Source organism: Streptomyces sp. O3 (genome assembly GCF_054788135.1).
This window is the reverse complement of the sequence record NZ_JBTVYK010000046.1, coordinates 1-56,454: the sequence shown is the minus strand read 5'-3', so window position 1 is coordinate 56,454 and position 56,454 is coordinate 1. Positions and strand designations below refer to the sequence as shown.

Sequence of the window (56,454 nt, the reverse complement as noted above, 5' to 3'; positions counted from 1 at the left end):
CCGTCGCGCGGCGCGCGGCGCGGGCCGTCCGCGTCGGGCCGCCGACGCCGCGGCCGTACGCCGCTGACCGCACGCCTCTTGGCTCGTACGCCGCGGTGGCCAAGACTGGGTCGATGACACAGCGTGTGGACCTTGCGACCGTGATGGACCGGCTGGCGATCGACGCTCTGCTCACCGACTACGCGCACTGCCTCGACGACGGGGACTGGACGGCCTACCGGGAACTGTTCAGTCCGGACGGACGTGCGGACTACCGCTCGGCGGGCGGTGTCGAGGGCCCCGCCGACGAGGTAGCCGAGTGGCTGGCGGGCACCGTGGGACGGTTCGCGATGCGGCAGCATCTGATCGTCAACCGGCGGCTCCGCCTCGACGCCGTGGACGGCGACCCCGGCGACACCGCCCAGGTACGGGCCGACTATCTGAACCCCATGCGGACGGCCGGGGCGGACGGGGGCGACTCCGCACCGGACTTCGAGTGCGGTGGCCGGTACGCGTTCTCGGTGCTGCGCACCCCCGTCGGCTGGCGGGTCACCCGCGTCGTCGTCCACGAGAAGTGGCGCCGCCACCAGCTGAGGACCGCGCCCCCGGCCGACCGGTAGGACCCGGTTGCGCGGCCCTGTCTCGGCCCTGTCTCGGCCCTGTCGCGGCACGGACCGGGGCGCGCACACTGGGACGTAGTACGCACCGGGCGTCCGGGGCGAGGAGGCGCGCGATGGACGTCGCTGTCGGCCGCTGGGCGGCGCCACTCGGCAATCCGTGGTGGCGGGGCGGCGCCGCCCTGGTCGCCGGGGCGCTGCCCGCGCTGGCGTTTCCGGCCCCGTCCTGGTGGTGGTTCGCGTATGTCGCGCTGGTGCCCTGGATGCTGCTGGCGGCCTCGGCGCCGAGCGGGCGGCGGGCCGCGCTGGACGGCTGGCTGGGCGGGGCCGGGTTCATGCTCGCGGCGCACCACTGGCTGCTGCCGAACCTGCATGTGTTCACGGTGCTGATCGCCGCTCTGCTGGGGGCGCTCTGGGCGCCCTGGGGCTGGCTGACGCGGCGTCTGCTGGGCGGCGGGCACCCCACGGCGGGGCGGGGCGCCGCGGCCCTGGTCGTGCTGCCGTCAGCCTGGCTGGCCGTCGAACTGGTCAGGTCCTGGGAGGGGTTGGGCGGTCCCTGGGGGCTGCTTGGCTCCAGTCAGTGGCAGGTGGAACCGGCGCTGCGGGTCGCGTCGGTGGGCGGGGTGTGGCTGGTCGGTCTGCTGATCGTGGCGGTGAACACCGCTCTCGCCGCGCTGGCCGCGGTGCCCGCGGCCCGTGCCCCGGCGCTCGCCGGGATCTGCGCGGCCGCCGTCGTCACCGCGGCGGTCTGGGTCTGGGCCCCGCGGCCGCGGCCCGCCGACCCGGCCCGGATCGCTCTCGTACAGCCCGGCGTCGTGAACGGCCTCGGCGGCGGCGACGCGCGCTTCGCCCGCGAGGAGGCGCTGACCCGCACGCTCAGCGGACAGGACCTGGATCTGGTGGTGTGGGGGGAGAGCAGCGTCGGGCACGACCTGGCGGACCGGCCCGACCTGGCCGACCGGCTCGCCGCGCTGTCGCGCGACGTGGGCGCGCCGATCCTGGTGAACGTCGACGCGCGGCGCTCGGACCGGCCCGGCATCTTCAAGTCATCGGTCCTGGTCGGCCCCGAAGGACCGACCGGCCAGCGGTACGACAAGATGCGTCTGGTGCCCTTCGGCGAGTATGTGCCCGCCCGTTCGCTGCTCGGCTGGGCGACGTCCGTGGGCGAGGCCGCGGACGAGGACCGCGGGCGTGGCCGGGCTCCGGTCCTGCTCAGCGTGTCGGACGGTCTCGTCGCCGGGCCGCTGATCTGCTTCGAGACGGCGTTCCCCGACATGAGCCGTCAGCTGACCCGAGACGGCGCGCGGTTGCTGGTGGCCCAGTCGGCGACCTCCACGTTCCAGGGCAGTTGGGCGCCGCGGCAGCACGCGTCGCTGGCGGCGCTGCGGGCCGCCGAGAGCGGCCGTCCCGTGGTGCACGCCACGCTCACCGGGGTCTCGGCCGTGTACGGCCCGCGAGGTGAGCGGATCGGGGACCGGCTCGGCACCGAGGCTCGCGCGGCCGCGGTCTACGACGTGCCGCTGGCCTCGGGCAGCACGCTCTATGTACGGCTCGGCGACTGGGCGGTGTACGGGGCGCTCGGGGTGCTGGCCGTGCTGTGCGCGGCCGAGGCCGTACGGGCGCTCAGGAGGCCTGCTCCTCAGCGCGCTGGACGATCCGCTCGCACAGCTCGTGGGTCATCAGGGCGTCCTGCGCGCTGAGCACCATCCCCGCCCGTACCGAGTCCAGGAAGGCGAGCACGATCTGCTCGATGCCGCGCTGTCTGGCGACCGGCACCCAGTCGCCACGCCGCCGCACGCTCGGCTGGCCCTTGTGGTCCACGACCTCGGCGAGGTTGCGTACCTCCCGCTTGGTGTCCTGGCCGGACACCTCGAGGATCTCCTCGGCCGAGCCGCTGAGCCGGTTCATCATGCCGATCGCCGTGAAGCCGTCACCGCCGAGCTGGAGCACCACGTGGTGCAGCAGGCCGTCCTCGACGCGGGCCCGCACGCCGATGTGGTCGACGGCGCCCGGCGCCAGGAAGCGCAGCGTGTCCACCACATGGATGAAGTCGTCCAGCACGAGCGTGCGCGGGTCCTCGGGCAGTCCGACGCGGTTCTTCTGCATCAGGATGAGGTCGCGCGGGTGCTCGATGCACTGGGCGTAGCCGGGCGCGTAACGGCGGTTGAAGCCGACGGCGAGGCTGGTGGCGCGCTGTTCGGCGAGCCGTACGAGCCGTTCGGACTCGGCGATCTCGTAGGCCAGGGGCTTGTCGACGTAGGTGGGGACGCCCGCTTCGAGCAGCCGGGTGACGATCTGCGGGTGTACGGCGGTCGGGGCGTGGACGAAGGCGGCGTCGAGGTCCTGGGCGAGCAGCGCGTCGAGGTCGGTGTGGCAGCGGGCGTCGGGGATGTGGTGGGCGGCCGCGATCCGGTCGAGCGTGGCGGAGGTGCGGGTCTGCAGGTGCAGTTCGACCCCCGGAAGGGTGCTGAGCACCGGCAGGTAGGCCTTCCGCGCGATGTCCCCGAGCCCGATGCAGCCGACCTTCACGTCCGTCTCCCTGCTGTTCACTGGCGTTCCGCTTCGGCAGCATACGCGGCGTTGCGCGCCGTCCTCGTCAACCGGCCTGATCACTCGTGTGGGGCACATCCGGCCCGTCCGAGCGACGCCGCGCCGTCGAGGCACCAGAGTGGCGCGGATGCACCGATCAACAACCACCGCGGCCCTGCTGGTGACGGTGACGGCGTCGGCCGTCTCCGGCTGTGTCACCGTGGACCGGCCGCCCGGGGCCGAGCCGCCGTCTCCCACCGCGACGCCGCCCGCCGCGCCTGAGGCCCGCCACGGCACGGAGCCGCGCGAGGTGCAGGCGCCCGCGCGTGAGGCGTTGGAGATGATCTCCCCGGCGGACAACCGGGCGTCGCCCAGCGCTCCCCCGTCGGGACCGGTCTCGCCCCGCCCCGCCGCGGCGCCTGCCGAGTCCGCTGGGCCCGGCCACACCGCCCGTCCCGAGACGGTGCCTCCGGTCCGCACTCCGGGGGGCGACGCCCGCCCGCCGCTGCCCAGCCGTCTCCCTCGGATCCCTGTCCCGACCACCGCGCCGCCCGGCCTCGACCCCGGCGGCGTCACCGTGCCGGAGCCGGAGGTCGAGCGGGCCTGGGCCGGTCTGTGCGGGCTGGGTGAGCGATACGGCGGCTGGGCGCCGGACAGCCCCGAGGCGCGTATCTGCCAGGAGGCCTACGGCCGCTGACGGGGCGGCCTGGCGGGCCCGCCAGGCCCGCCGGGCTCCCCCTCGCCGGTGGCCCCGCCCGGTCCGGCGAGCCGCAGCTCCAGACGCTCCACGGCGGCCCGTACGCCCTCGCCGTACGGGTCGTCCCCCAGCACGCCGAGGACGCCCCGCGCCTTCCGCAGGTGGGTGCGCGCCTCCTGGTCGCGGCCGAGTTTCACATAGTCGGCGGCCAGGTTGAGGTGCAGCGAGGGATAGAACGCGCGTACCGCGAGCGACTGGTGGTGCTCCCCCAGTCGCTCGTCGGTCAGCGCGTCGGCCGCGGTCAGCGCCCGCAGGTCCCAGGCCAGCTCGTCCGCGGGGTCGTCCTGAGTGTCGGCCATGTAGTGCGCGATGGTGCAGCGGTGCAGGGGGTCGCCGTCCTCGCCGATCTCGGTCCACAGCTCCAGGAAGCGGTTCCGAGCCTCTTCCCGGTCGCCCGCCCGGTGCAGCATGATCGCCTGTCCCGCTCGGGCCATCACCGGGTCCTGCGCCAGCTGTTCCCGCTGCTCTGCCACTGCTGCCTCCACCACACTCGTACGAGCTCGCCGACCGCCAACCGCCGATCACCTGTGACGCTAACCGCCGCCACTGACAATCGCGGGCAGGCGCGGGGTGCCAGGGCGCAGAGAGGTCCGGAGCGGGGTCAGGCCGCCGACTGCGCCAGGTCGGGGATGCGCCAGTCGATCGGGGCGTGTCCCTGGGCCGCCACCGCCTCGTTGATCTGGGTGAACGGCCGGGACCCGAAGAACTTCTTGGCGGACAGCGGCGAGGGGTGCGCGCCCTTCACCACGACATGCCGCTCGGTGTCGATCAGCGGGAGCTTCTTCTGCGCGTAGTTCCCCCACAGCACGAACACGGCCGGGTCGGTGCGCTCGGCCACCGCCCTGATCACCGCGTCCGTGAACTTCTCCCAGCCCTTGCCCTTGTGAGAGTTGGCCTCCCCTGAGCGGACCGTCAGGACCGCGTTCAGCAGCAGCACGCCCTGCTGTGCCCACGGCAGCAGGTAGCCGTTGTCGGGGATCGGGGTGCCGAGCTCGGCGTGCATCTCCTTGTAGATGTTCCGCAGCGAGGGCGGGGTCTTCACACCGGGCCGCACGGAGAAGCACAGGCCGTGCCCCTGGCCCTCGCCGTGGTACGGGTCCTGGCCGAGCACCAGCACCTTGACCTGGTCGAACGGCGTGGCCTCCAGCGCGGCGAACACCTGCTCGCGCGGCGGGTACACGGGCCCCTTCGCCCGCTCGTCCTCGACGAAGTCCAGGAGCTCCTTGAAGTAGGGCTGGTGGAGCTCGTCGCCCAGGACCCCGCGCCAGGACTCGGGGAGCAGGTCAGTGTCGGTCACGTCAACAACCTCCGGTGTGCTGCGGTCACTTATGCACTGCGATCACTCATGCACCGCAGAACCTACCGCCCGGCACTGACAACGCCCCCTGGAACCGGCCGCTACCAGCTGGTCTTCCGCTGGAGCTCCCACATCATCATGATCGTCGAGGGGTCCAGCGAGCGTTCGCCGCCCGCGATCTCCTCGCTCGCCGCGAGGTACTGCTTGCCCTGCCACAGCGGCAGCAGCCGTACGTCGTCCACGAGGATCTCCTGTGCCTTCTTGATGTGCCCGGCCACCGCGCCGCGGTCGCTCTCCTGCCGGGACTGCGGCAGCAGTACGTCGGTGATCTTCGGAGCCGGGTAGGGCGTGCCGAGGGCGTTGCGCTCGCCGACGAAGGGCGCGATGAAGTTGTCCGGGTCCGGGAAGTCGGGGAACCAGCCACGGCCGAAGACGGGGTAGTCGCCGTTGCGGTAGCCCTTCTCGTACGTCTTCCAGACGTCGTGGCTCTTGAGCGTGACGTCGAACAGCCCGGTTTTGTCGAGCTGCCGCTTGATCTCCTTGAACTCGGGTTCGGTGACGGAGCCGTAGCGGTCGGTGGTGTACCAGAGCGTCAGCGGCACGGGCTCGGTGATGCCCGCGTCGGTGAGGATCTTCCTGGCCTTCTCGGTGCTCGGCTTGCCGTAGTCGTCGAAGAAGCCCGTGGTGTGGCCGGTGACGCCCTTGGGGACCATCGAGTAGAGCGGCTCGACGGTGTCTTTGTAGACCTTGTGCGCGATCGCGCCGCGGTCGATGACCTGGGCGACGGCCTTGCGGACCGCCGGTTTCCTCGTCCAGGTCTCCTCGAGGTTGAACACCAGGTAGCGGATCTCCATCCCGGCGCCTTCGAGGAGCTGGAGGCCGTCGCCCTTGTCGTCGCTCTGGAGGGCGACGATGTCCTCCGAGGCCAGACCGCGGAAGGTCACGTCGATCCGCTGCTTCCTCAGGGCGTCGACCATGGCGGACGAGTCCTTGAAGTAGCGGATGGTGACGGCGTCGTTCTTGTGCGCGGCCCGCCCCTTGTAACGCGGGTTCTTGGACAGCTTCGCCGTCTCGCCCTCGTCGTAGGAGTCCAGGACGTAGGGCCCGGAGCCGGAGATCTCGTCCTGCTTCTCGCGGAGCTTGTCCGCGGGGTACTCCTTGGGGTTCACCAGGGACAGCGCGGGGGTGGCGAGCACGAACGGGAAGGTCGCGTCGGCCTTGTTGAGGTGGAAGACGACCTCGTGGTCGCCCTTCGTCTCGACCCGGTCGAGGCTGCCCAGCAGCCCTTCGGGGCCGCCCTGGACCTGGATCTTCCTGATCCGGTCGACGGAGTGCTTCACCGCGGCGGCGTCGAGCTTGTCCCCGTTGGAGAAGCTCAGGCCCTCGCGTATCTCGCAGCGGTACGTGCGGTGGGCCGCGTCGGTGAACTCGCACTCCTTGGCCGCGTCCGGCTCGGGGACCGTTCCGCCGGCCGGGAAGCTCAGCAGGGTCTGGTAGACGTTGCGGTACAGCTCCCAGGAGCCGTCCCAGGCGGCCGCCGGGTCGAGCGTGCTCGGGGCGCTGGTGGTGCCCACGACGATGCGTTCGCTGTCGTCGGAATCCCCCGAAGAGAGCACTCCGCATCCCGTCAGCAGGGATATGGACGCAACTGTCGCAGCTGCCTGCAGACATCGGGTCCGGTTGAACACGTGCACGCTCCTCGATCAGGCCACGCCAAGGGTTGGCAGACGATACCGCAGTGCCCCGCCGGGTCCGCTGTGGAGGTCTGGCGGGGCACTTGATGGGGGTGAACGTCACCTACGAGGCGTTCAGGCCGTTCGAGGAGTTCAGGGTGTTCGGGTCGTTCGCGGTGTTCAGGCCGTACGCGGCGTTCGGGCCGTACGCGGTGTCCGGGCCGTACGCGGTGTCCGGGCCGTACGCGGTGTCCGGGCCGTACGCGGTGTCCGGGTCGTTCAGGGGGGTCGTCAGCTGACGCCCGCGTTGAGGAAGATGCCGCCGTCCACCACGAGTGTCTGGCCGGTGATCCAGTCCGACTGGTCCGATGTGAGGAACGCGGCGGCGCCCCCGATGTCCTCGGGCATCCCGAGGCGGCCCAGCGGGTAGGCCGCGGCCGCCTCGTCCTCCCGGCCCTCGTAGATCGCCTGGGCGAACTTGGTCTTCACGACCGCGGGCGCGATGGCGTTGACGCGTACCCCCGGCGCGAACTCGTGCGCCAGTTGCAGCGTCAGATTCACCATGGCCGCCTTGCTCATGCCGTACGCGCCGATGAAGGGCGAGGCCGAGACTCCGGCGATGGAGGCGATGTTGACGATCGCCCCGCCGTGCTCGCTCTGCCAGGCCCGCCAGGTCCGCTGGGCGAAGCCGAGCGCCGAGATGACGTTGGTCTCGTACACCTTGCGCGCGACGTTCAGGTCGAGTTCGGCGATCGGCCCGAACACCGGGTTGGTGCCGGCGTTGTTGACCAGGAAGTCGAGCCGCCCGAAGGCCGCCATGGCCTGCTCGACGGCGCGCTCCTGGTGGGCCTCGTCGTGGGCCTTGCCCGCGACGCCGATCACCCGGTCGGCGCCGAGCCTCTCGACGGCCTCCTTGAGGGTGTCCTCGTTGCGCCCGGTGATGCACACCCGGTCGCCGCGGGCGACCAGCGCCTCGGCGATGCCGTAGCCGATCCCCCGGCTCGCGCCGGTGACCAGAGCGGCCTTTCCACTGTCCTGCACGGTCATGATCCGTCGTCCTTACCTGAGTCAGCGAGTCGGTCAGCCAGCCAGTCAGCCCGTCGTCCCGTCAGCCCTGATCGGGCGGCGGGTCAGTCGAGCGGACCGCCGGCCACGTACAGGACCTGGCCCGAGACGAACCCGGCCGCCTCACCGGTGAAGAAGGCGATGGCGTTCGCGATGTCCTCGGGCCTGCCGACGCGCTGGACGGGGATCTGGGTGGCGGCCGCGGCCTGGAAGTCCTCGAAGCCCATGCCGACGCGCTCGGCGGTGGCCTTGGTCATCTCGGTGGCGATGAAGCCGGGGGCGACGGAGTTGGCGGTGATGCCGAACTTGCCGAGTTCCTTGGCGAGGGTCTTGGTGAAGCCCTGCAGACCGGCCTTGGCGGCGGAGTAGTTGGCCTGGCCGCGGTTGCCGAGGGCGGAGGAGCTGGAGAGGTTGACGATCCGGCCGAAGCCCGCGTCCACCATGTGCTTCTGGCAGGCCTTGGCCATCAGGAACGCGCCGCGCAGGTGCACGTTCATGACCGTGTCCCAGTCGGACGCGGCCATCTTGAACAGCAGGTTGTCGCGGAGCACGCCCGCGTTGTTGACCAGGATCGACGGCGCTCCCAGCTCGGCGGCGACCCTCTCGACGGCCGCCTCGACCTGGGCCTCGTCGGAGACGTCGCAGCCGACGGCGAGCGCCCTGCCACCGGCCGCGGTGATGGTCTCCACGGTGTCCTTGCAGGCCGCCTCGTCGAGGTCGATGACGGCGACGGCGCGGCCTTCGGCGGCCAGTCGTACGGCGGTCGCGGCGCCGATGCCTCGCGCGGCGCCCGTCACGACGGCTACCCGCTGCTCGGTGGTGGACATGCTGGTTCTCCTCGCCCTTGGAAACGGTTCTCGCGGCGCGCCGGGATGGTGAGCGACCGCTTAGTACCTACAGCAGACGTGACGCTAGAAGCCCTGGCACCCGGTGTCAACGGCCCACCGGGCGCCAGCCCTGGCCACGCGTCCCCAGCCATGCGCCCCTGGGACGCGTCTGGAGCGCGTCTGGAGCGCCCCTCAGCGCACCAGGAGGTCGAGGAGGCGCTCCACCTCCGCCCGCGGGTCGGCGGTCAGGCCGGTGTGCACCGGGCCCGGCTGCACGACGGTCGAGCGCGGGGCGATCAGCCAGCGGAACCGCCGCCCGGCGTCGTCGCGGGCTGCCTGTCCCGCCGCCTCGCCGCCGTGGCAGACGCCCTCGACGGCGCGCAGCGCGGCCCGTACCCCGGCGACGTCCGCGTGCGGGTCGAGTGCGGCCAGTTTGGCCTCGTCGAGGTGGGTGCGGGCGGCCACGAAGGTCCTGGCGCGGCAGTACACCACGACGCCCGCGTTGAACTGTTCGCCGCGCTCCACGCGCGGGACCACCCGCAGCAGCGCGTACTCGAAGACATCCCGCTCGCTCACTTGGCGCCGCCCTCGCTCTCGACCGTGTGCGCCGCCGCGCGCCCGGTTTCACGTCCGGCTTCGTGCCCGGCTTCGCGTCCGGCCTCGCGGGTGGTGTGCGGCCAGGGGGCCAGATGGTCGGTCAGCCAGCCGGGCGCCGCCGACGCGGGGCGCTCGGTCCGCGGCCCCAGGGTGATCCGGTCCGCGAGGCCCGCTACGCGCGCGTACAGCACGGAGACATAGGCGCGGCGCAGCTCGTCGGGGTGGTCGAACCCCGGCTCGTCGACCAGCCAGGCGTCCGGGACGTCGGCGGCGACCTCGTCGAGCAGGTCATGGGTGACGCGCGGGGCGAGCTCGGCGGCCGCGGCGGCGACGTCGGGCCCGAAGGGGGCCAGGACGTGATCGGACGCGTCGTAGGGCTTCGCGGCCGCGGCGTCCGCGGTGCGCCAGTTGTGGTGCCAGATCATGCTGGCGCCGTGGTCGATGAGCCAGGGGTCGCCGTGCCAGACCAGCATGTTGGGGTTGCGCCAGGAGCGGTCGACGTTGTTGACCAGCGCGTCGAACCACACGATCCGGCCCGCCTCATCGGCGGCCATCTCATAGGCGAGCGGGTCGAAGCCGATCGAGCCGGGCAGGTAGTCCATGCCCAGATTGAGTCCGCCGCTCGCCTTGAGGAGCTCCTGCACCTCCTGGTCCGGCTCGGCCAGCCCGATCGCCGGGTCGAGCTGGATCCCCACCAACTCGGGCACCCGCAACCCGAGTCGGCGCGCGAGCTGTCCGCAGATGACCTCGGCGACCAGGGTCTTGCGCCCCTGCCCGGCGCCGGTGAATTTCATGACGTACGTGCCGAGATCGTCGGCCTCGACGATGCCGGGGAGCGAGCCGCCCTCACGTAGTGGTGTCACGTAGCGGGTCGCGATGACTTCTGTCAGCATTTCCCCAGGCTATACGGCGTGGCTCCCTGGAAATCCACGGCTCCACGGCCATGTTCACCGGGACAGGGACACCAGCCTGAGCAGGCGGACGAGTCGGCGGGAGGCCGCGGGAGCGGGGCCGGGGTCGTCCGCCATCTCGCTCGGCACGAAGTCCGCTCCGCGCGAGGGCGCCGGGTAGCGCAGGTGTGCCAGCCGGGCCTGTTCCTGCCGGGAGTACATGAACGACTCGAGGATGTAGCCGACGAGCAGCACCAGCACCGCGATGATCATGATGGCGGCGGCCAGGACGGCGGTCGGAATCCGCGGCACGGTGCCCGACTGGGCGAACTCGACGACGATGGGCAGCCCCAGCGCCAGCGAGGTGGTCATCAAGAGCGCGGCGATCACCGAGTGGAACTGCGAGGGGCGCTGCCGTCGGGCCAGCCCCAGGATGAGTCTGAGGATGCGCCAGCCGTCGCGGTAGGTGCGCAGCTTGCTCACGCTGCCGGCCGGGCGGTCCTTGAAGTCGACCTCGATCTCGGCCGTCGGCAGGCGCAGGCTGAGCGCGTGCACGGTCATCTCGGTCTCCGTCTCGAACTCCCGTGACAGCGCGGGAAAGGACTTGACGTACCGTCGCGAGAAGACGCGGTAACCGCTGAGCATGTCGGTCACGTCGTTGCCGAACAGCGCGCGGACGGCCCCGGTGAGCATCTTGTTGCCGACCGCGTGTCCGGACCGGTACGCGGTCTCGACGACCTCCCGGCGCGCGCCGACCACTTGGTCGTAGGGGCCCGCGAACAACAGGTCGACCATGTCGCGGGCGCGCGAGGCGTCATAGGTGTCGTCGCCGTCGATGATCAGCAGCGCGTCGGCCTCGACGTCGGCGAAGGCGCGGCGGATGACGTTGCCCTTGCCCTTGCGCGGCTCGTGTCGCACGATCGCGCCCGCCGCCCGCGCCTTCGCGACGGTGTCGTCCGTCGACGCGTTGTCGTAGACGTAGATCAGGGCCTCCGGCAGGGAAGCGCGCAGGTCGCGCACCACCTTCCCGATGGCCGCCGCTTCGTTGTAGCAGGGGACGACGCAGGCGATGGTGGGGCTCATCGGCATCCTTCAGAATGACGGATTACTACATATAACGGTCGACACTATGCAGTTTGTGCACTTTTCGCTTTCCGGGGGTTAACTTTGGCGCATGCTGGAGTCGACGCCGACGGAGCGACACACGCCCGCATGGGTACGGAAGATCTGGCGGGAGGTCGCCGCGTTCGGCGCCGTCGGCGCGGTCGCGTTCCTCGTGGAGACCGCGAGCTTCAACCTTTTGATCCTCGGCTCGGCGGGCGGCGGCGGCCCGCTGCGCGGTGCGCCGGTGCTGGCCTCGGCCGTCGCCACCCTGCTCGCCATGGCGGTCAGCTGGTTCGGCAACCGGCACTGGACCTACCGCGACCGGAAGGGCCGGATCGACCGGCGCGAGGTCGCCTGGTTCCTGGCCGCCAATCTGGCGGGTCTCGTCGTCACGGCCGTCCCCGTCTACGTCGCGCACGAGCTGCTCGGACTCAGCTCCCCGTTGAGCGACAACGCGGCACGGCTGTTCGGGTGGTCGGCGGCCACCCTGCTGCGCTTCACCGTGTACCGCAGTCTCGTCTTCGCCCCCGCCCGAGAGGACTCCGCACCCGTGCCCGGCGTCACCGGACGGCGGGCCGCGGCGCTCCGCGGCGGTCCGTACTGGCCGTGGGTTCTCGGGGCCGCCGCGGCGGTCTGCGGCTACGCCGTGTCCGTCGTCTTCCATCCGGGCTTCCTCAGCCAGGACAGCGTCGAGCAGTGGCTCCAGGCGGAGGGCGTCCGGCCGGTGACCGACTGGCACCCGCCGGTGATGGCCCTGCTGTGGCGGACCCTCGTCGACGTCACCGGGGCGCTCGCGGCGATGGCCGCGCTCCAGGCCGCGGTGCTGTGGGGAACGCTGTGGGTCCTCGCCGTCGTCGTCTGGAAGCGCACCGGCAGCCGACCGCTGTCGCTGCTGGTGCTCGCGATCGGCCTGGCGCCCCATGTCATGACCTTCACGGGCGTGGTGTGGAAGGACACGCATATGGCCTACGCGCTGCTCGCGGCGTGCGCGGTCGCGCTCCTCGCGCGCGAGCTGCCCGCGGGCCGCGACCGCACCCGCTGGGCGCTGCTGGCGCTGGGCGTGCTGTTCCTCGGCTACGCGATCCTGGTCCGGAAGAACGGCTTCCCGGCGGTGGTCCCGGTCTTCGTGCTGCTCGTTCTCGCCCTCTGGCCGAAGCCCGGCCGACGCCGCTGGCTGATCGCCGTCGGCTCGTTGCTCGCGGTCACGGCCGTGGGCGGCGTGGTCGTGTCCTCGGTCACCCAGCCGGTCGCCACCAGACAGTACGCGCAGATCCCGCTCGACGACGTGGTCCATGTCCTCACGCCGGAGCAGGTGCGCACCGCGGCCGAGACGGCGGGCGCGGACCCGGAGTTCCGGGACGCCCTCGTCGCCACCGCCCAGAAGTGCCAGCGGCGGGACATTCCCACGGACGCCTACTTCGCCTGCTACCCGCGCACGCCGGGCGACCGTGCCATCGGTCCTTCGATCCCCGCCGACCACGCCGACGTGCTGGTGTCCATGTGGGTACGGCAGATGCCGCGGCACGCGGCCGACTACGTCGCGTACCGCACCCGCGTCTTCGCCCGGTTCCTCTTCCAGAGCAACCTGCCCTACTTCAACGGCGACTGGCCGGGCACGCCGGACAACGTCACGGTGAACCCGGAACTCAACTCCGCCCTCAGGTCCTATGTGACCGGCTTCGTGCGGGACGTTCCGGTGCTGTTCCAGGGCTGGTTCTGGCTGGCGCTGGCCCTGGTCCTGGCACTGCGGCGGCGCTGGCGCGGCCCGTGGTCCCGTGAGCTGCGCCTGCTCGGCGCCAGCGCCGTGCTCTACCTCGCGACCTATCTGCCCACCGCGCCGGAGTCGAACTACCGGTACATGTACTGGCCCGCGCTCGCCTGCACCCTCGCGGCGGTCCTGATCGCGTCCTCCCGCCTGGCGCGCCGCCGCGCGGCCCTCGACGCCTCGGCCCTCGACGCCTCGGCCCCCGACGCCTCGGCCCCCGACCGAGCTACGCCCGCCGACGGCCGGGTTCGTTCGCGTCCGCTGTCATGTCCTGACTGCCGATGACCGAGAGGAGTTCCAGCTGGGCGGCGCCCTCGGTGCCGACGGGGGCGGCGAACCACAGCAGGCGCTGGCGTCCGTCCTCGCTGAACAGGCTGTGGCAGTCCAGTTCGATGACGCCCAGCGCCGGGTGGACGATGCGCTTGTGGTCGGTGCGCCGGAGTGCGACGTCGCGAGTGTCCCAGAGCGTCGCGAACTCCTCGCTGCGCCGACGCAGTTCGGCCGTCATCTGGTGCACCTCGGGGTCGCGGCCGCGCCGGGCGGCGACGGCCAGCAGGTCGGCGACGAGGACCCGCGAGTGGTGGGGGTGGTCCTCGGGAGGGTAGACGGCCCGAGCGCCGGGGTCGGTGAACCAGCGGTAGACGAAGCTCGCCGCTGGACCGCGCGCCGCCTGGGGGCGTCCGAGCAGCGCGACGGCCAGCGGATTCTGGACGAGCGTTTCGTGCAGGTCGGTGATGACCTGGGCCGGGGTGGCCGTGAGCTGGTCCAGCAGGCCGAGCAGGCCCGGCTGGACGTGCGCGGCCGGGCCGTGGGCCGTCGGCGGGAGCCGCCGGTCGGCGAGGTGGAACAGATGGTCGCGTTCGTCGCCGTTCAGGCGCAGGGCCCTGGCGAGGGCGGCCAGCACCTGGGCCGACGGCTGAGCGCCGCGGCCCCGCTCCAGCTCGGTGTAGTAGTCCGCCGACAGCCCGGCCAGCTGGGCGACCTCCTCGCGCCGCAGGCCGGGCACCCGGCGCCGGGGCCCGCTGGGCAGGCCGACGTCGGACGGGCGGACCAGGGCGCGCCGGGACTTCAGAAACGCGGCGAGTTCCGTGTGGTTCACGCGTCCATCGTCCCGTGCGCCGGTGAGCTGAGCCAGGGGACGACAACCCCTGGGTGGGCGCAGCCATGGCTGGCCCGTTCGTGCCGGTTCACACTGAAGACGCAAACGACGAACACGGCATAAGCCTAATTTCGCCCAGAATCATCGGCAGGAGTCTCCGTGTCCCCCCAGGAATCCGCTCAGGAATCCGCTCAGGAATCCGCTCAGGAATCCGCTCAGGAATCCGCTCAGGAATCCGCTCAGGAATCCGCGCAGAGCAGCACCCCGTCCGCCCCCGGCGCCGACGGGGCCCGCGTCGCCGTCGTCACCGGCGGTTCGCGCGGCATCGGCCGCGAGACGGCGACCCGGCTGGCCGCCGACGAGTACGCCGTCGTGGTCGGCTACGCGGGCAACCGCGATCTGGCCGAGGCCGCCGTCCAGGACATCACGGCCGCCGGCGGCCAGGCGGTCGCCGTCCGGGCCGACGTCGCCGACGAGCAGCAGGTGTCCGCGCTGTTCGGGGCCGCCGAGTCCGAGTTCGGCGGCGTCGACGTCGTCGTCCACGCGGCTGGCCGGATGTATCTGGCTCCCGTCGCCGACCTGGACCTGGCGGAGCTGGACGCCGTGCACCGCACCAATATCCGCGGCACCTTCGTGGTCGCCCAGCAGGCCGCCCGGCGCGTCCGCGCGGGCGGGGCGGTGGTCATGTTCTCCACGTCCGTGGTGGGTCTCGCCTTCCCCGGTTACGGCGCTTACAGCGCGAGCAAGGGCGCGGTCGAGGCGCTCACCCTGATCCTCGCGCGCGAGCTGCGCGGGCGGGACGTCAACGTCAACGCGGTGGCGCCCGGCCCCACCGCGACCGACCTGTTCTTCGAGGGCAAGGACGAGGAGACCGTCGCCCGGCTGGCCGCCCAGGCCCCGCTCGAACGGCTCGGCACGCCCGCCGACATCGCCGGTCTGGTGGCCTTCCTCGCCTCGCCCGCCGGTCACTGGGTCAACGGCCAGGTCGTCCGCGCCAACGGCGGCATCGTCTGACACTCTCATGCGGCAGGCGGGGTCCAGTGGATGCCGGACCCCGCCTGCCGCAGGGATCGGGGGGCAAGTCCTAGCCTGAGTACGTCTCGTACTCGGCGACCCGCGGAGTGCCGGTCGAGCTGGTGATCTCGAAGGTGATCTTGCGCAGTGTGGTCTGCGGGAAGGTGATGACGCCTGCCCCGCTGCCGGAGGTCAGCACGGTGCCGGTGTCGTGGTCGATGACCCGCCAGGACCCGACGGCGCCCGCGGAGCCCGACGCCTCACGGATGGTGATCGCCGACACGGTGGTGGCGGAGCCCCACTTGATGGAGATGGAGCCGGTCGAGCCGGTCGGTGACCAGTAGGTGTCCAGGTCGCCGTCCCGGACGTTGCCGTAGCTCGTGCCGCTGGCCTTGCTGGAGCCGTCGGAGCCCGCCCCGATGCTGAGGTTGGTCCCGCTGGGCGGGGTCGGCCCCGGCGTGGGGTCGGTCGGATCCGGCGTCGGGTCGGTCGGGCCCGGTGTGGGGTCGGTCGGCGTCGGCGTCTGCGGCGAGCAGTCGCCGTCCGACACCCGCAGCCCGTTGTCCGCGCCCGCCGTCTGGCTCACGATGCCCGGCACACAGCTGGCGTCGTCGAGGCTGTGGGCGTAGGGGATGCTGACGGAGGTGGTGGACCGCGGGTCGGGACCGGCGGGGTGATAGTCCCCGCCGGGGCTCGACCAGGTCACGTTGTCGAAGACGTTGCCGTTGACCTGCCAGTAACCGGCCGCGTCGGTGTAGAAGGTGCCCAGGACGTCCTTGGAGTCCTGGAAGTAGTTGTGGTCCAGCCTGGCGCGTGCTCCGGCACGGGAGTTGATGCCGGACGAGTTGAGGCTCACGTAGTGGTTGTTGTACATGTGCGCTATGCCGCCGCGCAGTAGGGGCGCACGGGAGTCGATGTTCTCGTACCGGTTGTGGTGGTACGTGATGAAGCTGTTGGAGCGGTCGCTCTCGCTGGAGCCGACGAGGCCGCCGCGCCCGGAGTCGCGCAGGATGCTGTAGGACAGGGTCACGTACTGGGTGTTGTTCTTCAGGTCGAAGAGGCCGTCGAACCCCTCGGACTCCCCGCCGGACGCCTCCAGCGTGGTGTGATCGACCCATACGTTGCGGACGTTGCGCTCCATGCCGATGGCGTCGCCGCCGTTGGACGTGGGCGAGCCCGACTTCTTGACGTTCCGCACGGTCACGTTCTGGATGATGATGTTGCTGGCGTCGCGCAGGTGGATGCCCAGCTGGTCGAAGACGGCTCCGCCGCCGACGCCGACGATCGTGACGTTGCTGACCTCCTTGAGCTCGATCACGCCGTCGGCGGTGTTGCAGCTGTCGCCTGACACCTTGCTGGTGTTGCCGTGGTGGATGGTTCCCTCGACCTCGATGGTGATCGGGGTGCTGCCGCTGGCCCGGCCGCACAGGGCCGCGTGGATCGCGGTCCCCGTGGTGGCCCGTACCGTCTGGCCGCCCGCGCCGCCGGTGGTCCCACCGTTCTGGGTCGCGTAGCCGGTGGCGCCGCCGGTCGCGGCCGACGCCTCGGGCATCGCCACCGCCGCACCGGTCGCGGCCGCGACGGCCATCGTGGCCAGCGCCGCGCAGAGTCGCACTACGACGGGTCGTTTCATCCTCGCCCTGCCTCTCGTCTTCACACGCCGGGTCATTCGGTCGCGGCAGGCGCCGGGACAGCCGTCCTGCCGGTAGGGCCCCACCCTCTAGAGAAAGCGCTTTCTGCCGCGAGAATAGGGAGCCTCCACGGGCCTGGCAAGCCTTTGCGCGGACCCGCGCCCACCCGTCACATGACGCACGCGCCGGGCCCGTCCGCCTCACCCGGAGCGGTCGCGCCCTCACCGGACGTCGCTACCGGAAACCTGCACATCGTGTGCTCCGGTCGTACGCGCCCTTTCACGAGTCGCCGCCGCGCCCGATATATCCCGCACCTCTTTGGTGCGCGTACGTCCCTTTTTGCGCCCACCGCCGTGCGGCCCTCCCGAATCTGTTACTCGATTCTGCGAAGAACCTGTCACCATCCAGTGAACGGAACGCCACTCCCCCGCCCCGATACGGCGCGTTCACCGCTGTACGGCGCCAACTCGATTGGCTCGGCCGACCGTTCGCGTGCTTCCATCTTCCGCACCGCGGCAGCTCGGGAAATGGCTCCGGATATCGGGGCGTCAGTTCCCTGCCCGCGGTGTACTGATGGAGAATTTCCAACCAAGGAAGGGAAGTGCGCGAAATGCGTAACGACCTCGAGACCCGTGAGATCGCCGACGCCGAGCTGGACGCCGTCGCCGGTGGTGTCGTCAGCGTGAACGGCGGCCTGGCCGGCGCCCTGACCAACGACGTCAACCACGTCGTGGACACCGTGGGCTGCCTCGAGACCGTGCAGAGCGTGCAGGGCGTGGCCGCCGCCGCTCCCGGCCTGGTGCAGGGCATCTCCGGCGTGCACGTCAACGCCGGTCTCTGAGCGTGCCGTACGTGAACCCCGGAGCCACCGTGTTCCGGGGTTCACGACACAGTTCTCGGCACAGTTTCTCGGCAGTCGAATTGCGGTTGAAGGAATAGCTCGTGCAGTTTCGCCAGAAGGCGCTTTCCCGGCTGCAATCGCCAGAAGAACTCGATCTTCCGGTGCGTTTCGCCCGTCCCCAGGGCCGCCTCGCCCTCGCCGTCACGCTCGTCGTCATCGCCGCGGCCGCCTTCTGGGCCCTCACGGGCTCGGTTTCCGCCAAGCTGAGCGCACCCGGCATCCTCACCCTCGCCGAGGGCGGTTACCGGCTGCAGAGCCCGTACGCGGGCCAGGTCACCGAACTCCTCGCGGAGGAGGGCCAGCTGCTGGCCCCGGACGCGCCCCTGCTCACGGTCCGTACGAACCAGGGCGAGGAGCGGACCGTGACCGCGGTGGACAGGGGCCGGGTCACCGCGCTCGTCGCACGGACCGGCCAGGTCATCACGACCGGCGCGGACGTGGCGGTCGTGGAGCGCGTGAAGCATCCGGACGACCCGCTGGTCGCCTTGCTGTACGTGCCGCACGGCAGCGGCCCGACGATTCCCGTGGGCGCGGCGGTCGACCTCGCCGTGCAGTCCGTGCCCCAGCAGCGGTTCGGCGTGCTGCGCGGCCGCGTCAAGGCGGTCGGCCGGGCGCCCCAGTCGCGGGAGCAGATCGCCGGGTTCCTCGGTGACGGCGGGCTCGCCGAGCGGTTCTCGCGCCAGGGCAACCCCGTCGCCGTACTGGTGGAGCTCGAGCGGTCGTCGGCCACCGCGTCCGGCTACCAGTGGTCCTCGGCGGACGGCCCCCCGTACGCCCTCGGCTCCCAGACGCCGGTGAGCGCCGCCGTCCACCTCGCCGCGCAGCGCCCCGTCGACTGGCTGCTCCCATGACCACGCCACACGAGACCACGCCGCACGAGACCGCCCCGACCACGGCGCGGACGCCAGCCCAGACGCCGCTGGCACCGGCACCAGCACAGGCCCCAGCACCAGCACCAGCGGAGACACCGGCCCCGGCGGCGTCGTCCGAGGCCCCCCGGCTGCCACCCGCCGGACGCCGCCGCCACCGCCCCGCGCCCCCGGACGCCGCACCCCAGAACGCCGCGCGCCGCCGCCGTCGGCCCGCGCCCGCCACGCGCCGCCGCGGCGGCGGCAGGCCCCGGACCGTACGCACCCCCACCGTGCTCCAGATGGAGGCGGTCGAGTGCGGCGCCGCCGCGCTGGCCATGGTGCTCGGCCACTTCGGCCGTCATGTCCCGCTGGAGGAGCTGCGCATCGCCTGCGGCGTCTCCCGCGACGGCTCGCGCGCCAGCAACCTGCTCAAGGCCGCCCGCGGCTACGGGCTGAAGGCCAAGGGCATGCAGATGGACCTGGCGGCGCTCGCCGAGGTGCGCGCCCCGGCCGTCCTGTTCTGGGAGTTCAACCACTACGTCGTCTACGACGGCATGGCCCGCCGCTTCGGCCGCCGGGGCGTCTACGTCAACGACCCCGGCAAGGGACGGCGGTTCGTCGCGCTGGACGACTTCGACACCAGCTTCACCGGCGTGGTGCTCACCTTCGAGCCCGACGCCGGCTTCCGCCGCGGCGGCCGCAAGCCGGGCGTCCTCGGTTCCGTACCGGCCCGGCTGCGCGGCACGTCGGGCACCATGCTGGCCGCCGTGGTCTCCAGCCTCCTGCTGGTGGCCGTCGGCGCCTGGGTCCCCGCGCTGAGCCGCACGTATATCGACATGTTCCTCATCGGGAACCAGTCGTCCCTGCTCGGCGTGGTCTTCGCGGCGATGGCGACCGCCCTGGTGCTCACCGCGACGCTCACCGCGATCCAGCAGGCCAACCTGCTGCGCGGGCGGGTCATCACCTCCACGCTGGGCAGCGCCCGGTTTCTGCGGCACCTGCTCAGACTGCCCGTCACGTTCTTCGCCCAGCGCAACCCGGCGGACCTCGTCCAGCGCCTCCAGTCCAACGACGCGGTCGCCGAGACCCTCGCCCGCGACCTGGCCGCCGCGGGCGTGGACGCGGTGGTCGTGGTGCTCTACGCGGTGCTGCTGTGGACGTACGATCCCCAGCTCACGGTCGTCGGGGTGCTGATCGCGCTGCTCAACCTGGCGGCCATGCGGATCGTGATCCAGCTGCGCGCGGTCAACACCCAGAAGCTGCGCGCCGAGAGCGCCCGGCTGACCAACACCTCCTACAGCGGCCTGCAGCTCATCGAGACGATGAAGGCCACCGGCGGCGAGAACGGCTTCTTCCGCCGCTGGGCGGGGCAGCACGCGAGCACCCTCGACGTGCAGCAGCGGCTCGGCGTGCCCAGCGCGTGGCTGGCCGTGACCGCGCCCACGCTCGCGGCCCTGAACAGCGCGCTGATCCTGTGGATCGGCGGTCTGCGCGCGGTGGAGGGGCAGCTGACGGTCGGTCTGCTCGTCGCCTTCCAGGCGCTGGTGACCAGCTTCACCGCGCCGATCACCCGGCTCAACGGCGTGGCCGGGCGGATCCAGGACTTCGCCGCCGACGTCGCCCGGCTCAAGGACGTCGAGGCCTTCCCCGTCGACCCGGTCTACGCACGGCGCGACCCGGCCGCCGGTACCCGCCGCCTCAAGGGCCTGGTGGAGCTGGAGGCCGTCACCTTCGGCTACAGCCCGCTGGACGCCCCGCTTCTGACGGACTTCTCACTCTCGGTCGGTCCGGGACAGCAGGTCGCGCTGGTCGGCGGCTCCGGCAGCGGCAAGTCCACCGTCTCCCACCTGATCGCCGGGCTGTACGCCCCCTGGGAGGGCGCCATACGCATCGACGGGATGCGCCTGGCGGACATCCCGCGCGGGGCGCTGTCCGCCTCCGTCTCCTTCGTCGACCAGGACGTCTTCCTCTTCGAAGGCACGGTCCGCGACAACGTGGCGCTGTGGGACCCGTCCCTCACCGACGAGGCCGTCACCGCCGCGCTCGAAGACGCCGCCGTACTCGACGTGGTCGCCCGTCGGCCCGGCGGTGTGCACAGCCGGGTCGAGCAGGACGGGCGCAACTTCTCCGGTGGCCAGCGCCAGCGTCTGGAGATCGCCCGTGCGCTGGTGCGCCGCCCCAGTGTGCTGGTGCTCGACGAGGTGACCAGCGCGCTGGACGCGGTGACCGAGCGGGTCATCATGGACAACCTGCGACGGCGCGGGTGCGCGTGTGTGGTCATCGCCCACCGGCTGAGCACGGTGCGGGACAGCGACGAGATCGTCGTACTCGACCGGGGCACGGTCGTGGAGCGCGGGCGGCACGAATACCTGGTGGCCGCTCAGGGCCCGTACGCCCGGCTGGTCAGGGAGCGCTGAGGTGTCGGGCGAGGGAGCGGCTCACGCGGAGGTGACGCACGCAGAGGTGTCGCATACGGGGGTGACGCATGCGGGAGTGGCGCGCACGGGGGTCGCGGGCACGCGTCAGGCTGACCCGGTCGTCGCGGCGCTGGGCGCGCTGGGCGCGCCGGTGGACTGCGCGGGCCTGCGCAGCCTGAACCTGGAAGGGCCGTTGGTGCTGTGGCTCGTCGTGGCGGGCGAGCTCGACCTGTTCGCCGTGGACGCGGCGCAGGTGGGGCACTGGCACTTCCTGGGCCGCCTGGAGCCGGGCGCGCTGCTGCTCGGCCCGGTCGATGGGCCCGCGCACACCCTGGTCGGCAGGCCGTCGCGGGGCTGCGTCCTGCGTCGGATCGAGCTGCGGGAGCTGAGCCGCCCGGAGTACGGCGACCCGTGGCCGGGGGCCGGGGGGTCGCACAGCGCGCAGCCGGGTGCCGGGTGGTCCGGTGACGGATGGTCCGATCCCGGATGGTCCGGTGACGGGTGGTCCGGTGGCGGATGGCCGGACGCCGGGTGGAACGCGGCCCCCTACGCCGCCGGACAGTTGCACGCCGACCAGGCCGCCTGGTACGGCCCCGCCGAAGCGACGCTCAGCCCCCTGGAAGACGCCTTCGCACGCGGCGTCGGCCGCGGCCTGCACGTGCTCTACCAGGCACCGCTCGACGGCCGCGCCACACCCGCGCAGCCCGCCGCTGCCGCCCCCGCTGCCGCCTCCGTCGTCCCTGCCGCCGACGACGAGATCCTGTGGATGCGGATCGTCCCCGGAAGCGTGCACTACGGCGCGGCCTACGAGGGGTACGAGGACGAGACGACCGGCACCCTGCTGGTCGACCCCGCGCTGTGGCAGAGCATGGTCGACCAGCAGTACCGGCTGCTGTACGCCCTCGACGACTGGATCGAGCGGCTGGAGCGCGCCCACGAGGACCGTACGGCCGCCGGTATCGAGGCCGGTCAGGCCGCCCGTACCCAGGCGGACCAGGCCCTGCTCGCCGCCATCAACCGCTCCGCCGGGGCCGCGCGCGCCCGCGCGGGCGACGACGACGCGACGTACGCCGCGTGCCGCCTGGTCGCCGACGAGGCCCGGATCACGCTCACCGATCCGGGCGCGGCGGGCGCCGCAGGCACAGCGGACGACCGCACCGACCCGGTCGAGCGGATCGCGCTCGCCTCGCGCATCCGTACCCGCGACATCAAGCTCGACGGCCACTGGTGGCGCGAGGACAGCGGACCGCTGCTGGGCCGCCGCGAGCGGGACGGCACCCCGGTCGCGCTGCTGTGGCGGCGCGGCGGCTATCGCGCCGTCGACCCGGTCACCGGCCGACGCCAGCGCGTCGGCCGGGCCGACGCGGACGCTTTCGAGCCGCGCGCGGTCATGTTCTACCGGCCGTTGCCCGACCGGAAGCTGGGCCTGCTCCCCCTGGTGCGCTTCAGTGTGCGCGGCACCCGCGCGGAGCTGCGCACGCTGCTGCTCGCCGTCCTCGTCGCGGTCGGCCTCGGCGCGCTCGTGCCCATCGGGACCGGAAAGGTGCTCGGCGAGTACGTGCCCGCCGCGGAGCGCGGCCTGATCGTCCAGACCGCTGTCGCGCTGATCGCGACCAGCGTCGTCTCGGCGGTGTTCCTGCTGCTCCAGAACGTCTGTGTGCTGCGGATCGAGGGCCGGATCGAGGCCACCCTGCAACCGGCGGTGTGGGACCGGCTGCTGCGGCTGCCGTCGCGGTTCTTCGCGGACCGCTCCACCGGCGAGCTGGCCAGCGCGGCGATGGGCATCAGTTCCATCCGGCGCGTGCTGTCCGGCGTCGGCCCGGTGACCGTCCAGGCGAGCACCGTCGGCGCCATGAGCCTGGTTCTGCTGCTGGTCTACAGCGTGCCGCTGGCCCTGGTCGCGCTGGCCATGCTGCTCGTCATCGCCGCGCTGTTCCTCGGTCTCGGGCTGTGGCAGCTGCGCTACCAGCGCCGCCTGGTCAAGCTCGGGAACAAGCTCAACAACCAGGCGTTCCAGACCCTGCGCGGCCTGCCCAAGCTGCGGGTCGCCGCGGCCGAGAGCTTCGCCTACGCGGCCTGGGCGCGGGAGTTCGCCCGTACCCGCGAGCTCCAGCAGCGCATCGGCCGGATCAAGAACCTGATCACGGTGCTGAACGCCGTGGCCCTGCCGCTCTGTACGCTGATCATGTTCATGCTGCTGGCGGGACCGGCCCGCGGCTCGATGTCCGCCGCCGCGTTTCTCACCTTCAGCACGGCCCTGACCATGATGCTGTCGTCGGCCACCCAGCTGACCGGCGCGCTGCTCTCGGCCGCCGCCGTGCTGCCGATGTTCGAGCAGGTGAAGCCGGTCTTCGACGAGGTCCCCGAGGTACGGGCCGCCAGCACCCAGCCAGGTGCGCTCAGCGGCCGCATCGAGGTCCGGCAGGCGTCGTACCGGTACACCGACGACGGTCCGCTCGTCCTCGACGAGGTCAGCCTGGAGATCGAGCCGGGCGAGTTCGTGGCGGTCGTCGGGGCCAGCGGATGCGGCAAGTCGACGCTGCTGCGGCTGCTCATCGGCTTCGACCGGCCGCTGTCGGGCAGTGTGCTGTACGACGGCCAGGACCTGGCGGCGCTGGACCAGGCGGCCGTGCGGCGTCAGTGCGGTGTCGTCCTGCAGAACGCCCAGCCGCTGACCGGCTCCCTCCTCGACTGCATCCGGGGCTCGGGCGCGTACACCCTCGAAGAGGCCTGGGAGGCCGCCGCGATGGCGGGACTCGCCGAGGACATCAAGGCCATGCCGATGGGCATGCACACCATGCTGTCCGACGGCGGCGGCACCGTGTCCGGCGGCCAGCGCCAGCGTCTGATGATCGCTCAGTCGCTCATCCGCAAGCCCCGCATTCTCTTCTTCGACGAGGCCACCAGCGCCCTGGACAACGAGGCCCAGCGCGTGGTGATCGAGTCCACGCGCGCGCTGCGCGCCACGCGCGTCGTGATCGCCCACCGGCTCTCCACGATCATGGACGCCGACCGTGTGATCGCCCTGCGAGACGGCCGGGTCGTCCAGCAGGGCACGCCCGCGGAGCTGCTGGCCGACACGGCGGGCCTGTTCCATGAGCTGGTGCGCCGCCAGATGCGCTGAACACCGCGGCTGGACGGCTGGACGGCTGGGTGGCTGGGCGGCTGGACGGCGGCGCGGAGAATCCCGTTTCCCGACCCGGTGTCCGCCTGTCAGAGTGCCCGGCATGAACAGCCGTGACTTTCCCCGCCAGTTCGCCCGCACACGCCGCTTCTCGCTCGGTGTGCCCCGTGCGTTCACCGTGTCACCCGACGGCGACCGGGTGCTGTTCCTGCGCACCACATCGGGCGAGGACCCGGTGAGCCGCCTGTGGCTGTACGAGGACGGCGAGGAGCGGATGCTCGCCGATCCGACGGTGCTGAACCGGGACGGCGCGGTGCCCGACGCGGAGCGCGTGCGCAGGGAACGCGCTCGGGAGACGTCGGACGGGGTGGTGTCGTACGCGACCGACCGCCACGCGCGCGTGGTGGCGTTTCCGCTCGGGGGCGCGCTCTGGGTGGTGCGGACCGACGCGGGCGGCGGGCTCCCGCGCCGTGTCCCGACGGCCGGTCCGGTGATCGACCCGAGGCCGTCGCCGGACGGTTCCGTCATCGCGTACGTGTGCGGGGGCGCCCTGCGTACGGTGCGCGCCGACGGCACGGAGGACCGGCCGCTCGCGGAACCGGAGTCGGCGGATGTGACGTACGGGCTCGCCGACCATGTCGCCGCCGAGTCGATCGGCCGCCACCGTGGCTACTGGTGGGCCCCGGACGGCACGGCGCTGCTGGCGGCGCGGGTCGACACCGCCGCGGTACAGCGCTGGTACCTGTCCGACCCGGCCCGCCCGGAGCGCCCGCCCCGGCAGGTCCGCTATCCGGCGGCGGGCACGGCCAACGCCGTGACGAGCCTGCACCTGCTGCGGCTCGACGGGAAGCACGTCCGGGTCCGTACGCCCGACGCGGTCGCCGCCGACTGCCACCCGGCCGGCGACTGGACCGACACCGCCCTCGAATACGTGACCAGCGCGGCCTGGGACCCGGTCGGTCCGCTGATCTCGCTGCAGACCCGTGACCAGCGCTCCGACTGCGTCTTCGGCGTCGATCCGGACACCGGCGAGACGGAACCGCTGCACCACCGCCGCGACGACGCCTGGGTGGAGCTGATGCCGGGCACCCCGGCGCGCACCGGCTCCGGCGTCCCCGTACTGCCCTGGACCAGGGATGACACGCCGGGCCTGCGGATCGGGGACGCCGTCACCCCGCCGGGGCTGCGGGTCGCCGAGGTGCTGGGCACGGTCGGCGACCGCGTGCTGTTCACCGGGGGCGAGGAGCCGACCGAGGTCCATGTGTGGTCGTACGCCCCGGACGACGGCTTCGTCCAGGTCAGCCGGGAGCCGGGGGTGCACACGGCCGCGGCGGGCGGCGACACGCTGGTGCTCGACTCCCGTACCCCCGACGGGCACACCGTGACGGTGCTGCGCGGCGGCGAGGCCACCGGCACGATCGATGTACGGGCCGCCGAGCCGCTGGTGCGCCCCGCACCGGCCCTGCTGCGGCTGGGCGAGCGGGAGCTGCGCGGCCACCTGTATCTGCCGACGGGCCACCGGCCGGGCAGCGGGCGGCTGCCGGTGCTGCTCAACCCGTACGCGGGTCCCGGCCTGCGGGTCGTGGTGCGGGCCAGGGCGTGGTGGTCGGCGGTCTCGCAGTGGTTCGCCGATCAGGGCTTCGCCGTCCTGGTGACGGACGGGCGCGGCACACCCGGCCGCGGCGCGGCGTGGGAGAAGGCCGTACACGGGGACCAGCTGACTCCGGTGCTCCAGGACCAGGTGGACGCGCTGTACGCGGCGGCGCGGACGCGTCCCGACCTCGATCTGGAGCGGGTGGCGATCCGCGGCTGGTCGTTCGGCGGGTTTCTGGCGGCGGGGGCGGTGCTGCACCGGCCCGACGTGTTCCGCGCGGCGGTGGCCGGTGCGGCTCCGACCGACATGCGGCTGTACGACACACACTGGAAGGAGCGCCATCTGGGCCACCCGGACCACCAGCCGGAGAACTATGAGCGCTGCTCCCTGGTGGCCCGCGCGGACCGCCTGACCCGGCCGCTGCTCCTGGTGCACGGGCTCGCCGACGACAACGTGGTGGTCGCGCACCTGCTCAGGTTCTCCGCCGCGCTGCTGGCGGCGGGCCGCCCGCACAGCGTGCTGCCGCTGTCCGCGGCGACGCATCTGGCGACGGGCGCGGGTGTGGCCGACGCGCTGCTGCTGCACGAACTGGATTTCCTGCGGAAATCGTTGGAACTTTGAACGGACCGGCGCGCCGGTCCGTATGACTCCTCGAAGACTGCACGACGGTAGGACCGCACGCCGTGAAGACCTCGCTACGTGAAGACCTCGCAATGTGATGACCTCACGGCGGCGCAGACCGCATGACAGCCGACGCACTCCAGGAGAGACCGGTATGACCGCTGTAGAGGAACCCGCTCCGACGCATCCCGCGCGCAGTCCGTCCCGCCGCGTCATCGTGTCCGCGGTGGGCGCGGCCGGGCTCGCGGCGGCACTGGCGGCCTGCGGGGACTCCGACGACGCGGGGTCGTCGGACCCGGACCAGTCCACGCCGCCCGGCGCCGACCCGTCTGAGCAGGCGACGGGCACCGGTGACACGGACAGCGGCGGCACGGACACCAGCGGCACGGACGGCGGTGAGGTGCTCGCACGGACCGCGGACATCCCGGAGGGCGGCGGCACGGTGTTCAAGGACCAGAAGGTGGTGGTCACACAGCCGACTCCGGGCGAGTTCAAGGCCTTCTCGTCCACCTGCACCCACCAGGGCTGCACGGTACGGGACGTCAAGGGCGGTACCATCAACTGCCCGTGCCACGGCAGCAAGTTCGACCAGGCCGACGGCAGCGTCGCGAACGGCCCGGCGACCCGTCCGCTGCCCGCCGCGCGGATCACCGTGGAGGGCGACACGATCAGGCGCGCGTAGCGGGAGGCCAGTTGGCCAGCACCTCGTCGGTCGTGGTGAGCGTGGCGACCAGCGCGAGCGTGTTGCGGATCATCGCCGGGGTGTAGTCCGCGGGCACCCCGGCGACGGCGTCCCTGGGCACCACGACCGTGTAGCCCAGGTTCACCAGGTCGAACACGGCGTTGGGAACGGCGACGTTGGCCGAGACCCCGGCGACGATCACCGTACGGCAGCCGAGGTTGCGCAGCAGCGGGTCGGCGTCGGTGCCCGCGACCGGCGAAAGGCCGTGCAGCCGCCGCAGTACGAGGTCCTCGTCGGCCAGCTCGATCGGCGGGGCGATCCGTACCGCGTCGGTGCCGGAGAGCTGTTGCACGGGGAGCCGCCCCGCGGCGCGGAACAGCCGGGCGTTGCGGCTCGCGCCGCGCCCGTCGGGGCGGCGCTCGGCCACCGCGTGCAGGACCTGGACGGCGGCCGTGTGCGCGGCGGACACCAGGCGCGCCACATTGCCGAGCGCGCCCGACGCCCGTGCCTCCTCGGCGAGTTCGGGCAGCGCGCTGTCCGTGCCGACCACGCCCCGCTGGCACTCCACGGTGAGCAGCGCCGCGGTGGCGGGATCGAGGAGTGCGGCGAGTTCTTCGTTCGTCGGCATGAGTCCCCCTGTCACGGGATGCGGCGCGGCGTGAGCGGAGTGCGTGAGCGGAGTGCGCGAGGGTAACGCCCATTGCGTAGCGGCGGAAGACGCCCCATCCTCGGCTGACGTAACGTCAATAGCCGATCGCACACGGAGGACCCATGGCCGTCACCCAGCGCAGGGGCCGCAGGATCATGATGACGCCGGACGAACGGGACGCCTTCCTGACCGAACAGCGCACCTGCCGGGTGGCGACCGTGTCGCCAGACGGCGCGCCGCACGCCAGCACGCTCTGGTTCGTCTGGGACGGCGACGCCCTGTGGCTGTACTCCCTCACCCGCAGCAGGCGTTGGGCCGACCTGCGCCGGGATCCGCGGATCGCCGTGGTCGTCGACGCGGGCGAGCAGTACGGCGAACTGCGCGGCGTCGAGCTGTCCGGCACGGTGGAGTTCATCGGCGAGGCTCCGCGCGGGGGCGAGCCGTGCGCCGAACTGGAGACTCCGGAGCGCCTCTTCGCGCGGAAGAACTTCGGCATGGACGAGATGCCGCACGACGGCAGGCACGCCTGGGCGCGGCTCACCCCGGACGCGATCGCCTCCTGGGACTTCCGCAAGCTCGCCGCACCACGCTGACCCGCCACGCCGCGCTGACCCGCCACCACACTGACCCGCCGCGCCGCGCTGGCTCACCGCGCTGAGCGCACCCGGACGCCGGGTCAGCCGACCTCCGCTCCCGCCGTACGCAGCGCCTCCACCGCCGCCCGGATCGACGGGCGGCGATCGGCGTCCGCCCGCCACACCGCGTACACATGACGTCGTACGCCCTGCCGGACCGGCACCACGCGTACCCCGTCCGGCACCGCGCCGCGGCCCAGGCGCGGCGCCACACAGACCCCGAGCCCGGCGGCGACGAGCGCCAACTGCGTGTGATGTTCCTCCGCGCAGTGGCTCACGCGCGGCTCGACCCCCTTGGCCCGCAGCGTGAACATCAGCCAGTCGTGGCAGTACTCGCCCTCCGGCCAGGAGATCCACTCATCCGTGGCGAGCTCTTCCAGGTCGACCTCGTCCCGGTCCGCGAGCCGGTGCCCGGCGGGCATCACCACATCGGCGGGGTCGTCGAGCAGGGACGCCCGAGCCAGCCCCTCGGGCACCGGGAGCGGCTTGTTGTACCAGTCGAGTACGACGGCCAGATCGAGATCGCCGCGTATCACCCCCGCGGCGCCGTCTCCGGGTTCCCGCTCCCGTGAGGTGACCCGGAGTCCGGGGTGCCGCTCCCGCAGAGCGGTCAGCGCCGCGGGGAACAGTCCGCGCATGGCGGTCGGGAAGGCGGAGATCCGCAGTTCGCCGACGACCCGGTCGCGTTGGGCCTCCAGATCGGACTGGGCCAGTTCGACCTGGGACAGGATGCGCGCGGCGTGGTCGGCGAGCAGCCGCCCAGCGTCGGTGAGACGGATGCCGCGCCCGTTCTTGGCCAGCAGCTGCTGGCCGACCTCGCGCTCGAGCTTGGCCATCTGCTGCGACACGGCGGAGGTGGTGACGTGCAGCCCCGCCGCGGCGCCGCTGACCGAGCCATGCCGGGCGAGGGCGTCCAGGGTGCGTAGGCGCTCCAAGTTCAACATATAAGCAATGCTACGCGATAAGGCTCAGAGAATATCGATTGTGCTACGAGATCCGGTCGGTCAGGCTGCTGTGCATGGCACCCACCGCGTCCCGCACCCCGGCCGTGTCCACCGCGCTCGCCGACCACACGCCCACGCCTCCCTCCGCCGCCGGCGCGGCAGCCTCCGGCCCGTCCGCCGCCACCCCGTCCGCCTCCGGCCCGTCCGCTTCCCCTCCCGCGCCGCGGCGTCCGGTCGTGGACTGGCGCATCCGCTTCGCGTTCCTGTCCGCCGTCTGGGGCTTCAGCTTCCTGCTGATCAAGGTCGGCACCGAGGCGTACGCGCCCTTTCACGTCACCTTCGGGCGGCTGCTGTTCGGCGCCGTCGTGCTGGGCGTCGCGCTCGCCGTACGCGGTGAGCGGCTGCCGCGCGGAGCGCGCACCTGGGGTCATCTGGCGGTCTCGGCGCTCCTGCTCAACGCCGCGCCGTTCTCGCTCTTCGCCTACGCCGAGCTGACCATCCCCTCCACGCTGGCCGGAATCTGCAACGCCACATCACCGCTGTGGGGCATGGCCCTGTCGCTGGCGGCCCTGTCCGAGGACCGGCCGACCCGGCGCCGGGTCGCGGGGCTCGGCCTCGGCTTCCTCGGCGTGCTCACCGTGCTGGGGGCCTGGCAGGGATTCAGCGGCCTGGACGTCCGCGGCACCGCGCTGGCGCTGCTGGCCTCGCTGTGCTACCCGATCGGCTGGATCTACGTCCGCCGTACGCTGGCCGACAGCGGGCACTCGAACCTGTCGCTGACGGGCGGCCAGTTGCTCCTGGCCACCGCGCAACTGGCCGTGGTGACCCCGCTGTTCACCTCGCTCCCGGCCCACCTGCCGGTCGTTCCGCTGCTCGCGGTGGCGGCGCTCGGCGCACTCGGCACCGGCCTCGCGCTGCTGCTCCAGTACGGCCTGGTCGCCGAAGTCGGCCCGACGACCGCCCAGATGGTCACGTACTTCATCCCGGTCGTCGCGACCGCCGCGGGCGTGACGCTGCTCGGCGAACCGCTGACCTGGTCCACACCGGTGGGTGCGGTGATCATCCTGGCGGGCGCCGCCCTCACCCAGTCCGGGCCACGCACACGACGCTAGGGCTCGCCCCACAGCGGAACACGCCTGGGACGCGGCGGCCTGGCACCCGCCGGGCCCGCCGTGCAGCCCCTGCGTCAGAGGCGTGCGCGACCGCGACGCGCACGCCCCTGGCGCACCGCCGAGAAGCCGCGAGACCGCGGGGCCGGGGCACACCGCTCACTCGTGCCGCCGCGCGGGCGCCGGTCCCACCGCGGCGGCGACCGCGTCGGCCAGCGCGTCGATCTCATCGGGTGACAGCGACGACACGGTGATCCGCACGCCGTGCGCGGTGTCCATCCGGAAGCGCGCCCCCGGCGCGACCGCCCACCCGGCGTGCAGCAGCCGTGCCACGGCCCCCGTCTCGTCCGGCACCGGCACCCAGACGTTCAGCCCGCTGCGCCCGTACGCGACGACGCCGCGCCGGGCGAGCGCGGCGATGAGGGCGTCACGGCGCTCCCCGTAGCTCGCGGCGACGACGCGCGCGTCCACCGCGCCCGTGGTCCACAGCCGCACCACGGCACACTGCAGCAGTCGGCTCACCCAGCCGGGACCGAGCCGCTGTCTGCCCCGCACCTGGTCGACCGTGACCGGGTCGCCGGTGAAGACGGCCAGCCGCAGATCCGGCCCGTACGCCTTGGCCACCGAGCGGACCAGGACCCAGGAGTCGGTGCACCCGACGACCGGGTTCGGCGGCAGGTCGACGATGCCGTGCCCGTGGTCGTCCTCGACGAGCAGCACCTGGGGGTACGCGGCGAGCACGGATTTGAGCGCACGCGCGCGTGCCGCGCTCACCACGGCCCCGGTCGGGTTCTGCGCCCGGCCGGTGACGATGACGGCCCTGGCCCCCTCGCGCAACGCCCGCTCGACCGCGTCCGGCAGCGGCCCCTCGTCGTCGACCCGCACCCCGACCGCCCGCAGCCCCAGGGCCGGGATCAGATCGAGCAGGCTGCCCCAGCCCGGATCCTCCACGGCGACCGCGTCACCCGGCCTGAGGTGGACGGCGAGCACCCGCTCGATCGCGTCGAGCGCCCCGGACGCCACCCCGACCGGGCCGTCCGGGACGCCGTCCGCGTCGAAGGCCGCGCGCACCCATCGCTCCAGCTCGGGCTCGACGTCCTCGGCCCCGTACAGCACGGGCCGCTCGGCCGCGCGCTCCCCGGCCGCCGTCAACGCCTCGGTGAGCGAGGGCAGCAGGGCCGGGTCCGGGTTACCCATGGAGACCTCGCGTACCCCTGGCGGCGCGTCGACGCGGATCGCCTCGCGCGCTGTGCTGGCGGGCCTCTGGCGTACGCGACTGCCCCGCCGCCCCGCGGTCTCGATCACCCCGCGCTCGCGCAGGGTGCGGTACGCGGCGGCGACGGTGTTCGGGTTGACGCCGAGCTGGGCGGCCAACTCCCGCATAGGCGGGAGGAGCTGACCTGGCTCCAGGTCACCGCTCCGCACCGCGCGCTCCACACTGGCGGCGATCTCAGCTGCGCGCCGCCCCTCGATCCTATATCCTCCTAGCACAAACAACATTATGCACTAGTGCAATGGAGAACGCCATGACCGTGCAGCCGGACGCCGCCGCCCAGCCGCCGACCGACTACACCCCGACCGACCGCACCGCCCCCACCCGCGCGCGGGACCGCGCCTCGTACGACCGCACGCTGGTGCACTCGATCATCGACGAGGCGTACGTGTGCCATCTCGGCTTCGTCCGGGACGGCGCGCCCGTGGTGCTGCCCACGATGCACGCCCGCCTGGGCGAGCGGCTGTACGTACACGGGTCGAGCGGCTCCCGGCCGCTGCGTATGGCGGGGCGGCCCGATCCCGGCCTCGCGGTGTGTCTGACGGTCACCCATGTCGACGGCCTGGTGCTGGCCAGGTCCGCGTTCCACCACTCGCTCAACTACCGGTCGGTCGTGGTGCACGGCGTCGCCCGCCAGGTCACCGACCCGGACGAGAAGCGCGTCGCGCTGGACACCCTGGTCGACCACGCGATCCCAGGCCGCTCGCGGGACTCCCGCCCGGCCGACGCGAAGGAACTGGCCGCCACCGCGGTGCTCCGGCTGGACCTGGAGGAGGTGTCGGCGAAGGTGCGCACCGGCGGGCCGAGCGACGACGCGGAGGACGCCGGACTTCCGCACTGGACCGGCGTGATCCCCGTGGTCAAGGGCCACGGCACCCCGATACCCGCCGACGACCTGGCCCCCGGCATCGAACTCCCCGACTACCTCAAGGCGCTCTGACCGCCCAGCCGCCCTGACCCGCCGTCTCGCCCGCCGCCCGCCGCTCAGTGCGGGCGGCGGACGGCGGCAGCAGGCGGCAGGCGGCGTACAGCGGGCGGCGTACAGCGGAAGAACGAGCGCGCCCGACATGGCGTGAACGCGCTACACGGACTGCCCGCTCGGGGACAACCGCCCCGCCTCGCCCGCGGCGGTGTCCCCCTCCGGACCAGCGCCCGCGCCCGCGTCCACGTCCGCGGCCCGGCCTCCGCCCGCGACCGGCCGGGACGGCCGCTTGGCAGGCGCCGTGGACTGGGCGATGACCGCCCCCGCCAGCACCACCGCACCCCCGATGATCTGCGGTGCCGCCAGGCGCTCGCCCAGCATGACCCAGGCGAGCACGGTCGCGATGACCGCCTCCAGACACGCCACGACCCCGGCGACCTGCGGCGAGAGCCGCCGTACCGAGAACACCCCGAAGCTGTACGCGAGCACGGTCGTCACCAGCACGATCCAGCCGAGCAGCAGCACGGCGGACACGGGAGTGCCGCCCATGTCGGCGGTGCTGGTGAGCAGCGCCCAGTCCATGTTCCAGGGGCGCGCGACGAACGTCAGCACCACGCTCCCGACGATCAGCCCGTACGCGATGACGCCGAGCGGGTCGGGGGCCGCCTCCCCGGCGTCGCTGCCGTGGTCGCCGAGCAGGAAGTAACCGGCCTGGCAGAGGGCCGCGCCCAGGGCGAGCAACACCCCGAGCGCGTCGAAGCTGAGCCCCGCCCAGACCTCGACCACACACGCGAGACCGGTGACCGCGAGCACCGCGCCGACCGTCGCGGCCCGTGTCACCGGCCGCCGCTGCACCACCCGGATCCAGGCGAGCACGAGCACCGGCCCGAGGAACTCGATGAGCAGCCCGACACCGACCGGGATACGGGAGATCGCGGCGAAATAGAAGGCCTGTACACCGGCCACCGCGAGCAGCCCGAAGCCCGCGAGCAGCATCGGCCGCTGGCGTACCAGCGCCCGGTGCCGCCAGGCGATCGGCAGCATGACGAGCGCGGCCCCGGCCGCCCTGAGCCACACCACGTGCAGGGGGTCGAGCCCCGCCTCGATCAGCGGCTTGGCCGCGACCCCGGAGCCGCCGAACGCGCACGCCGCGGCCAGGGCGTAGCCGAGACCGACACCCTTCCCCCGGCTCGCCGGGGCCCCTTGCATCCCTTGAGACCTGGACATCGGCACATCATGACAGGCGCAGTCATGAGCGTCACCATCTATACCCCTGACATCTCACTGCCCGAGACAGACCCGCGACCCGCCCGAGGCAGCCGCGCCCTACCGCCCGCCGCCTCACTCCCCTCCTCCTCGCGCAACCAGACCCGGCCCCGGAAACGTCCCCCTGGGTACCCGATTCCCCACCCGCCGAGAGGAAGCGCCGTATGCCACTCGGCCCGCACCACGCCACCAGACACACCACGCGGCACACCACGCGGGCGAAGCCCGCCGAGGAGTACGACTGCTGGCTGGTCGCCCTGCCCGCGATGGACGGCAAGCAGTACGTCTACCGGGTGTACGCACCGCACGACGCCCTGCCCGGAGACCTGTTCTGGGATGCCTGGCACTGCCATGACGAGGGGCCGTTCCCGTGGGCCCCCGATCTCTTCGACTCGGCGGTCATCCGTCGTATCGGCGAAGCGTTCTGACGGGCAGTCGCATCGCGTATCGGCAGGACGTTCTGATGGGTCGTCAGTCTTGTGATTTCCGGGCCCCGCCGCTACGTTCCGCGGCACCGCCGCTGCGTCCGCCGCAGCGCCCGACGAGAAGGGGTGGCCGCATGGCCGAAGTCAGCGCGGAGGCACGCTTCGAGGCGTCCGCGGAGAAGGTCTGGTCAAAACTGACGGACTTCTCCGTGTACGGCGAGTGGAGCACCACGCACACCGGATTCCCCAAGGGCGCCCCCGCCTCGCTGGAGGTCGGCGGCACCTTCGAGGAGAACATGAAGCTGATGGGCTTCCCCGCCGAGGTCATCTGGACCGTCGACGAACTCGAAGAGGCCCGGCTGCTCACCATCAAAGGCAAGGGCCCGATGGGCGTCAGCGTCGGAACCCGCTACCGCCTCATCCCGGACGGCGACGCCACGACGGTCCGCATCGAGGGCGAGTTCACCGGCGCGGCGGTGTCCCTGATGGCAAGCAAGCTCACGGATTCGGCGACAGCCGCCCTCCACGAGTCACTGCGCAGGCTGGACAGCCTGATCAACTGACCTGCGGCAGCCGCCCGGTGGCGTCCCGCCCACGCCGCCGACGGCCTCATCCCCTCCTCACCCTTCATCGGCGAGAATCAGATACATCTTCTTCCGGGCCTCGTTGATGACGTCGAGCGCCTTCTTTCGCTGCTCCGGAGAGCCGGTCTTCCAGACCTGCCCGTAGGCCTCCATCAGCCCGAAACCGGCCTGCCGAATCTCATTGACCGTCTCCCAGTCGACCCCGCGCCCGGCCTCCTCCCAGGGAGCGTCCGGGCCCTCGTCGGCCGCCGCCCGGCCTTCGTCGGTCAGCGCGAACAGCTTCTTGCCGCCCTCGCTCTCACTGGCGATGAGCCCCTCGTCCTCGAGCAGCTGCAACGTCGGATAGACCGAGCCCGGACTGGGCTTCCAGGCCCCTCCGCTGCGCTCGGCGATCTCCTGGATCATCTCGTACCCGTGCATCGGACGGTCCTTGAGCAGCGCCAGGATCGACGCGCGCACATCGCCGCGCCGCGCCCTGCCCCGAGGGCCGCCACGCCCCCGGCCTCCCCAGGGACCACCGCCCCCGAAGCCGGGCCCGAAGGGACCGAAGGCTCCGCGCCGCCCCTCGAAGTCGCCCCGACCCCGGTGTCCGGGCCCGCAGTGCCCGTGTCCACGCCCGTGCTCATGTCCGTGTTCCTGATGGTGGGAGCGCATCACGCTCACCCCTCTCATCTTTCCTTCTTCTCTTCCACGCGACCATTCGCGATGCTTCAACGATATATCGGGACTGTTCGGCTGGCAAGGCTCCGATGGACTTCCCCGTACGGAACCCGAGCGGGCCAGCGCGCCACCCGACCGGGCCAGCCAGCGCGAATTGGCCTTGGCCAGCGGATTCATCCGGCCCGTAGCGTCGAGCGCATGCGTATCCGAATCGTCGACGCCTTCACCGACCGCCCCTTCGCCGGGAACCCGGCCGGAGTGCTGCTTCTCGACGCCTTCCCCTCCGACGACCGACTCCAGCGGATCGCCGCGGAGATCAACCTCTCTGAGACCGCCTTCGCCCACCCGCTGCCCGCGGGCGGCGCCGCCGACTGGGCGCTGCGCTGGTTCACCCCCACGGCCGAGGTGGACCTCTGCGGACACGCGACCCTGGCCACCGCGCACGTCCTGAGCGGCGACGCCGACGGGACGGGCGGCGCCGTGCGGTTCAGCACCCGCAGCGGCGTCCTCACCACGACCGCCCACGGCGACGGCTCGCACACCCTGGACTTCCCCACCGCCCCGCTCACCGAGGTCGCCGTTCCCACGGGCGTGCCCGAGGCGCTGGGGGCGGAGCCGCTGGCCGCGTACGACACCGGCCCGCACGTCGGCGACCTGCTGGTCGAGCTCGCGGACGAGAAGACGGTGCGCGCCCTCGCTCCCGACCTGCGGGCGCTGGTCGCGCACTCGCGGCGCGGCATCATCGCGACCGCCCCGGCCGAAGACCCGGCCAGCGGCTACGACTTCGTCTCGCGCTGCTTCTTCCCGCGCGTCGGCATCGACGAGGACCCGGTCACCGGCAGCGCGCACACGGCGCTGGCGCCCTACTGGTCGCCGCGCCTGGGCCGGGACGAGCTGACCGGCCTCCAGGCCTCGGCCCGCTCGGGTCTGGTACGGACCGCACTCCGGGGCGACCGCACCCTGCTGACCGGCAGCGCGGTCACGGTCATCGACGGCGAGCTGCTCGCCTGACCAGCGCCTCGGTACACGGCAGCACACAGTCAGGGGCGTACGAGCACCTCGTACGCCCCTGACTCACCGCACACACGCGGCTCACCGCACACACGCGGCACACGGCACACGCGGCACGCCGCCCGCCTCACGCCGTAGGCAGCCACCCCACCCTGCCCGCCAGCAGCGCGTATCCCACGAACGCCCCGATGTCGAGCAGCGTGTGCGCCACCACCAGCGGGCCGACCCGCCCCCAGCGCCGGTAGAGCAGCACGAACACCACGCCCATCACCATGTTGCCGATGAACCCGCCGATGCCCTGGTACAGGTGGTACGAGCCGCGCAGCACCGAGCTCGCCAGCAGCGACCCCGTCGGCGACCAGCCCAGCTGGTCGAGGCGGCGCAGCAGATAGCCGACGACGATCACTTCCTCGAGCACCGAGTTCTGCATCGCGGACAGGATCAGCACCGGGAACTTCCACCACACGCTGGGCAGCGCCTCCGGCACCACCGTCAGGTTGAACCCCAGCCCCCTGGCCGCCAGATAGAACGCGATCCCGGTGCTCCCGATCCCGGCCGCGATCAGCGCCCCGCGCCCCAGGTCGAACCAGGGCCGTCCGCCGTCGAAGCCGATCGCCCGCAGCCCCGCGCCCTCGCGCAGCAGCAGGTGCGCGACCAGCGCCACCGGCACCAGGGCCGTGCTGATCCCGAACAGCTGCCAGGCCAGATCCAGCCACGGCCGCCCCGGCGCCGCCGAGGCGTTCAAGGTGGCCGCCTGGTCCTTGAGCCCGCCCGGCCGAGTGGCCGCGCCGACAAACCTGATCAGCGAGGACACTCCGCTCGCCCCGAGCGAGAGCGCCAGTACCAGGAGCAGCTCGTTCCGCATGGTCCGTCGTGAGAACCGCTCACCCCGAAGAGAACCGGCCACCGGCCCCGCCTCCACCCGCACGTGTGCCTCCACTTGTTCAATCCCGCCGCATACCTATCCGCGCCCCACTAAGGTCTCGAATGCAGGTACGAAGATCGTGCGCGACAGGCCGAGGGGGACGGTACGCCACATCGTGCCGTACGCCCCCTTTCCTTGCTTCATCGCTCAAGGAGGGGCAGCACCGTCATGGGACGTCACAACAGACCCGACCGGCACGCGACGGACGAGGCAGCGGGGCGTCCGCGCTCCCGCCGCCGCTCCGTCGCGCTCGCCACCGTGCTCGTGCTCGGCGTCGCGGCGGGCGCGGGGTTCGCGGTCAACAGCGGTCTGCTCGCCTTCGAGGGGTCCTGCGAGGACGACGCCGTACGCCTGAAACTCCTCGCCGCGCCCGATATCGCGCCCGCGCTGCGCTCCGCCGCGGCCCACGCGCGCGAGCAGGGCGTCACATCGGACGGCCGGTGCTTCGAGGTCAAGGTGACCGCCCGCGAGCCGTACAAGGTCGCCGACTCGCTCCGCGCGGGTGACGACCTCGGCTACCAGGTGTGGGTGCCGGACTCCGAGCTCTGGCTGCACCGGGCCGCCCAGGGCGACGACAAGGTGCCGCTCACGGCCGCGGGCAGCGTCGCCCACACGCCCGTGACGCTGGCCGTCGTGCCGTCGGCCGCCAAGTCCCTGGGCTGGCCCCGCAAGCGGTACTCCTGGGCGGAGCTCGCCACGGCGGCGACCGTCGAGGACCAGCTCAGGCTGGGCGCCGCCGACCCCGCCCGGAACGCCTCCGGGCTGCTGGCGCTCGCCGCGATCGGCGCCTCCGCGCAGCGGACCGCGGGCCCCGAGACGGAGACCCAGGTCGCCGCCACCGCCAAGCTGCTGGCGCGGCGCACGTCCGGCAGCGACGCCCAGGCCCTGGACACGCTGGCCCGTGACGACTCCGGGACCGAGCGGGGCAACCCGCGCCGCAACCAGGCGCTGGTCGCCTCCGAACAGGCCGCGTTCACCCACAACGCGGCGGCGGGCCCGGAGGGCAGCCTCTCGCTGTTCTATCCCCTGGACGGCGCCCCGCGGCTCGACTACCCGTTCGCCCTCGTCGACGAGACCCGGCTGTCCACCGACCAGAGCCGGGCCGCGCTGCGCTTCATGAGCCTGTTCGACGAGGAACCGTGCCGGGCCATCCTGGAGAAGAACGGCTTCCGAAAAGGCGACGGAACCCCGCCCGCGCGGCTCATCACGGCGGCGGGCGGCCGCGCGCCCCAGCCGTACGCGCAGCTCACCGCCGAGCCGCCGACCCGCGGTGAGATCCAGGAGGCGCTCGGGCTGTGGACGGTCACGGTGCAGAGCGCCCGGCTCACCACCGTGGTCGACACCTCGGCCTCGATGTCCGCGCCGGTGCCGGGCCGTGACCAGTCGCGGATGGAGGTCACCAGGAACTCCCTGGTCCAGGCGCTCGACCAGTTCACCGCCGAGGACGAGATCGGCCTGTGGGAGTTCTCCACCCTGCTGGAGGGCGACCGCGACTATCGCAAACTGGTGGACACCGCCCGCCTCGGCGACCGTACGGACCAGGGCGGCACGCACCGCACACGGCTGACAAAAGCCTTCAACGACCTGCGGCCCGTCCCCGGCGGATCCACCGGCCTGTACGACACCTCGCTGGCCGCCTACAAGGACGCGCTGAAAAGCTACGCGAGCGGCAAGTTCAACGCCGTGGTGATCCTCACCGACGGCGTCAACCAGGATCCGGGGTCGATCTCCCGCGGCGACCTGGTCGCCGAACTCCAGCGGCTGTCCGACCCCGAGCGTCCCGTGCCGATCATCGCGATCGCCGTCGGCCCGGACGCCGACAAGAGCGAGCTCACCCAGCTCGCACAGGTCACCGGCGGCTCCGGCCACCAGGTCGACGACCCGGCGCAGATCCAGCAGGTCATCCTCAAGGCCATCATGACCGCGGGCCAGAACTGACGCTCAGGACCGGTCCGGCGACGCCCCCACCGGCCAGGTGTGCACCGGCTCACCGCCGCGCATCAGCTCGCAGTACCGCGTGGTGGTGGCGGCGAGCGCTTCCTGCCGCCCGAGGCCCGAAGCCAGCGCGCGGTGATAGGTCGCCACCTGCCAGGAAGCGCCGTTCACCCGCCGTCGGCAGCGCCCCTCGATCACTCCCAGGTAGAAGTCGCGGTCGGCCGGTTCGACGCCCCACGCGTCGAGCCCGGCCGCGGCCAGCGGCAGCAGCTCATGGCGTACGAGGTCCACGGCGGGCATCCGCGCCAGGGCGCCGCCGCGCCCGGACCGCGGCCAGGTGAACTCCGCGTCGATGCCATGGCGGCACGCGGCGTCGAAGTTGGCCGCGGCCGCCTCGAACGGCAGCCTGGTCCACACCGGGCGGGCATCCTCGGCCAGCGCCCGGACCGCGCCGTAGAAGAAGGCGGCGTTGGCGATCACATCGGTGACCGTGGGCCCGGCGGGCAGCACCCGGTTCTCCACGCGCAGATGCGGCACGCCGTCCGCGATGCCGTACACCGGGCGGTTCCACCGGTACACGGTGCCGTTGTGCAGCACCAGTTCGGCCAGCCGCGGCACCCCGCCGGCGTCGATGACCCGCAGCGCGTCCTCGTCGTCGCAGATCGGCAGCAGCGGGGGGAAGTAGCGCAGGTTCTCCTCGAAAAGCTCGTACGCGGAGCCGATCCAGCGCTCGCCGAACCAGGTGCGCGGCCGCACCCCCTGGGCCTGGAGCTCGGGCGGCCGGGTGTCGGTGGACTGCAGGAACAGCGGCGGGCGCGACTCGCGCCACAGCTCATGGCCGAACAGGAACGGCGCGTTGGCGCCGACGGCTATCTGCGCCGCGGCCAGCGCCTGCGCCGCGTTCCACACATCGGCGAACCGCGTCGGCGTCACCTGAAGATGCAACTGGACCGAGGTGCAGGCCGCTTCGGGCGCGATCGACGCGGAGGTGCAGGTGAGCCGTTCCACGCCCTCGATGTCGAGGGTGAACTCCTCGCCGCGCGCGGCCACGATCTGGTCGTTGAGCAGGGCGTAGCGGTCCACGTCGGAGAGGTTGGCGGAGACCAGGTCCTGCCGGGTGAGCGTCGGCAGTATGCCGATCATCACGATACCGGCGGCCACCTCGCCGGACTTCCGGTGAGCATAGGCGAGTCCGGTCCGCAGCTCTTCGGCGAGCTGGTCGAGCACCCGGCCGCCCAGCCGGTGCGGGGCAATATTCACTTCCAGATTGAACATTCCCAGCTCGGTCTGGAAATCGCGGCTCGCGATGCGCTCCAGCACCTCCGCGTTCAGCATCCTCGGCATGCCGTCGGGGCCCACGAGATTCAGCTCGATCTCCAGCCCCATCAGATTCCGCGGCCGGTCGAACTTCTTCTCCTCCAGCAGTCTCCGCAACCCCGCGAGGCACTGCTGAAGCCTCCTGCGGTACCGCTGCCGATCGGACAGGTCCGCACCGCCTGCCACGACCTTCTCCCCCATCGAAGCGTCCTTCCTCGATTGGGCAGCCCACCGCCGGCCGCTGCGTCACCGGGGATATGCCCAGCCGATGTGATCGATAACGCCCGGCGAACGGCCGCCGCACAGTAGGCTCGAACCCGACGGTGACCGGCACATTCGCTCGGCATACGGTGATACTCGGATTCACCGGACACGCACCGTGGTGACAAACGCCGACGAGAATCGGCCGACCACACGCCGCGCATGAGCCGAGGCCACCGAGCCGACCCGGCCAGGAATCGGGATAAACACCGCAATTGCGCGACCGGATTTCACCTTGCCAGCGCCAAAAGAACCCTCCCGCGAAACACGACCTGAACACACGTCGTATAAACTCCCCGGACGAGGCAGAGAGTTGGCGCTCACGGACCGAAGCTCCCGCCCCTCTGGCCCAGGCGAGCTGACAGCGCCGTCCGCGTCCGCCCCCTGCGTCACCCAGCCTGTCGAAGTGAGAGGCATCTACCATGCCGCTGCATGTCCCCCCGGCTCCCGCACCAGCCCTGCGCAGCGTCCTCGCGGCACTCGGTTCCCCCACCGCCGTCCGCGAGGCGCGCACCCCGTCCCTGCGCTCCGCCCAGGGACCCGCACACCCCGAGCTTCCCCTTCCGGTCCACGTACTCGACCGGATCACGCCCGTCGGCGGGCCGCCCCGCGCACACCTGGCCGGCTGGCGCTTCCTGATCCGGTGCGGCGACCGCGCGGGCGCCGCCGGGGACACCCGGCTGACGCCGGACGGCTGGGCCTTCTCGCACTTCTTCGAGGGTCCGTACGTCACCGCGACCGAGCGCGCCCTGCGCCAGGCCGAGTCCCTGCCGGGCCACCACCAGCCGCGGCTGCTGTCCGTGCCCGAGCTGTACATGCTCACGCTCTGGCTGCACGGCGACGTGCACAGCGACCCGGCGGCGGGCCCACCCGCCCCCGCCGACCTGCTGGTTCCCCTCGCGCCCGCGCCTCCGGGCATCGCCGCGCACCTGCCGCACCGCGTCGCGGACCTGCTGCCGGTCCTCACCCACCGCCTGCGGCCCGCGCCCCTGCTCGGCTCACCCGCCTAAGCCCCGCCTCACCCGCCCCGCGGCCCGCCCCGGCCGCGGGGCGGTCCGCCGCCCCGGCCCGTCCGCCGCCCCGGCCCATCCGGACTAGTCCCATCCGGCTACCTCTAACCACCCAGCCAGGCAGTGCAGTTGAACTGAACCGTCCGCACGGGTGACGCGTCCCTTACCAGTGGGGGGAGCCGCCGCGAAATCCCTGCGGAATCCCGCCCATGGGGCAACACTGGAAGTGGACCGACGACAACGGGGGTTCGGAATGAGCGCCGCAGACCGCGGGACCCGCACTACCAGGACAACGCAGCGAAAGAACACCTCCATGTGCCAGCATCAGCCACCCTGCCCGTCAGCCGACTCCGCCGACCGGGAGGCAGCGGTCCTAGTGGCCCACCATCCCGAACAGGGCTGGAGCCTGCTGTGCAACGGCGTCCTGTTCTTCGAGGACACCGGTGAGCTGCTGCCGGACGGGCGGATCATCGCCCCGCACCGGCCGCCGGGCACCCACCGGGTGGCACGTGCCGCATAAGGACTCCACCAGCGCACCGCGCGCAACGAAGGGGCCGGTCCGGAGGAAACCTCCGAACCGGCCCCGACGCATGACCGCCGCCGCTCAGTCGTCGTACGCGTCCATCGGCGGGCAGGAGCACACCAGGTTGCGGTCGCCGTACGCCTGGTCGATCCGGCGCACCGGCGGCCAGTACTTGTCCGCGGCCTCGACACCGGCGGGGAAGACGGCCTCCGTACGCGCGTACGCGTGCTCCCACTCGCCCGCGAGCACGGCCGCCGTGTGCGGAGCGTTCCGCAGCGGGTTGTCGTCCGCCGGCCACACGTCCGAGCCGACCTTCTCGATCTCGGCGCGGATCTCGATCATCGCCTCGCAGAACCGGTCGATCTCACCGAGATCCTCGCTCTCGGTCGGCTCGATCATCAGCGTCCCCGCCACCGGGAAGGACATCGTCGGCGCGTGGAAGCCGTAGTCGATCAGCCGCTTGGCGACGTCGTCCACGGTCACGCCGGTCGCCTTGGTCAGCGGGCGCAGGTCGATGATGCACTCGTGCGCGACCAGACCGCCGGGACCGGTGTAGAGCACCGGGTAGTGCGGCTCCAGGCGCTTGGCGATGTAGTTCGCGCCGAGCACCGCGACCTGGGTGGCGCGCTTGAGGCCCTCGCCGCCCATGAGACGTACGTACGCCCAGGAGATCGGCAGGATCCCGGCCGAGCCCCACGGGGCCGCGGAGACGGGCCCGACACCGGTCTGCGGCCCGGCCGCGGGCTGCAGCGGGTGGTTCGGCAGATACGGCGCGAGGTGCGCCCGCACGCCGACCGGGCCGACGCCGGGGCCGCCGCCGCCGTGCGGGATGCAGAACGTCTTGTGCAGGTTGAGGTGCGAGACGTCGCCGCCGAAGCGACCCGGCTGGGCGAGGCCCACCAGGGCGTTCAGGTTGGCGCCGTCCACGTACACCTGACCGCCCGCGTCGTGCACCGTGGCGCAGATGTCCGCGACATGCTCCTCGAACACGCCGTGCGTGGACGGGTACGTGATCATGAGCACGGCCAGCTCGTCGCGGTACTGCTCGATCTTGGCCCGCAGGTCGTCCACGTCGATCTCGCCGTCGTCGGCGGTCTTCACCACGACGACCTTCATCCCGGCCATCACGGCGCTCGCGGCGTTGGTGCCGTGCGCGGACGACGGGATGAGGCAGACGGTGCGCTGCGCGTCGCCGTTGGCCCGGTGGTAGCCGCGTACCGCCAGCAGGCCCGCGAGCTCGCCCTGCGAACCGGCGTTGGGCTGGAGCGACACCTTGTCGTACCCGGTGACGGCGGCGAGCTGCTCCTCCAGCTCACGGATCAGCGTGAGATAGCCCTGCGCCTGCTCGGCGGGCGCGAACGGGTGCAGCGCACCGAACTCGGGCCAGGTGACGGCCTCCATCTCGGTGGTGGCGTTGAGCTTCATGGTGCAGGAGCCCAGCGGGATCATGCCGCGGTCCAGCGCGTAGTCCCGGTCGGCGAGCTTGCGCAGGTAGCGCAGCATCGCGGTCTCGGAGCGGTACTGGTGGAACACCGGGTGGGTCAGGTACGCGTCGCCGCGCAGCAGCGCGTCGGGCAGCGCGTCGGCCGCCGTCTCATCGAGGGCCTCGATGTCGGCGTCGACGCCGAAGGCCGCCCACACGGCCGTCAGCTGCGCCCGTGTGGTGGTCTCGTCGCAGGCGATCGAGACGTGGTCGGCGTCCACCAGCCGCAGGTTGACGCCCCCCTCACGGGCCGCGGTGACGATGTCGGCGGCCTTGCCCTGGGCCCGCACCGTCACGGTGTCGAAGTACGCGCCGTGCACGACCTCGGCGCCGCCCGCCGTCAGGCCCTCGGCGAGAATCGCGGCGTAGCGGTGGGTGCGGCGGGCGATGTCCTTGAGGCCCTGGGGGCCGTGGTACACCGCGTAGAGACCGGCCATGACGGCGAGCAGCACCTGGGCGGTGCAGATGTTGCTGGTCGCCTTCTCGCGGCGGATGTGCTGCTCGCGGGTCTGCAGCGCCAGGCGGTAGGCCTTGTTTCCGTCCGCGTCCACGGAGACGCCGACGAGCCGTCCCGGCAGGTTGCGCGCGAACTTCTCGCGTACGGCCAGGTAACCGGCGTGCGGCCCGCCGAAGCCCATCGGGACGCCGAACCGCTGCGTGGTGCCGACCGCGATGTCCGCGCCCAGCTCGCCGGGCGAGGTGAGCAGAGTCAGCGCCAGCAGGTCGGCCGCGACGGTGACGACCGCGCCCAGGTCGTGGGCCTGGTCGATGACGGGCTTCAGGTCCCGTACGGCGCCCGACGCGCCCGGATACTGGAGCAGCACGCCGAACACGCCGCGCTCGGCGACCTCGGCCGGTATGCCCTGGGACAGGTCCGCGACGACGACCTCGACGCCGGTCGGCTCGGCACGGGTCTCGATCACCGCGATCGTCTGCGGCAGCGCGTCGGCGTCGATCAGGAAGACGCCGTTCTTGACCTTGCCGACCCGGCGGGACAGCGCCATGGCCTCGGCCGCCGCGGTGCCCTCGTCCAGCAGCGAGGCCCCCGACGTGGGCAGCCCGGTCAGGTCGGCCACCACGGTCTGAAAGTTCAGCAGCGCCTCAAGGCGGCCCTGCGAGATCTCCGGCTGGTACGGCGTGTACGCGGTGTACCAGGCCGGGTTCTCCATCACGTTGCGCAGGATCACGGGCGGCGTGAACGTGCCGTAGTAGCCGAGTCCGATCATCGGCGCGACCACGTCGTTGCGGTCCGCGAACGCGCGCAGCTCGGCCAGCACCTCCGGCTCGGTGCGCCCGGCGGGCAGCCGCAGCGCCTCGGTGGACTTGATGACCTCCGGCACGGCGGCCGCGGTCAGCTCGTCGAGTGAGCCATAGCCGACCTGGGCGAGCATCTTCGCTCGGGCCTCGGCGTCCGGCCCTATGTGGCGTTGCTCGAAGGGGATGCCACGTTCCAGCTGGGAGAGCGGAATGCGGTTGGCAGTCATTGCGGAGGCCTCCTGGTCATGCGACCTGCGAGAGGTACCACGGCGCGGGTACCCGGACGGCCTCCCCCTCTGTCATCTCAACCTGAGAGCTTCACCGGCCCGCGCCGTGCGACCCGGCTTTCACCGTCGGTGAGGGCGGATGCCGTCGACGCCCGCCCTGCTTTCCAGAGTGACCTCGTCCGTGCGGTACAGGGGCCTGAGAGATTCCGGGGAGGAGTTGCTCCTTCGGCGCCTCCGGCGCCAACCGGAGAGCTCTCCCGCACGGGGTCAGCAGCCGCCTGCCAGCCTACCAGCGCGGACACCTGGCCAGGAGTGCAGAACGACAAGCAGCGGGCCCCGAGTGGCCTCCACCTGGATTGTGCCGTTTCGTAGACTTTACGGACGGGGTGCGACCTTTTTGGAGGGACCGTGCAGACCGATATCGATCCGCGGAGCCTGATCGGCCGCAAGGCGTTCGACCGGACCGGCAGCAAACTCGGCACGGTGGACGAGGTCTATCTCGACGACGCCACCGGCACACCCGAGTGGGCGGCCATACGGACCGGCATGTTCAGCCGGGACGCCTTCGTCCCCCTGGAGCCCAGCGAACTGGTCCAAGGCGCGCTGCGCGTCCCGTTCGAGCGCGCGCTCATCAAGGACGCCCCCGACTTCGGAGTCGGCCGCCATCTCTCTCCCGAGCAGGAACTGCAGCTCTACCACCACTACGGCCTGGACATCGCCTCTCCCTCCCCCTCCGCCGAGAGCCCGCCCGACGACGACTCCTGACCGGCCGCCGCCCCCGGCGCCACCGCCGCGGGCACGAGCGGCAGCGCCTCGCCCACGTGCAGCGACGGGTCGTCGACCCGGAACGTCCGCACCCGGCCCGGCCGTGATCCGGGCGTCTCGAACCGCACGGTCACGCGCCCGAGCCCGCTGCCCTGCACCCACCCGGCGCCGAACTCGTCATGCCGCACATCGTGCCCCGCCAGCCAGCGCCGCTCGGCCGGCCCGGACTCGCCCCGCCCGCCCTCCGGCGCCCCTCCCGGCCCGCCCGCGCTCTCGGTCTCCCCCTCGTCGTCCAGCGGCGCGTCCTGCCCGGCCCGCTCCCCGGACGCTTCTCCGTCCGCTCCGGGCGTCCGCTCGGTGTGCGCGGCCTCCGCGCGCGCCTGCGCGAAGAGGTCCTCCTGGGTGAAGTCGGCCAGTCCCGTCACCCCCACCCCCAGCAGCCGCACCCCGCCCGTGGTGTCCACGGCCTCCAGCAGCCGGTCCGCGGCCTCGCGGATCACCACCGGGTCGTCCGTGGGCCCCCGGAGCGTCTCGGACCTGGTGAGCGTCGAGAAGTCGTACCGGCGCACCTTCAGCACGACGGTCCGCCCGGAGTGTCCGGACCCGCGCAGCCGCCGCACACACCGCTCGGCCAGCCGCCCCACCTCAAGCCGCACCCGCACCCGGTCGTGGATGTCCACGTCGAAGGTGTCCTCGACGGAGACCGACTTCGTGTCCCGTTCGGCCACCACGGGCCGCTCGTCCTGCGCCAGGGCCATCGCGTACAGCTGGCCGCCGTGCGCCTTCCCCAGCAGCCGTACGAGCTCGTCCGCACCGGCCTCGGCGATCTCCTCGACCGTGCTGATCCCGGCCCGTCGCAGCTGGTCCCCGGTCACCGGACCGACCCCCGGCAGCGTGCGCACCGACAGCGGCGCGAGCAGCGCGCGCTCCGTGCCCGGCTCGATGAGCACCAGGCCGTCGGGCTTGGCCCGCTCCGAGGCGATCTTGGCCAGCATCTTGGACGCGGCGAGCCCGACCGATCCGGTCAGTCCCGTGACGGCCCGTATGTCGGCGCGCAGCCGCTGGCCCGCCGCCCGCGCCGAGGTCTCGTCCCAGGCCGCCGCACCGGCCGCGAGGTCGACGAAGGCCTCGTCCAGGCTGAGCGGCTCCACCAGCGGGGAGAGTCCGTGCAGCAGCGCCATGACCTGCTCGCTGATCGCGCGGTACACCCCGAAGCGGGGCACCAGGTAGGCCGCGTTCGGCGCCAGTCTGCGCGCCTGCCCCATCGGCATCGCCGAGTGCACCCCGAACCGGCGCGCCTCGTACGAGGCGGTGGCGACCACGCCGCGCGGCCCGAGCCCGCCCACGATGACGGCCTTCCCGCGCAGGCTCGGCTTCGCCGCCTGCTCCGCGGCGGCGAAGAACGCATCCATGTCCAGATGCAGAATGGTGGGCGCCGATCTCACACCACCGATGCTGCCCTATGGCACTGACAACGGGGCCGGCGGCGCGGCTGGCGACGCGGCGGCGGCCGGTGTCATCCGGCGCGGTTGCGGCGCCGCGCCAGCTCGTCTTTGGGGTTGTGGCCGATCAGCGTCTCGCCGGTGTCCACCCGCTCGCCGTGCAGCTGCGAGAGCGCCGCCTCGACGTCCTGCCACACCACCCCGACCGCGATCCCGAAGACGCCCTGGCCGCCCTGGAGCAGATCCACGACCTCGTCGGGCGACGAGCACTCGTAGACGGTCGCGCCGTCGCACATCAGCGTCATGCGTTCCAGGTCCGCAGACTCGCGGTGCCTCAGGTGCTGGACGGTCGTCCGGATGTTCTGGAGGGACACTCCGGTGTCCAGGAAGCGCTTCACGATCTTCAGGACGACCACGTCACGGAAGCCGTAGAGCCGCTGGGTTCCCGATCCGCTCGCGGGCCTGACGCTCGGCTCGACCAGGCCCGTACGCGCCCAGTAGTCCAGCTGCCGGTAGGTGATGCCGGCGGCGGCGCACGCCGTCGGCCCCCGGTACCCCACCTCGTCGGACGTCGCGCCACCGCTCCCGGTCACCACCGTCGGCCGCTGCGCGGTGCGGCCGGCCGCACCGCTGTGGAGCGGATACGGACCGCCAGCCGCCGTGCCGTCGCCGCTGCTTCTCACGCCGACCTCCGTCCTTGACCTGCCTTCACGAAGGTAGGGAGTACCCCGAGGCGCGTCAACGAACGCCACACTCGGCACGCCGGGTGATAATCACCCCGAGAGTGGTTTCCCGTACTCCTCCACGGGGAAAGGCTAGCCGAATGGCCCGGCAGCGCTCCGGGACGGCTCACTGACTGTGCGCGTCACTGACTGTTCGTACCGAAGTCCTCGGGCGAGATCTGGTCGAGGAACTCGCGGAACTTCTCCACCTCGTCCTCCTGCTCGTCCGGGATGGCGATCCCCGCGTCGTCGAGCACCCCGTCACTGCCGTAGATGGGCGTACCGGTGCGCAGGGCCAGCGCTATGGCGTCCGAGGGACGCGCGCTGACCTCGACCCCGCTGGCGAACACCAGTTCTGCGTAGAAGACTCCCTCTCGCAGATCCGTGATCCGTACTTCGGTCAGCTCCTGGCCAACAGCCTCGAGCACGTCCTTGAACAGGTCGTGCGTCAGCGGACGGGCGGGCGCCATGCCCTGCTGGGCGAAGGCGATCGCGGTCGCCTCCCCCGGCCCGATCCAGATGGGGAGGTACCGATCGCCTCCCACTTCACGCAGGAGCACGATCGGTTGGTTGGAGGGCATTTCGACCCGGACACCGACAACGTCGAGCTCATTCACACAGCAACCCTAGGACGTGCCCGGCAGGTTTGGGTAGTCGGGCACGTTCCCGGTCAGTACGGGCGGCCCCTGAGCGCGGTCTGTACGAGCGCCGTGTGCAGTCGGCTGGTGAGCTCCGCGAGCTCCTGCACGCGGGCCTCCGCATGGGCTCTGGTCTGCGGATTACGGTGCTGGCGCAGCGGCGACACGACCTGGTCGACCAGACCGGCTTCCCGTTCGGCGGAACTCTTCATGGCCCGCAGATGCCGTGGTTCGACGCCAAAACTTCCCAGCTCGGCGATGAGTCCGGCGATCCGCACGGCCTCGGTGTCGTATCCGTCGTCGGACACGGGCGCGATGAGTCCGTAGGCCTCCCACTCCTCGAGCTCCCGCGCGCTGACCTGTGCCGCCGCCAGCAGCTCGGCCCTGCCGACCAGGGTGACCTGGCCGACCGCTGGCTCCTCAGCCTTCTGGGGCCGCTCACCGTGGCCGTACGGCGTGCTCTGCTGGCCCGCCTGGCCCGCCTGGCCCGCCTGGGGCGGCTGGACTCGCTCACCGCGCTCCAGCGCGTCCAGGTACTCCCTGATCACCTTCAGCGGCAGATAGTGGTCACGCTGCATTCTCAGCACCTGCGCGAGCCGCTCGACGTCCTCGGGGCTGAATTTCCGGTACCCGGACGGTGTGCGCCGCGGCTCGACCAGGCCTTCGGACTCCAGGAAGCGGATCTTGGAGAGGGAGACCTCGGGGAACTCGTCACGCAGCAGGTTCAGCACCGTGCCGATGCTCACCAGGCGGCCGTCCGTGGTGGCGGCGCCGTCCCCGGCGCCGCCACTTTGTGTGTGAAGCATGGACCTCCCCTGGGGGTTTCCCCGGACGGAGTCCGGGGAGGGTCAGACGCCCCGCTGGCTCGCGTAGAAGACCAGCCGGTACTTTCCGATCTGCACCTCGTCACCGTTGGCGAGCACGACCGAGTCGACCGGCTCCCGGTTGACGTAAGTGCCGTTGAGGCTGCCGACGTCGGCGGCGGTGAACGCTCCGTCCGCGCCGCGGCGGAACTCCACATGGCGGCGCGACACGGTCACGTCGTCCAGGAAGATGTCACTCTGCGGGTGACGCCCCGCGGTCGTCAGATCACCGTCCAGCAGGAACCGGCTGCCGGAGTTCGGGCCACGGCGCACCACCAGCAGCGCGGAGCCGAACGGCAGCGCGTCCACGGCCGCCTGCGCCTCCGGCGAGAGGGTGGGGACCGGGTTCTGTCCGGTGGCCTCCGCCTCATAGGCCTCAAGGCCCGAGATGGAGATCGTGGACGTCGTCTCCGACGGCCGCTCGGCCGACGCTCCGGCGCGCAGCGGCGCTCCGCAGTTCGAGCAGAACCGGCTGGCCTCGGCGTTGCGGTTGCCGCACCTCGTACACACCAAGGCGGACATGGATGGTTCCTCCTGCCGCGGCTGCCCCGCGGGGGCATGGGATGCGTAAGGGCCGGAGGGGGACCCTCCTCCCGTACCTGAGGGTGACGGTTCTCCGGAACCTATGCGGCCGGGCGCGGCAGGGTCAACAGAAGACCCGCCCTGGCCGCCCGAAATGCCACCGGCTGGCCCAGTGACCTCATCGCGGAAGAGCGGGCGCTCCGCTCCCTGCTCCTCGGCCTCCGCATGCCGTGGTGCGCGGTGCCGGGCAGCGTTGCTGCCGTCTTGGCGTGCGCTCTTGCCGAACAACTTCGCAAACAACTTCACGGGCGATTCCCCTTGACCGAAACAGACCCGCCCGTGGGGCAGGACGAACCCTGATTGCACACACCGGTCGACCCGGACATCTTCACAACGTCCGGATCCACCGGACAGTTTCCACGACGCGGCACTCTTCTCTTACGCCGACCCCCCGCAACGTCCCGCGCTGAACTCACCACCCCCGTCCACCCGCGCTTCACTGGGAAGACGACCGAGCGTAGTCAGGACGATTCGCCCGTCGCAAGGCATCCACGACGATCTTCTCCGCACGGGCCACAGAGACCGTGGCCTGCTCCTTCTGCAGCGTCTGCACCACACCTCCCGGAATTTTCAACGCCGGCTCGATGTCCTCGGGCTCACCGATGACCTTGAAACGGTACGGCGCACTGATCTTGCGGCCGTCTACGCGCACGCCGTCGTCCGCTTCGGCGTCCGGGTCCGGGTCCGCGAGGTGGGTACTGGCCACCACCCTGACGTCGTTGATCTGGATCGCCTCCGCACCGGCCGCACGCAGTTCCTGGATCGCGTCGAGCAGCGTGTCCGCCTCGACCGAGCCCGTGGGGTCGCTGATGGTGAGAGTGATCCCCGGACCCTGCGCCGCGACGGTACCCGCCAGCACGCCAAGCTGCCGCTCCTTCTCAGCCGTCTGCCTACGCGCCTCCTCGGCTCGGTCGGAACTGTTCTCCAGCTCCGTGCGCTGGCTTTCCAGGAGTTGCTTCTCCCCTTCAAGACGCTCGGTGCGGCCGTCCAGTTCATCGAGGATGCGTACGAGATCCTCCCGCCGCGCGCCTCGCAGCGCATCGCCCTCGCTCGTCGAGCGCACCTGGATGGCCAGTCCAAGGCCGAGCACGAACAGCAGGAGCGCGACGATGAGTTGGGCACGGGACACCCGCGGCGGCCACAGGCTCTTGAGCAGCCGCCTGCGCCCCGTGAGCCGCTCCTCGGGCTCGCTGGCGCCCGTCGCGGCCGCTGAGGTCGGTTCTTCGCTGCTCATCGCCCTCACGCCCGGAACACATGCCGCCGGATCGCGGCGGCGTTGGAGAAGATCCGGATACCGAGCACCACCACCACACCGGTGGACAGCTGCGCCCCGACGCCCAACTCGTCTCCCAGGAACACGATCAGCGCGGCCACCACCACGTTCGAGAGGAAGGACACCACGAAGACCTTGTCGTCGAAGATGCCGTCCAGCATCGCCCGCAGGCCGCCGAAGACCGCGTCGAGTGCCGCGACGACGGCGATCGGAAGATACGGCACGACCGCCACGGGAACCTCGGGCCGGACCAACAGTCCGACCACGACTCCCACGACGAGGCCCAGTACGGCGATCACGATGTGCCCTTTCCTGCTTGTGGCTCCGCGTTGCGTACGGTCAGACTCGGCGCGGCGGGCAGCCGTACGTCCTTCTCCACGGCGATCTTGGATCTGATCCCGTAGTTCTCCTTGAGGACCTGCAGATACAGGCCGTCCGCGCTGCGCCGGAACTTCGCCCGCACCTGCGGCCCGTCCCCGATCGCGAGCACGGTGTACGGCGGCACCAGGGGCTTGTTGTCGACCAGTATCGCGTCACCGGCCGCCCGGATCGCCGAGAGCGCCGTCAGCCGCTGCCCGTTGATGGCGATGGCCTCAGCGCCCGACTGCCACAGACCGTTCACCACACGCTGCAGATCACGGTCGCGCAGCCGCCCGGTGTCGGAGAACCCGCTGCTCGTGCGCGGCCCGCCGCCGCCCTGATCGGCCTCGTCGGCGTCGTCCACCACCAGTTTCACACCGGGCCCGTGCACCTCCGTCGCGCCGGACAGCAGGGCCACCAACTCGCCCTGGTCGCCGCCGTGCTCCTGAAGGGCCGCCCGCTGGCGCTTGCCCACATCGGCACGCAGCGTGTCGATCTCGTCCTCGAGCCGGTCCGCGTGGTCGGTCTCCCGCCCGACACGGTCGATCAGTTCCTGCCGCTCCTTGGCCACCACGGGTGCCTCGACCTGGGCCTGTTTCGCCCCCATCGTCACCACCGTCGCGGCCAGCACCAGCCCCACCGCGAGGCCCAACTTGGCCCGTAGCGTGCGGGGCAGTCCGCCGCCGCCCGCCGTCTTCCTACGCGCCGCGGCCTCGGCGTAACCCTCGTCGAGACTGTGGTCCATCACATTGGTCAGCAGCGACATCGAAGCGTCGGGACGCGCGGGGGGCGAAGCGGTGCTCCGATCGGGATGCTGCTGCGACATGCCGCACATCGTCGCACGTCGCGGCCGATACCTCCGAATGGCCCACCGCCGTACCGGGCAGCGGCGGCGTGATCCACTGCCCGGCGGCGCAGACCGGTCAGTGTCCCGCGCTGTCCACCACAACCGACCACTCGTCGAGCAACGCCTGCGCGGAGGCGTCGTCGGGCCCCTCGGCCCACAGGTGGGTGACGGCCTCCGCCGGGTCGGGCAGCACCATCACCCAGCGTCCGTCGGCCTCCACCACCCGTACACCGTCGGTGGTGTCGACGGACCGCTCGCCCGCCGCCTCCACGACCCGCCGCATCACGAGCCCCTTCACCGCCCAGGGCGTCGCCAGGTCCCGGCGCAGCACATGGGCGCGCGGGATACGGGCGTCGATCTGGCTGAGGGTGAGCTGCGTACGGGCCACCAGTCCGATCAGCCGCACAAAGGCGGCCGTGCCGTCGAACACGCTGCTGAACTCGGGGATGATGAACCCGCCACGGCCGTCGCCACCGAAGATCGTCGCATCTCCGCGGCCCACGCGCGTCAGGTCGTCCGGCGATGTCGTCGTCCACTCGACCTGGGTCCCGTGGTACGCCGCCACCTGCTCGGCGACTCGGGTCGTCGTCACCGGCAGCGCCACCCGGCCGCTGCGCCGCTCCGCCGCGACCAGGTCGAGCATCACCAGCAGCGCGCGGTCGTCCTCGACGATCCGCCCCTTCTCGTCGACCAGCGACAGCCGCTCGCCCACGGGGTCGAACCGCACTCCGAACGCCGCACGCGCCGAGGCCACCATCTCGCCGAGCCGCACCAGTCCCGAGCGCCGCGCGTCCGCTGTCTCGGTGGGTTTCGCCTCGTCGAGTCCGGGGTTCATGGTCAGGGCTTCGACGCCGAGCCGCCCCAGGAGGCTGGGCAGCACCAGACCGGCACTGCCGTTCGAGGCGTCGACGACCACCTTGAGCCCGGATTCCTGGATTCCCGCGGTGTCCACGTTCCGCAGCAGCGAGCCGGTGTACGAGTCGAAGACACTCGACGGGAAGCGCAGGTCACCGATCTCGCCGGGGAAGGCGCGCCGGTACTCCTGCCGCGCGTACACCCGGTCCAGTTTGCGCTGCCCGGCCTGGGAGAGGTCGGCGCCGCTCCCGTCGAAGAACATGATGTCGACGGAATCCGGCACTCCGGGCGTCGTACGGATCATGATCCCGCCCGCGCTGCCGCGTGCCGTCTGCTGCCTGGCCACCGGCAACGGCACGTTCTCCAGGTCCCGTACGTCGATCGCGCTGGCCTGCAGCGCCGAGATGACCGCCCGTTTCAGGGCCCGTGCGCCGCGGGAGTGGTCTCTGGCCGTGGTGACGGTCGCGCCCTTCTTCAATGTCGTCGCGTACGCACCGGCCAGCCGTACGGCGAGCTCGGGGGTGATCTCCACGTTGAGGATGCCGGACACCCCTCGAGCGCCGAACAGATGGGCCTGGCCTCGGGATTCCCAGATCACCGAGGTGTTGACGAACGCACCGGCCTCGATCGTCTTGAACGGGTAGACCCGCACATTGCCCTGGACGATCGATTCCTCGCCGATGAGACACTCGTCGCCGATGACCGCGCCGTCCTCGATACGTGCGGCTCGCATGATGTCCGTGTTCTTGCCGACGACGCAGCCGCGGAGATTGCTCTGCTGGCCGACGTAGACGTTGTCGTGGATCACTGCCCTGTGCAGAAAGGCCCCGCTCTTCACCACGACGTTGGAGCCTACGACGGTGTGCTCCCGGATCTCGACACCGGCCTCGACCTTCGCGTAGTCCCCGATATAGAGCGGCCCGCGCAATACGGCGTCCGGGTGCACCTCGGCGCCTTCCGCCACCCACACGCCAGGCGAGATCTCGAACCCGTCGAGCTCGACGTCGACCTTGCCCTCGAGCACATCGGCCTGAGCCTTCACATAGCTCTCGTGGGTGCCGACATCCTCCCAGTAGCCATCGGCGACATAGCCGTAGATCGGCTTGCCTTCCTTCATCAGCTGAGGAAAAACGTCACCGGACCAGTCAACCGGAACATCCGGGTCTACATAGTCGAAGACCTCGGGCTCCATCACATAGATTCCGGTGTTCACGGTGTCCGAGAACACCTGCCCCCAGGTGGGTTTCTCCAGGAACCGTTCGACCTTGCCGTCCTCGTCGACAATGGTGATCCCGAATTCCAGGGGGTTGGGAACACGCGTCAGACATACGGTGACCAGCGCCCCCGACTCCTTGTGGAACCTGATGAGGTCGGTGAGGTCAAAGTCGGTCAGCGCGTCGCCGGAGATGACGAGGAACGCGTCGTCTTTGAGTGCCTCCTCCGCGTTCTTCACACTGCCGGCGGTGCCGAGTGGCTTCTCCTCGTTGGCATAGGTGAGCTCCATGCCGAGCTCTTCCCCGTCCCCGAAGTAGTTCTTGACGAGTGACGCCAGAAACTGGACGGTTACGACGGTCTCGCTGAGCCCATGCCGCTTGAGCAGCCGTAGGACATGCTCCATGATCGGCCGGTTGGCCACCGGAAGCAGTGGTTTGGGCATGCTCGAGGTCATGGGGCGAAGGCGGGTGCCTTCACCGCCAGCCATCACGACGGCCTTCATGTCGGAAACGTCCTCCTTGAAAGAGACGACGGATTTGCCGACTTAGCCTGTTCAGATAGCCCCGGTCAGGTCGGGTGGCGGGCCACCAGCCGTGCTACGGCCACCGAATCGGAAGGCTCAATCGGCCGTGGCGTCCGCCCGGACAAGCCGACGGACCTGAACCACGTAGAGGATTCCTGCCCACCAGTACAGCGTTGTACCCCATCCGGCGAACGCCCATCCGAAAATAGCAGCGAGTGTCGCGATCCATCCACTTCCGTCACTGAGGAGCAGTAGAGGGAAGGCATACATCAGGTTGAAAGTGGCAGCTTTGCCCAGGAAGTTCACCTGCGGCGGCGGATAGCCGTGCCGCCTGAGAACACCCACCATCACCAGCAACAGCAGTTCACGTGCGAGCAACAGACCCGTCAGCCAAAGGGGAAGGATCTCCCGCCAGGTCAGCCCGACGAGTGTGGACAGAATGTACAACCGGTCGGCAGCGGGGTCGAGAAGTCGTCCCAGGCTGCTGATCTGATTCCAGCGCCGCGCGAGCTTTCCGTCGAGGTAGTCGCTAACACCGCTCAACGCCAGGACGAGCAAGGCCCAACCATCGTAGTTGGCCCCTCCGAACGCCGGGCTGAGGATCAACCACAGGAAGATCGGCACACCGACCAGACGCGCCATGCTGAGGATGTTGGGGATGGTGAGGACCCGGTCGGTCTGAACACGGGTCTCCTGGACCTCCACCCGGGGGCCTCCTGGGAAAGCGGCAACGATACCCCCTGACCTTACCCGCAGTCCCAGCCGACGAGTACACAGGGGTGGGCACCACAGCCAACGCAAAATAGCCCCGGCCCCCGAGTGCAAAACTCGGGAGCCGGGGCTCAAAATTAGTTCGGCGGCGTCCTACTCTCCCACAGGGTCCCCCCTGCAGTACCATCGGCGCTGTAAGGCTTAGCTT

The 56,454-nt window shown here is 71.7% G+C and carries 51 protein-coding genes, 1 rRNA gene and 1 riboswitch; of the genes, 22 read left to right on the top strand and 30 right to left on the bottom strand.

What is annotated here, in order from left to right:
- The first annotated feature begins 113 nt into the window (after positions 1-113).
- Complete coding sequence (locus ACX6XY_RS22345) at positions 114-599, top strand: nuclear transport factor 2 family protein (RefSeq protein ID WP_460333539.1); 486 nt, start codon at positions 114-116, stop codon at positions 597-599.
- A 113-nt stretch (positions 600-712) separates the two neighbouring features.
- On the top strand, positions 713-2,296 hold the full coding sequence (gene lnt, locus ACX6XY_RS22340) for an apolipoprotein N-acyltransferase (RefSeq protein WP_460333527.1): 1,584 nt from the start codon (positions 713-715) through the stop codon (positions 2,294-2,296).
- On the opposite strand, the gene ACX6XY_RS22335 is transcribed toward lnt, so the two are convergent.
- Positions 2,220-3,125, bottom strand: coding sequence for a Gfo/Idh/MocA family protein (locus ACX6XY_RS22335; RefSeq protein ID WP_460333536.1), 906 nt, complete (start codon positions 3,123-3,125; stop codon positions 2,220-2,222). The genes lnt and ACX6XY_RS22335 overlap by 77 nt on opposite strands.
- A 148-nt stretch (positions 3,126-3,273) precedes the next feature.
- Here ACX6XY_RS22335 and ACX6XY_RS22330 point away from each other — a divergent pair, with 148 nt between their 5' ends.
- Entirely contained in the window at positions 3,274-3,822 is a 549-nt protein-coding gene (locus ACX6XY_RS22330) for a hypothetical protein (RefSeq protein ID WP_460333524.1), read from the top strand.
- Here ACX6XY_RS22330 and ACX6XY_RS22325 read toward each other — a convergent pair.
- The 3 genes from ACX6XY_RS22325 to ACX6XY_RS22315 all read right to left on the bottom strand — a co-directional run bounded on the left by ACX6XY_RS22325 (position 3,810) and on the right by ACX6XY_RS22315 (position 6,867).
- Complete coding sequence (locus tag ACX6XY_RS22325; RefSeq protein WP_460333522.1) at positions 3,810-4,355, bottom strand: hypothetical protein; 546 nt, start codon at positions 4,353-4,355, stop codon at positions 3,810-3,812. The two genes, ACX6XY_RS22330 and ACX6XY_RS22325, sit on opposite strands and share 13 nt — an antisense overlap.
- A gap of 128 nt (positions 4,356-4,483) precedes the next feature.
- The gene (gene ung / locus ACX6XY_RS22320) at positions 4,484-5,179 is read right to left on the bottom strand and encodes a uracil-DNA glycosylase (RefSeq protein ID WP_460333519.1); all 696 of its coding nucleotides are present in this window, start codon (positions 5,177-5,179) and stop codon (positions 4,484-4,486) included.
- Between the two features lie 101 nt (positions 5,180-5,280).
- Positions 5,281-6,867: an ABC transporter substrate-binding protein gene (locus ACX6XY_RS22315; RefSeq protein WP_460333516.1), complete on the bottom strand. Its 1,587-nt coding sequence runs from the start codon at positions 6,865-6,867 to the stop codon at positions 5,281-5,283.
- 92 nt (positions 6,868-6,959) lie between these two features.
- Between ACX6XY_RS22315 and ACX6XY_RS22310 the strand changes: the two genes are divergently transcribed.
- Complete coding sequence (locus ACX6XY_RS22310; RefSeq protein WP_460333513.1) at positions 6,960-7,151, top strand: hypothetical protein; 192 nt, start codon at positions 6,960-6,962, stop codon at positions 7,149-7,151.
- Here the strand turns inward: ACX6XY_RS22310 and ACX6XY_RS22305 are convergent.
- From ACX6XY_RS22305 to ACX6XY_RS22285, 5 genes are all read right to left on the bottom strand, one after another.
- On the bottom strand, positions 7,144-7,899 hold the full coding sequence (locus ACX6XY_RS22305; protein WP_460333510.1) for an SDR family oxidoreductase: 756 nt from the start codon (positions 7,897-7,899) through the stop codon (positions 7,144-7,146). The genes ACX6XY_RS22310 and ACX6XY_RS22305 overlap by 8 nt on opposite strands.
- A gap of 83 nt (positions 7,900-7,982) precedes the next feature.
- The gene (gene fabG, locus ACX6XY_RS22300; protein WP_460333507.1) at positions 7,983-8,744 is read right to left on the bottom strand and encodes a 3-oxoacyl-ACP reductase FabG; all 762 of its coding nucleotides are present in this window, start codon (positions 8,742-8,744) and stop codon (positions 7,983-7,985) included.
- 192 nt (positions 8,745-8,936) lie between these two features.
- Complete coding sequence (locus ACX6XY_RS22295; protein WP_460333504.1) at positions 8,937-9,320, bottom strand: DUF3037 domain-containing protein; 384 nt, start codon at positions 9,318-9,320, stop codon at positions 8,937-8,939.
- Complete coding sequence (locus tag ACX6XY_RS22290; protein WP_460333501.1) at positions 9,317-10,234, bottom strand: HipA family kinase; 918 nt, start codon at positions 10,232-10,234, stop codon at positions 9,317-9,319. The genes ACX6XY_RS22295 and ACX6XY_RS22290 overlap by 4 nt, the downstream gene beginning before the upstream one ends.
- A gap of 54 nt (positions 10,235-10,288) precedes the next feature.
- Complete coding sequence (locus ACX6XY_RS22285) at positions 10,289-11,314, bottom strand: glycosyltransferase family 2 protein (protein WP_460333498.1); 1,026 nt, start codon at positions 11,312-11,314, stop codon at positions 10,289-10,291.
- A gap of 91 nt (positions 11,315-11,405) precedes the next feature.
- Here ACX6XY_RS22285 and ACX6XY_RS22280 point away from each other — a divergent pair, with 91 nt between their 5' ends.
- Positions 11,406-13,385: a GtrA family protein gene (locus ACX6XY_RS22280; RefSeq protein ID WP_460333495.1), complete on the top strand. Its 1,980-nt coding sequence runs from the start codon at positions 11,406-11,408 to the stop codon at positions 13,383-13,385.
- Here ACX6XY_RS22280 and ACX6XY_RS22275 read toward each other — a convergent pair.
- On the bottom strand, positions 13,327-14,199 hold the full coding sequence (locus tag ACX6XY_RS22275; protein ID WP_460333492.1) for an MmyB family transcriptional regulator: 873 nt from the start codon (positions 14,197-14,199) through the stop codon (positions 13,327-13,329). The two genes, ACX6XY_RS22280 and ACX6XY_RS22275, sit on opposite strands and share 59 nt — an antisense overlap.
- Positions 14,200-14,358: 159 nt before the next feature.
- Between ACX6XY_RS22275 and ACX6XY_RS22270 the strand changes: the two genes are divergently transcribed.
- On the top strand, positions 14,359-15,213 hold the full coding sequence (locus tag ACX6XY_RS22270) for an SDR family oxidoreductase (protein ID WP_460333489.1): 855 nt from the start codon (positions 14,359-14,361) through the stop codon (positions 15,211-15,213).
- A 70-nt stretch (positions 15,214-15,283) separates the two neighbouring features.
- On the opposite strand, the gene ACX6XY_RS22265 is transcribed toward ACX6XY_RS22270, so the two are convergent.
- Entirely contained in the window at positions 15,284-16,846 is a 1,563-nt protein-coding gene (locus tag ACX6XY_RS22265) for a pectate lyase family protein (protein ID WP_460333486.1), read from the bottom strand.
- A 608-nt stretch (positions 16,847-17,454) separates the two neighbouring features.
- Between ACX6XY_RS22265 and ACX6XY_RS22260 the strand changes: the two genes are divergently transcribed.
- The 6 genes from ACX6XY_RS22260 to ACX6XY_RS22235 all read left to right on the top strand — a co-directional run bounded on the left by ACX6XY_RS22260 (position 17,455) and on the right by ACX6XY_RS22235 (position 27,034).
- Positions 17,455-17,685: a hypothetical protein gene (locus tag ACX6XY_RS22260; protein WP_460333483.1), complete on the top strand. Its 231-nt coding sequence runs from the start codon at positions 17,455-17,457 to the stop codon at positions 17,683-17,685.
- Between the two features lie 101 nt (positions 17,686-17,786).
- Positions 17,787-18,596 carry an HlyD family efflux transporter periplasmic adaptor subunit gene (locus ACX6XY_RS22255; protein WP_460333480.1) on the top strand — a complete coding sequence of 270 codons (810 nt, stop codon included), beginning with the start codon at positions 17,787-17,789 and terminating at the stop codon, positions 18,594-18,596.
- Positions 18,593-21,013, top strand: a complete 2,421-nt coding sequence (locus ACX6XY_RS22250) for an NHLP family bacteriocin export ABC transporter peptidase/permease/ATPase subunit (RefSeq protein ID WP_460333477.1) — start codon at positions 18,593-18,595, stop codon at positions 21,011-21,013. The genes ACX6XY_RS22255 and ACX6XY_RS22250 overlap by 4 nt, the downstream gene beginning before the upstream one ends.
- Positions 21,014-21,074: 61 nt before the next feature.
- A complete protein-coding gene (locus tag ACX6XY_RS22245) occupies positions 21,075-24,137 on the top strand; it encodes an NHLP bacteriocin export ABC transporter permease/ATPase subunit (protein ID WP_460333474.1) in 3,063 nt (1,020 codons plus the stop codon).
- A gap of 103 nt (positions 24,138-24,240) precedes the next feature.
- Positions 24,241-26,352, top strand: a complete 2,112-nt coding sequence (locus tag ACX6XY_RS22240; RefSeq protein ID WP_460333471.1) for a S9 family peptidase — start codon at positions 24,241-24,243, stop codon at positions 26,350-26,352.
- A gap of 154 nt (positions 26,353-26,506) precedes the next feature.
- On the top strand, positions 26,507-27,034 hold the full coding sequence (locus tag ACX6XY_RS22235; protein ID WP_460333468.1) for a Rieske (2Fe-2S) protein: 528 nt from the start codon (positions 26,507-26,509) through the stop codon (positions 27,032-27,034).
- Here ACX6XY_RS22235 and ACX6XY_RS22230 read toward each other — a convergent pair.
- The gene (locus ACX6XY_RS22230; protein WP_460333465.1) at positions 27,021-27,662 is read right to left on the bottom strand and encodes a cysteine hydrolase family protein; all 642 of its coding nucleotides are present in this window, start codon (positions 27,660-27,662) and stop codon (positions 27,021-27,023) included. The two genes, ACX6XY_RS22235 and ACX6XY_RS22230, sit on opposite strands and share 14 nt — an antisense overlap.
- A 143-nt stretch (positions 27,663-27,805) precedes the next feature.
- Here ACX6XY_RS22230 and ACX6XY_RS22225 point away from each other — a divergent pair, with 143 nt between their 5' ends.
- On the top strand, positions 27,806-28,276 hold the full coding sequence (locus ACX6XY_RS22225; RefSeq protein ID WP_460333462.1) for a pyridoxamine 5'-phosphate oxidase family protein: 471 nt from the start codon (positions 27,806-27,808) through the stop codon (positions 28,274-28,276).
- Between the two features lie 83 nt (positions 28,277-28,359).
- Here ACX6XY_RS22225 and ACX6XY_RS22220 read toward each other — a convergent pair whose 3' ends face one another.
- Positions 28,360-29,262: a LysR family transcriptional regulator gene (locus ACX6XY_RS22220; protein WP_460333459.1), complete on the bottom strand. Its 903-nt coding sequence runs from the start codon at positions 29,260-29,262 to the stop codon at positions 28,360-28,362.
- A gap of 74 nt (positions 29,263-29,336) precedes the next feature.
- On the opposite strand from ACX6XY_RS22220, the gene ACX6XY_RS22215 reads away from it, so the two are divergent.
- Positions 29,337-30,374 carry a DMT family transporter gene (locus tag ACX6XY_RS22215; RefSeq protein WP_460333456.1) on the top strand — a complete coding sequence of 346 codons (1,038 nt, stop codon included), beginning with the start codon at positions 29,337-29,339 and terminating at the stop codon, positions 30,372-30,374.
- Positions 30,375-30,530: 156 nt separating this feature from the next.
- Here ACX6XY_RS22215 and ACX6XY_RS22210 read toward each other — a convergent pair whose 3' ends face one another.
- On the bottom strand, positions 30,531-31,862 hold the full coding sequence (locus tag ACX6XY_RS22210) for an aminotransferase class I/II-fold pyridoxal phosphate-dependent enzyme (RefSeq protein ID WP_460333453.1): 1,332 nt from the start codon (positions 31,860-31,862) through the stop codon (positions 30,531-30,533).
- 35 nt (positions 31,863-31,897) lie between these two features.
- Here ACX6XY_RS22210 and ACX6XY_RS22205 point away from each other — a divergent pair, with 35 nt between their 5' ends.
- Positions 31,898-32,584: a pyridoxamine 5'-phosphate oxidase family protein gene (locus ACX6XY_RS22205; protein ID WP_460333450.1), complete on the top strand. Its 687-nt coding sequence runs from the start codon at positions 31,898-31,900 to the stop codon at positions 32,582-32,584.
- Between the two features lie 141 nt (positions 32,585-32,725).
- Here the strand turns inward: ACX6XY_RS22205 and ACX6XY_RS22200 are convergent, their stop codons facing one another.
- Positions 32,726-33,793: an EamA family transporter gene (locus ACX6XY_RS22200; RefSeq protein WP_460333447.1), complete on the bottom strand. Its 1,068-nt coding sequence runs from the start codon at positions 33,791-33,793 to the stop codon at positions 32,726-32,728.
- Between the two features lie 203 nt (positions 33,794-33,996).
- Between ACX6XY_RS22200 and ACX6XY_RS22195 the strand changes: the two genes are divergently transcribed.
- Together ACX6XY_RS22195 and ACX6XY_RS22190 are read left to right on the top strand one after the other, a co-directional pair.
- Positions 33,997-34,260 carry a hypothetical protein gene (locus ACX6XY_RS22195; RefSeq protein ID WP_460333542.1) on the top strand — a complete coding sequence of 88 codons (264 nt, stop codon included), beginning with the start codon at positions 33,997-33,999 and terminating at the stop codon, positions 34,258-34,260.
- A 131-nt stretch (positions 34,261-34,391) separates the two neighbouring features.
- On the top strand, positions 34,392-34,820 hold the full coding sequence (locus ACX6XY_RS22190; RefSeq protein ID WP_460333444.1) for a type II toxin-antitoxin system Rv0910 family toxin: 429 nt from the start codon (positions 34,392-34,394) through the stop codon (positions 34,818-34,820).
- Between the two features lie 57 nt (positions 34,821-34,877).
- On the opposite strand, the gene ACX6XY_RS22185 is transcribed toward ACX6XY_RS22190, so the two are convergent.
- Positions 34,878-35,495, bottom strand: coding sequence for a PadR family transcriptional regulator (locus ACX6XY_RS22185; RefSeq protein WP_460333533.1), 618 nt, complete (start codon positions 35,493-35,495; stop codon positions 34,878-34,880).
- 204 nt (positions 35,496-35,699) lie between these two features.
- Here ACX6XY_RS22185 and ACX6XY_RS22180 point away from each other — a divergent pair, with 204 nt between their 5' ends.
- On the top strand, positions 35,700-36,512 hold the full coding sequence (locus tag ACX6XY_RS22180; RefSeq protein WP_460333441.1) for a PhzF family phenazine biosynthesis protein: 813 nt from the start codon (positions 35,700-35,702) through the stop codon (positions 36,510-36,512).
- A 127-nt stretch (positions 36,513-36,639) separates the two neighbouring features.
- On the opposite strand, the gene ACX6XY_RS22175 is transcribed toward ACX6XY_RS22180, so the two are convergent.
- Positions 36,640-37,440, bottom strand: coding sequence for a CPBP family intramembrane glutamic endopeptidase (locus ACX6XY_RS22175; protein ID WP_460333530.1), 801 nt, complete (start codon positions 37,438-37,440; stop codon positions 36,640-36,642).
- 165 nt (positions 37,441-37,605) lie between these two features.
- Here ACX6XY_RS22175 and ACX6XY_RS22170 point away from each other — a divergent pair, with 165 nt between their 5' ends.
- On the top strand, positions 37,606-39,375 hold the full coding sequence (locus ACX6XY_RS22170) for a substrate-binding and VWA domain-containing protein (RefSeq protein WP_460333438.1): 1,770 nt from the start codon (positions 37,606-37,608) through the stop codon (positions 39,373-39,375).
- Between the two features lie 3 nt (positions 39,376-39,378).
- On the opposite strand, the gene ACX6XY_RS22165 is transcribed toward ACX6XY_RS22170, so the two are convergent.
- Positions 39,379-40,890 (bottom strand): glutamate--cysteine ligase, encoded by a 1,512-nt coding sequence (locus tag ACX6XY_RS22165; RefSeq protein WP_460333435.1) that lies wholly within the window; start codon positions 40,888-40,890, stop codon positions 39,379-39,381.
- Positions 40,891-41,372: 482 nt separating this feature from the next.
- Between ACX6XY_RS22165 and ACX6XY_RS22160 the strand changes: the two genes are divergently transcribed.
- Both ACX6XY_RS22160 and ACX6XY_RS22155 read left to right on the top strand, forming a co-directional pair.
- Entirely contained in the window at positions 41,373-41,960 is a 588-nt protein-coding gene (locus tag ACX6XY_RS22160) for a hypothetical protein (protein WP_460333432.1), read from the top strand.
- Between the two features lie 313 nt (positions 41,961-42,273).
- Positions 42,274-42,480 (top strand): DUF5999 family protein, encoded by a 207-nt coding sequence (locus ACX6XY_RS22155; RefSeq protein ID WP_460333429.1) that lies wholly within the window; start codon positions 42,274-42,276, stop codon positions 42,478-42,480.
- 84 nt (positions 42,481-42,564) lie between these two features.
- Here ACX6XY_RS22155 and gcvP read toward each other — a convergent pair whose 3' ends face one another.
- The gene (gene gcvP, locus ACX6XY_RS22150) at positions 42,565-45,450 is read right to left on the bottom strand and encodes an aminomethyl-transferring glycine dehydrogenase (RefSeq protein WP_460333426.1); all 2,886 of its coding nucleotides are present in this window, start codon (positions 45,448-45,450) and stop codon (positions 42,565-42,567) included.
- 174 nt (positions 45,451-45,624) lie between these two features.
- Positions 45,625-45,720, bottom strand: a riboswitch (glycine riboswitch).
- A 138-nt stretch (positions 45,721-45,858) separates the two neighbouring features.
- Here gcvP and ACX6XY_RS22145 point away from each other — a divergent pair.
- A complete protein-coding gene (locus ACX6XY_RS22145) occupies positions 45,859-46,215 on the top strand; it encodes a PRC-barrel domain-containing protein (RefSeq protein WP_460333424.1) in 357 nt (118 codons plus the stop codon).
- Here the strand turns inward: ACX6XY_RS22145 and ACX6XY_RS22140 are convergent.
- The 11 genes from ACX6XY_RS22140 to rrf all read right to left on the bottom strand — a co-directional run.
- Positions 46,152-47,660: a DNA polymerase IV gene (locus ACX6XY_RS22140; RefSeq protein WP_460333421.1), complete on the bottom strand. Its 1,509-nt coding sequence runs from the start codon at positions 47,658-47,660 to the stop codon at positions 46,152-46,154. The genes ACX6XY_RS22145 and ACX6XY_RS22140 overlap by 64 nt on opposite strands.
- A 71-nt stretch (positions 47,661-47,731) precedes the next feature.
- Positions 47,732-48,340 carry a MerR family transcriptional regulator gene (locus ACX6XY_RS22135; protein ID WP_460333419.1) on the bottom strand — a complete coding sequence of 203 codons (609 nt, stop codon included), beginning with the start codon at positions 48,338-48,340 and terminating at the stop codon, positions 47,732-47,734.
- 182 nt (positions 48,341-48,522) lie between these two features.
- Positions 48,523-48,996 (bottom strand): bifunctional nuclease family protein, encoded by a 474-nt coding sequence (locus ACX6XY_RS22130; protein ID WP_006123076.1) that lies wholly within the window; start codon positions 48,994-48,996, stop codon positions 48,523-48,525.
- A gap of 53 nt (positions 48,997-49,049) precedes the next feature.
- On the bottom strand, positions 49,050-49,823 hold the full coding sequence (gene ftsR / locus ACX6XY_RS22125) for a transcriptional regulator FtsR (protein WP_460333415.1): 774 nt from the start codon (positions 49,821-49,823) through the stop codon (positions 49,050-49,052).
- Positions 49,824-49,865: 42 nt separating this feature from the next.
- A complete protein-coding gene (locus ACX6XY_RS22120) occupies positions 49,866-50,768 on the bottom strand; it encodes an FHA domain-containing protein (RefSeq protein WP_460333412.1) in 903 nt (300 codons plus the stop codon).
- A 130-nt stretch (positions 50,769-50,898) separates the two neighbouring features.
- Complete coding sequence (locus ACX6XY_RS22115) at positions 50,899-51,696, bottom strand: DUF881 domain-containing protein (RefSeq protein ID WP_460333409.1); 798 nt, start codon at positions 51,694-51,696, stop codon at positions 50,899-50,901.
- Between the two features lie 5 nt (positions 51,697-51,701).
- The gene (locus tag ACX6XY_RS22110) at positions 51,702-52,034 is read right to left on the bottom strand and encodes a small basic family protein (RefSeq protein ID WP_411058245.1); all 333 of its coding nucleotides are present in this window, start codon (positions 52,032-52,034) and stop codon (positions 51,702-51,704) included.
- On the bottom strand, positions 52,031-52,930 hold the full coding sequence (locus tag ACX6XY_RS22105; RefSeq protein WP_460333405.1) for a DUF881 domain-containing protein: 900 nt from the start codon (positions 52,928-52,930) through the stop codon (positions 52,031-52,033). The genes ACX6XY_RS22110 and ACX6XY_RS22105 overlap by 4 nt, the downstream gene beginning before the upstream one ends.
- Positions 52,931-53,018: 88 nt before the next feature.
- Entirely contained in the window at positions 53,019-55,514 is a 2,496-nt protein-coding gene (locus ACX6XY_RS22100; RefSeq protein WP_460333402.1) for a sugar phosphate nucleotidyltransferase, read from the bottom strand.
- Between the two features lie 117 nt (positions 55,515-55,631).
- On the bottom strand, positions 55,632-56,240 hold the full coding sequence (locus ACX6XY_RS22095) for a CDP-alcohol phosphatidyltransferase family protein (RefSeq protein ID WP_460333399.1): 609 nt from the start codon (positions 56,238-56,240) through the stop codon (positions 55,632-55,634).
- 146 nt (positions 56,241-56,386) lie between these two features.
- Positions 56,387-56,454, bottom strand: a 5S ribosomal RNA gene (gene rrf, locus ACX6XY_RS22090); the annotation flags it as partial.

Coding starts and splice junctions, on each gene's coding strand:
- ACX6XY_RS22345 (WP_460333539.1), top strand. CDS start 114: ATGACACAGCGTGTGGACCTTGCGACCGTGATGGACCGGCTGGCGATC.
- lnt (WP_460333527.1), top strand. CDS start 713: ATGGACGTCGCTGTCGGCCGCTGGGCGGCGCCACTCGGCAATCCGTGG.
- ACX6XY_RS22330 (WP_460333524.1), top strand. CDS start 3,274: ATGCACCGATCAACAACCACCGCGGCCCTGCTGGTGACGGTGACGGCG.
- ACX6XY_RS22310 (WP_460333513.1), top strand. CDS start 6,960: ATGGGGGTGAACGTCACCTACGAGGCGTTCAGGCCGTTCGAGGAGTTC.
- ACX6XY_RS22305 (WP_460333510.1), bottom strand. CDS start 7,899: ATGACCGTGCAGGACAGTGGAAAGGCCGCTCTGGTCACCGGCGCGAGC.
- fabG (WP_460333507.1), bottom strand. CDS start 8,744: ATGTCCACCACCGAGCAGCGGGTAGCCGTCGTGACGGGCGCCGCGCGA.
- ACX6XY_RS22290 (WP_460333501.1), bottom strand. CDS start 10,234: ATGCTGACAGAAGTCATCGCGACCCGCTACGTGACACCACTACGTGAG.
- ACX6XY_RS22285 (WP_460333498.1), bottom strand. CDS start 11,314: ATGAGCCCCACCATCGCCTGCGTCGTCCCCTGCTACAACGAAGCGGCG.
- ACX6XY_RS22280 (WP_460333495.1), top strand. CDS start 11,406: ATGCTGGAGTCGACGCCGACGGAGCGACACACGCCCGCATGGGTACGG.
- ACX6XY_RS22265 (WP_460333486.1), bottom strand. CDS start 16,846: ATGAAACGACCCGTCGTAGTGCGACTCTGCGCGGCGCTGGCCACGATG.
- ACX6XY_RS22260 (WP_460333483.1), top strand. CDS start 17,455: ATGCGTAACGACCTCGAGACCCGTGAGATCGCCGACGCCGAGCTGGAC.
- ACX6XY_RS22250 (WP_460333477.1), top strand. CDS start 18,593: ATGACCACGCCACACGAGACCACGCCGCACGAGACCGCCCCGACCACG.
- ACX6XY_RS22240 (WP_460333471.1), top strand. CDS start 24,241: ATGAACAGCCGTGACTTTCCCCGCCAGTTCGCCCGCACACGCCGCTTC.
- ACX6XY_RS22235 (WP_460333468.1), top strand. CDS start 26,507: ATGACCGCTGTAGAGGAACCCGCTCCGACGCATCCCGCGCGCAGTCCG.
- ACX6XY_RS22230 (WP_460333465.1), bottom strand. CDS start 27,662: ATGCCGACGAACGAAGAACTCGCCGCACTCCTCGATCCCGCCACCGCG.
- ACX6XY_RS22225 (WP_460333462.1), top strand. CDS start 27,806: ATGGCCGTCACCCAGCGCAGGGGCCGCAGGATCATGATGACGCCGGAC.
- ACX6XY_RS22220 (WP_460333459.1), bottom strand. CDS start 29,262: ATGTTGAACTTGGAGCGCCTACGCACCCTGGACGCCCTCGCCCGGCAT.
- ACX6XY_RS22215 (WP_460333456.1), top strand. CDS start 29,337: ATGGCACCCACCGCGTCCCGCACCCCGGCCGTGTCCACCGCGCTCGCC.
- ACX6XY_RS22205 (WP_460333450.1), top strand. CDS start 31,898: ATGACCGTGCAGCCGGACGCCGCCGCCCAGCCGCCGACCGACTACACC.
- ACX6XY_RS22200 (WP_460333447.1), bottom strand. CDS start 33,793: ATGTCCAGGTCTCAAGGGATGCAAGGGGCCCCGGCGAGCCGGGGGAAG.
- ACX6XY_RS22195 (WP_460333542.1), top strand. CDS start 33,997: ATGCCACTCGGCCCGCACCACGCCACCAGACACACCACGCGGCACACC.
- ACX6XY_RS22190 (WP_460333444.1), top strand. CDS start 34,392: ATGGCCGAAGTCAGCGCGGAGGCACGCTTCGAGGCGTCCGCGGAGAAG.
- ACX6XY_RS22185 (WP_460333533.1), bottom strand. CDS start 35,495: ATGCGCTCCCACCATCAGGAACACGGACATGAGCACGGGCGTGGACAC.
- ACX6XY_RS22180 (WP_460333441.1), top strand. CDS start 35,700: ATGCGTATCCGAATCGTCGACGCCTTCACCGACCGCCCCTTCGCCGGG.
- ACX6XY_RS22170 (WP_460333438.1), top strand. CDS start 37,606: ATGGGACGTCACAACAGACCCGACCGGCACGCGACGGACGAGGCAGCG.
- ACX6XY_RS22165 (WP_460333435.1), bottom strand. CDS start 40,890: ATGGGGGAGAAGGTCGTGGCAGGCGGTGCGGACCTGTCCGATCGGCAG.
- ACX6XY_RS22160 (WP_460333432.1), top strand. CDS start 41,373: ATGCCGCTGCATGTCCCCCCGGCTCCCGCACCAGCCCTGCGCAGCGTC.
- ACX6XY_RS22155 (WP_460333429.1), top strand. CDS start 42,274: ATGTGCCAGCATCAGCCACCCTGCCCGTCAGCCGACTCCGCCGACCGG.
- gcvP (WP_460333426.1), bottom strand. CDS start 45,450: ATGACTGCCAACCGCATTCCGCTCTCCCAGCTGGAACGTGGCATCCCC.
- ftsR (WP_460333415.1), bottom strand. CDS start 49,823: ATGCTTCACACACAAAGTGGCGGCGCCGGGGACGGCGCCGCCACCACG.
- ACX6XY_RS22115 (WP_460333409.1), bottom strand. CDS start 51,696: ATGAGCAGCGAAGAACCGACCTCAGCGGCCGCGACGGGCGCCAGCGAG.
- ACX6XY_RS22105 (WP_460333405.1), bottom strand. CDS start 52,930: ATGTGCGGCATGTCGCAGCAGCATCCCGATCGGAGCACCGCTTCGCCC.
- ACX6XY_RS22100 (WP_460333402.1), bottom strand. CDS start 55,514: ATGAAGGCCGTCGTGATGGCTGGCGGTGAAGGCACCCGCCTTCGCCCC.